55 protein-coding genes and 1 riboswitch (1 of these 56 only partly in view) are annotated in these 55591 nt (G+C 73.5%); of the genes, 20 read left to right on the top strand and 35 right to left on the bottom strand.

Annotated elements, in window-relative coordinates; translation table 11 throughout:
* Positions 1–770, top strand: partial view of a transglutaminase TgpA family protein gene (locus tag TR50_RS28900; protein ID WP_042428526.1) — the 3' end only. Its footprint begins 1600 nt before the window's first position; only the last 770 of its 2370 coding nucleotides appear in the window; the start codon falls outside the window, past its left edge; it ends in the stop codon at positions 768–770.
* Positions 771–785: 15 nt separating this feature from the next.
* Here the strand turns inward: TR50_RS28900 and TR50_RS28895 are convergent, their stop codons facing one another.
* From TR50_RS28895 to yczE, 9 genes are all read right to left on the bottom strand, one after another.
* Positions 786–2462 carry an RICIN domain-containing protein gene (locus tag TR50_RS28895; RefSeq protein ID WP_042428521.1) on the bottom strand — a complete coding sequence of 559 codons (1677 nt, stop codon included), beginning with the start codon at positions 2460–2462 and terminating at the stop codon, positions 786–788.
* 170 nt (positions 2463–2632) lie between these two features.
* A complete protein-coding gene (locus TR50_RS28890) occupies positions 2633–3031 on the bottom strand; it encodes an SCO2097 family morphological protein (protein ID WP_042428517.1) in 399 nt (132 codons plus the stop codon).
* 164 nt (positions 3032–3195) lie between these two features.
* Positions 3196–4458, bottom strand: a complete 1263-nt coding sequence (gene dinB / locus TR50_RS28885) for a DNA polymerase IV (RefSeq protein ID WP_063775161.1) — start codon at positions 4456–4458, stop codon at positions 3196–3198.
* Between the two features lie 75 nt (positions 4459–4533).
* The gene (locus TR50_RS28880; protein ID WP_042428514.1) at positions 4534–5271 is read right to left on the bottom strand and encodes a methyltransferase domain-containing protein; all 738 of its coding nucleotides are present in this window, start codon (positions 5269–5271) and stop codon (positions 4534–4536) included.
* Between the two features lie 91 nt (positions 5272–5362).
* Positions 5363–8824, bottom strand: a complete 3462-nt coding sequence (locus TR50_RS28875) for a DNA polymerase III subunit alpha (RefSeq protein WP_042428511.1) — start codon at positions 8822–8824, stop codon at positions 5363–5365.
* Positions 8825–8888: 64 nt separating this feature from the next.
* The gene (locus TR50_RS28870; protein WP_439654254.1) at positions 8889–9455 is read right to left on the bottom strand and encodes an SAV_6107 family HEPN domain-containing protein; all 567 of its coding nucleotides are present in this window, start codon (positions 9453–9455) and stop codon (positions 8889–8891) included.
* Positions 9456–9486: 31 nt separating this feature from the next.
* Positions 9487–9792 (bottom strand): DUF6504 family protein, encoded by a 306-nt coding sequence (locus tag TR50_RS28865; protein ID WP_042428508.1) that lies wholly within the window; start codon positions 9790–9792, stop codon positions 9487–9489.
* A gap of 163 nt (positions 9793–9955) precedes the next feature.
* A complete protein-coding gene (locus TR50_RS28860; protein WP_042428505.1) occupies positions 9956–10651 on the bottom strand; it encodes a class I SAM-dependent methyltransferase in 696 nt (231 codons plus the stop codon).
* Complete coding sequence (gene yczE / locus TR50_RS28855; protein ID WP_042428502.1) at positions 10554–11228, bottom strand: membrane protein YczE; 675 nt, start codon at positions 11226–11228, stop codon at positions 10554–10556. The genes TR50_RS28860 and yczE overlap by 98 nt, the downstream gene beginning before the upstream one ends.
* A 126-nt stretch (positions 11229–11354) precedes the next feature.
* On the opposite strand from yczE, the gene yczR reads away from it, so the two are divergent.
* Both yczR and TR50_RS28845 read left to right on the top strand, forming a co-directional pair.
* Complete coding sequence (yczR, locus tag TR50_RS28850) at positions 11355–12836, top strand: MocR-like transcription factor YczR (RefSeq protein ID WP_042428500.1); 1482 nt, start codon at positions 11355–11357, stop codon at positions 12834–12836.
* Between the two features lie 431 nt (positions 12837–13267).
* The gene (locus TR50_RS28845; protein ID WP_042428498.1) at positions 13268–13873 is read left to right on the top strand and encodes a DUF4126 domain-containing protein; all 606 of its coding nucleotides are present in this window, start codon (positions 13268–13270) and stop codon (positions 13871–13873) included.
* On the opposite strand, the gene TR50_RS28840 is transcribed toward TR50_RS28845, so the two are convergent.
* Positions 13864–15351, bottom strand: coding sequence for an MFS transporter (locus TR50_RS28840; RefSeq protein WP_052441445.1), 1488 nt, complete (start codon positions 15349–15351; stop codon positions 13864–13866). The two genes, TR50_RS28845 and TR50_RS28840, sit on opposite strands and share 10 nt — an antisense overlap.
* Positions 15352–15476: 125 nt before the next feature.
* On the opposite strand from TR50_RS28840, the gene TR50_RS28835 reads away from it, so the two are divergent.
* Positions 15477–16049, top strand: a complete 573-nt coding sequence (locus TR50_RS28835) for a TetR/AcrR family transcriptional regulator (RefSeq protein WP_042428496.1) — start codon at positions 15477–15479, stop codon at positions 16047–16049.
* Here TR50_RS28835 and TR50_RS28830 read toward each other — a convergent pair.
* Positions 16036–16275, bottom strand: coding sequence for a hypothetical protein (locus TR50_RS28830; RefSeq protein ID WP_042428493.1), 240 nt, complete (start codon positions 16273–16275; stop codon positions 16036–16038). The genes TR50_RS28835 and TR50_RS28830 overlap by 14 nt on opposite strands.
* Positions 16276–16332: 57 nt before the next feature.
* On the opposite strand from TR50_RS28830, the gene TR50_RS28825 reads away from it, so the two are divergent.
* On the top strand, positions 16333–17757 hold the full coding sequence (locus TR50_RS28825) for a phytoene desaturase family protein (RefSeq protein WP_042428490.1): 1425 nt from the start codon (positions 16333–16335) through the stop codon (positions 17755–17757).
* An 11-nt stretch (positions 17758–17768) separates the two neighbouring features.
* Here the strand turns inward: TR50_RS28825 and TR50_RS43045 are convergent, their stop codons facing one another.
* Positions 17769–18575 (bottom strand): hypothetical protein, encoded by an 807-nt coding sequence (locus TR50_RS43045; protein WP_152648695.1) that lies wholly within the window; start codon positions 18573–18575, stop codon positions 17769–17771.
* Positions 18576–18632: 57 nt separating this feature from the next.
* Positions 18633–19550, bottom strand: coding sequence for a methylenetetrahydrofolate reductase [NAD(P)H] (gene metF / locus TR50_RS28815; RefSeq protein ID WP_042428488.1), 918 nt, complete (start codon positions 19548–19550; stop codon positions 18633–18635).
* Between the two features lie 168 nt (positions 19551–19718).
* On the opposite strand from metF, the gene TR50_RS28810 reads away from it, so the two are divergent.
* Positions 19719–20852 carry a polyprenyl synthetase family protein gene (locus TR50_RS28810; protein WP_042428485.1) on the top strand — a complete coding sequence of 378 codons (1134 nt, stop codon included), beginning with the start codon at positions 19719–19721 and terminating at the stop codon, positions 20850–20852.
* Positions 20853–21134: 282 nt separating this feature from the next.
* Here the strand turns inward: TR50_RS28810 and thiE are convergent, their stop codons facing one another.
* The 5 genes from thiE to TR50_RS28785 all read right to left on the bottom strand — a co-directional run bounded on the left by thiE (position 21135) and on the right by TR50_RS28785 (position 24576).
* A complete protein-coding gene (thiE, locus tag TR50_RS28805) occupies positions 21135–21782 on the bottom strand; it encodes a thiamine phosphate synthase (protein ID WP_042428480.1) in 648 nt (215 codons plus the stop codon).
* Complete coding sequence (locus TR50_RS28800) at positions 21779–22144, bottom strand: Rv2175c family DNA-binding protein (protein ID WP_042428478.1); 366 nt, start codon at positions 22142–22144, stop codon at positions 21779–21781. Before TR50_RS28800 ends, thiE begins: the two co-directional genes overlap by 4 nt.
* 76 nt (positions 22145–22220) lie before the next feature.
* Positions 22221–22619 carry a RidA family protein gene (locus tag TR50_RS28795; protein WP_042428476.1) on the bottom strand — a complete coding sequence of 133 codons (399 nt, stop codon included), beginning with the start codon at positions 22617–22619 and terminating at the stop codon, positions 22221–22223.
* Entirely contained in the window at positions 22616–23389 is a 774-nt protein-coding gene (locus TR50_RS28790) for an SDR family NAD(P)-dependent oxidoreductase (protein WP_042428473.1), read from the bottom strand. Before TR50_RS28790 ends, TR50_RS28795 begins: the two co-directional genes overlap by 4 nt.
* Positions 23386–24576 (bottom strand): acyl-CoA dehydrogenase family protein, encoded by a 1191-nt coding sequence (locus TR50_RS28785; protein WP_042428468.1) that lies wholly within the window; start codon positions 24574–24576, stop codon positions 23386–23388. Before TR50_RS28785 ends, TR50_RS28790 begins: the two co-directional genes overlap by 4 nt.
* A 142-nt stretch (positions 24577–24718) precedes the next feature.
* On the opposite strand from TR50_RS28785, the gene TR50_RS28780 reads away from it, so the two are divergent.
* Together TR50_RS28780 and TR50_RS28775 are read left to right on the top strand one after the other, a co-directional pair.
* A complete protein-coding gene (locus TR50_RS28780) occupies positions 24719–26338 on the top strand; it encodes an AMP-binding protein (protein WP_042428464.1) in 1620 nt (539 codons plus the stop codon).
* Between the two features lie 19 nt (positions 26339–26357).
* A complete protein-coding gene (locus TR50_RS28775; RefSeq protein WP_042428462.1) occupies positions 26358–27206 on the top strand; it encodes a PaaX family transcriptional regulator in 849 nt (282 codons plus the stop codon).
* 188 nt (positions 27207–27394) lie between these two features.
* Here the strand turns inward: TR50_RS28775 and TR50_RS28770 are convergent, their stop codons facing one another.
* A complete protein-coding gene (locus TR50_RS28770) occupies positions 27395–29647 on the bottom strand; it encodes a bifunctional salicylyl-CoA 5-hydroxylase/oxidoreductase (RefSeq protein WP_042428459.1) in 2253 nt (750 codons plus the stop codon).
* A gap of 124 nt (positions 29648–29771) precedes the next feature.
* Positions 29772–30602: an enoyl-CoA hydratase family protein gene (locus TR50_RS28765; protein ID WP_042428456.1), complete on the bottom strand. Its 831-nt coding sequence runs from the start codon at positions 30600–30602 to the stop codon at positions 29772–29774.
* Positions 30603–30745: 143 nt separating this feature from the next.
* On the opposite strand from TR50_RS28765, the gene TR50_RS28760 reads away from it, so the two are divergent.
* On the top strand, positions 30746–30931 hold the full coding sequence (locus tag TR50_RS28760; protein ID WP_042428454.1) for a hypothetical protein: 186 nt from the start codon (positions 30746–30748) through the stop codon (positions 30929–30931).
* 71 nt (positions 30932–31002) lie between these two features.
* Here the strand turns inward: TR50_RS28760 and TR50_RS28755 are convergent, their stop codons facing one another.
* Complete coding sequence (locus tag TR50_RS28755) at positions 31003–32184, bottom strand: NAD(P)/FAD-dependent oxidoreductase (RefSeq protein ID WP_042428451.1); 1182 nt, start codon at positions 32182–32184, stop codon at positions 31003–31005.
* Between the two features lie 40 nt (positions 32185–32224).
* Positions 32225–32336, top strand: a riboswitch (TPP riboswitch).
* Between TR50_RS28755 and thiO the strand changes: the two genes are divergently transcribed.
* The 5 genes from thiO to TR50_RS28730 all read left to right on the top strand — a co-directional run bounded on the left by thiO (position 32330) and on the right by TR50_RS28730 (position 37302).
* A complete protein-coding gene (thiO, locus tag TR50_RS28750) occupies positions 32330–33532 on the top strand; it encodes a glycine oxidase ThiO (protein WP_042428448.1) in 1203 nt (400 codons plus the stop codon). (Overlaps the previous riboswitch by 7 nt.)
* Entirely contained in the window at positions 33529–33747 is a 219-nt protein-coding gene (thiS, locus tag TR50_RS28745) for a sulfur carrier protein ThiS (protein WP_042428445.1), read from the top strand. Before thiO ends, thiS begins: the two co-directional genes overlap by 4 nt.
* Before the next feature lie 5 nt (positions 33748–33752).
* On the top strand, positions 33753–34547 hold the full coding sequence (locus TR50_RS28740) for a thiazole synthase (protein ID WP_042428443.1): 795 nt from the start codon (positions 33753–33755) through the stop codon (positions 34545–34547).
* Positions 34548–34675: 128 nt separating this feature from the next.
* Entirely contained in the window at positions 34676–36679 is a 2004-nt protein-coding gene (gene pknB, locus TR50_RS28735; protein ID WP_084701139.1) for a Stk1 family PASTA domain-containing Ser/Thr kinase, read from the top strand.
* Positions 36679–37302, top strand: a complete 624-nt coding sequence (locus TR50_RS28730; protein ID WP_042428437.1) for a GNAT family N-acetyltransferase — start codon at positions 36679–36681, stop codon at positions 37300–37302. Before pknB ends, TR50_RS28730 begins: the two co-directional genes overlap by 1 nt.
* Here TR50_RS28730 and TR50_RS28725 read toward each other — a convergent pair.
* Entirely contained in the window at positions 37272–37823 is a 552-nt protein-coding gene (locus TR50_RS28725) for a GNAT family N-acetyltransferase (RefSeq protein WP_042428434.1), read from the bottom strand. The two genes, TR50_RS28730 and TR50_RS28725, sit on opposite strands and share 31 nt — an antisense overlap.
* A 73-nt stretch (positions 37824–37896) precedes the next feature.
* Entirely contained in the window at positions 37897–38532 is a 636-nt protein-coding gene (locus TR50_RS28720) for a sulfite oxidase-like oxidoreductase (protein WP_042428431.1), read from the bottom strand.
* A 133-nt stretch (positions 38533–38665) separates the two neighbouring features.
* On the opposite strand from TR50_RS28720, the gene bfr reads away from it, so the two are divergent.
* Positions 38666–39145, top strand: coding sequence for a bacterioferritin (gene bfr, locus TR50_RS28715; protein ID WP_042428429.1), 480 nt, complete (start codon positions 38666–38668; stop codon positions 39143–39145).
* Positions 39146–39176: 31 nt separating this feature from the next.
* Here the strand turns inward: bfr and TR50_RS28710 are convergent, their stop codons facing one another.
* Together TR50_RS28710 and TR50_RS28705 are read right to left on the bottom strand one after the other, a co-directional pair.
* A complete protein-coding gene (locus tag TR50_RS28710) occupies positions 39177–39404 on the bottom strand; it encodes a (2Fe-2S)-binding protein (RefSeq protein ID WP_042428427.1) in 228 nt (75 codons plus the stop codon).
* Between the two features lie 122 nt (positions 39405–39526).
* Positions 39527–40870, bottom strand: coding sequence for a class II 3-deoxy-7-phosphoheptulonate synthase (locus TR50_RS28705; protein ID WP_042428426.1), 1344 nt, complete (start codon positions 40868–40870; stop codon positions 39527–39529).
* 285 nt (positions 40871–41155) lie between these two features.
* Between TR50_RS28705 and TR50_RS28700 the strand changes: the two genes are divergently transcribed.
* Positions 41156–43114 carry an anthranilate synthase family protein gene (locus TR50_RS28700; protein ID WP_042428423.1) on the top strand — a complete coding sequence of 653 codons (1959 nt, stop codon included), beginning with the start codon at positions 41156–41158 and terminating at the stop codon, positions 43112–43114.
* 19 nt (positions 43115–43133) lie between these two features.
* Here TR50_RS28700 and TR50_RS28695 read toward each other — a convergent pair whose 3' ends face one another.
* Complete coding sequence (locus TR50_RS28695; RefSeq protein WP_052441440.1) at positions 43134–43607, bottom strand: MarR family winged helix-turn-helix transcriptional regulator; 474 nt, start codon at positions 43605–43607, stop codon at positions 43134–43136.
* 111 nt (positions 43608–43718) lie between these two features.
* Here TR50_RS28695 and TR50_RS28690 point away from each other — a divergent pair, with 111 nt between their 5' ends.
* A complete protein-coding gene (locus TR50_RS28690; RefSeq protein WP_042428419.1) occupies positions 43719–44261 on the top strand; it encodes a YceI family protein in 543 nt (180 codons plus the stop codon).
* On the opposite strand, the gene TR50_RS28685 is transcribed toward TR50_RS28690, so the two are convergent.
* From TR50_RS28685 to TR50_RS28675, 3 genes are read right to left on the bottom strand one after another with little or no spacing between them, the layout of a single operon-like run.
* Positions 44258–44932 (bottom strand): response regulator, encoded by a 675-nt coding sequence (locus TR50_RS28685; RefSeq protein WP_042428415.1) that lies wholly within the window; start codon positions 44930–44932, stop codon positions 44258–44260. The genes TR50_RS28690 and TR50_RS28685 overlap by 4 nt on opposite strands.
* Before the next feature lie 45 nt (positions 44933–44977).
* Positions 44978–46195 carry a MacS family sensor histidine kinase gene (macS, locus tag TR50_RS28680; RefSeq protein WP_042428412.1) on the bottom strand — a complete coding sequence of 406 codons (1218 nt, stop codon included), beginning with the start codon at positions 46193–46195 and terminating at the stop codon, positions 44978–44980.
* A gap of 8 nt (positions 46196–46203) precedes the next feature.
* Entirely contained in the window at positions 46204–46980 is a 777-nt protein-coding gene (locus TR50_RS28675; RefSeq protein WP_042428410.1) for a lysophospholipid acyltransferase family protein, read from the bottom strand.
* A gap of 192 nt (positions 46981–47172) precedes the next feature.
* Here TR50_RS28675 and TR50_RS28670 point away from each other — a divergent pair, with 192 nt between their 5' ends.
* Both TR50_RS28670 and TR50_RS43040 read left to right on the top strand, forming a co-directional pair.
* Positions 47173–47934 carry an alpha/beta hydrolase gene (locus TR50_RS28670; protein WP_042428407.1) on the top strand — a complete coding sequence of 254 codons (762 nt, stop codon included), beginning with the start codon at positions 47173–47175 and terminating at the stop codon, positions 47932–47934.
* 5 nt (positions 47935–47939) lie between these two features.
* Entirely contained in the window at positions 47940–48455 is a 516-nt protein-coding gene (locus tag TR50_RS43040; RefSeq protein WP_052441439.1) for a hypothetical protein, read from the top strand.
* A 41-nt stretch (positions 48456–48496) separates the two neighbouring features.
* Here the strand turns inward: TR50_RS43040 and TR50_RS28660 are convergent, their stop codons facing one another.
* From TR50_RS28660 to TR50_RS28635, 6 genes are all read right to left on the bottom strand, one after another.
* On the bottom strand, positions 48497–49279 hold the full coding sequence (locus TR50_RS28660; RefSeq protein ID WP_042428403.1) for an endonuclease/exonuclease/phosphatase family protein: 783 nt from the start codon (positions 49277–49279) through the stop codon (positions 48497–48499).
* A 98-nt stretch (positions 49280–49377) separates the two neighbouring features.
* Positions 49378–50316, bottom strand: coding sequence for an ROK family glucokinase (locus TR50_RS28655; protein ID WP_042428399.1), 939 nt, complete (start codon positions 50314–50316; stop codon positions 49378–49380).
* A gap of 138 nt (positions 50317–50454) precedes the next feature.
* Positions 50455–50985, bottom strand: a complete 531-nt coding sequence (locus TR50_RS43035; RefSeq protein ID WP_052441435.1) for a DUF5304 family protein — start codon at positions 50983–50985, stop codon at positions 50455–50457.
* A 36-nt stretch (positions 50986–51021) separates the two neighbouring features.
* Positions 51022–52251, bottom strand: a complete 1230-nt coding sequence (locus TR50_RS28645) for an ArsA family ATPase (protein ID WP_236654629.1) — start codon at positions 52249–52251, stop codon at positions 51022–51024.
* Positions 52251–52691, bottom strand: a complete 441-nt coding sequence (locus TR50_RS28640; protein WP_042428395.1) for an SRPBCC family protein — start codon at positions 52689–52691, stop codon at positions 52251–52253. Before TR50_RS28640 ends, TR50_RS28645 begins: the two co-directional genes overlap by 1 nt.
* A gap of 104 nt (positions 52692–52795) precedes the next feature.
* Positions 52796–53563 (bottom strand): metallophosphoesterase family protein, encoded by a 768-nt coding sequence (locus tag TR50_RS28635; RefSeq protein WP_042428392.1) that lies wholly within the window; start codon positions 53561–53563, stop codon positions 52796–52798.
* Positions 53564–53753: 190 nt separating this feature from the next.
* On the opposite strand from TR50_RS28635, the gene TR50_RS28630 reads away from it, so the two are divergent.
* The gene (locus tag TR50_RS28630; RefSeq protein WP_042428388.1) at positions 53754–55550 is read left to right on the top strand and encodes an AMP-dependent synthetase/ligase; all 1797 of its coding nucleotides are present in this window, start codon (positions 53754–53756) and stop codon (positions 55548–55550) included.
* The last annotated feature ends 41 nt before the right edge of the window (positions 55551–55591 follow it).

Here is a 55591-nt window from a genome sequence, read left to right as displayed (position 1 = left end):
TGGGCTGGCTCCGCTTCGAGCCGACCCCGCGCCAGGGCATCGTCCCGCCCGGCTACAGCACCCAGACCACCACGCCCAGCAACGCCCCCGCCCCGGCGGCGAGCGCCACCGCGGGCGCCCAGCCGACCGGCAGCGCACGCAACCAGAAGGGCTGCTCGCTGGCCGCACGGCACCTGGGCGACTGCGGACCGGAGGCCGCGCTCGGCGCGAGCCCGGCGTCGTCGGAGCTGACGCCGTCCTCACCGCTGCTGCTGGCGGCCTGGTCGCTGGCCGGTCTGCTGCTCGCCGTCCTGCTGGCGCCGATGCTCTGGCGCGGCCGCACCCGAAGGGCCCGGCTGCGCCGCGGACCGTCGGGGCTGACCGACCAGCAGGTGCTGGCGGCGTGGCGGGAGATGGTCGACACCGCCTGGGACCACGGCATCCCGCCGAACGAGGCGGACACCCCGCGCGGCGCCGCGGCCCGGATCAGCGAGCTCGGCGGGCTCGGCCCCGGGCCGAGCGCGGCGGCCGGCCGTCTCGCGCTGGCCACCGAGCAGGTCCTGTACGCGCCGGTCGTCTCCACGCCGCTGTCGCTGCGCCAGGACGTGCGGGAGGTCCGCGAGGGGCTGTCCGCCGCCTCCGACCGCCGCACCCGGGTGCGCGCGGTGGTGCTGCCGCCGTCCTCGTCGAGCCTGCTGCGCGCCCTGCCGCGCCGGGCCAGGGCGGCCGTCGCGGGCTGGGCGCGCGACAGGGCCGCAGCCCTGCGGCGCAGGCTGCGGCCCCGGTCGTGAACCAGCGTTGTCGCGTTATCCGTGCAGGTAGACGATGCCCAGCTTGGTCAGCTGCCACTGCTGGGCGTCGGCGCCGGCGTCGGACTGCAGGGTGGTGACGGGGTTGCCGGAGGAGTCGGTCAGCGCGCTGGTGCCCAGGGTGATCACCATGGTGGTGTTCGCCGAGTCAGCGATCTTGTAGTAGCCGTTGCCGGCCGGCTCGAACACCCAGTGCTGGTTGGCGCCGCCGTTGCAGCCCCACTGCTGCAGCTTGGTGCCGGCGGCGGTGGAGGCGCCGTTGGCGTCCAGGCACATGTTCCGGTTGCCGCTGAAGTCGAGCTCGTAGCTGCCGCCGGACTTGATCTCGAAGACGAAGGACTGGTTCAGCCCGCCGTTCGCTCCGTAGGTGATCGCCGGACGGCCGTTGGTGCTGTCGCCGTAGCTGCCGCCGCCGGAGAAGTCGAGCACCTGGCCGGTGGCCTTGTTGGTCAGCTGGTACCAGGCGCCGTCCTCGGGCACGTCACCGAAGGAGGCCACCCCCGGCGTGAGCGGCATGATCGTGGTGCCGTCCTGCTGGTCCAGCGTGCAGTAGGCCTCCTGCTGGTTCGGGTCGTCGTAGAAGTCCCCGAGGCAGGCGCCCTCCGCCTTGTAGCCGGCGACGCGCGGGTGGTACGACTGCCGGACCTCGTCCGTGCAGAGCCCGAGCACGCCGATCGACTGGTCGCAGCCGTTGCGGGTCAGCTCGCTGACGTCGATCACGTCGCCGTTGATGTACTCGTACGGCGAGCTGGTCATCTCGGCGCAGACCTCGTGACCGTAGGAGACGCGGCGCTGGTCGAGGAAGCGCACGCCCGGCACGGCCTCGGCCGCCGCCCGCTCGGTGTCGTCGAGGGTCGGCACCACCCAGTTGTGCGCCCAGGCGGCGTCCTCGGGGAAGCCGGGGCAGCCCTGGGCCACCTTGTCCGCGTAGAGGTTGCTGCGGATGTCGGGGGTGATCGGGGTGAAGTACGAGTTCAGCACCAGCTGGTAGTCGGAGTCGGCGTAGCCAGCGGTCCGCATGGTCTGGCGGATGTCGGTGAGCGCCGCCTCGATCTTCGGCAGTACCGCCTTGGCGCGGCTGGTGACGGCCGCGCTGCCGATGGTGTCGCGGCAGCCCTGGGACTGCGGGATGGGGAAGTAGGCGGTCAGACAGCTGACGACGATCCCGGTGAAGTCGAAGTCGTCGTTGGCGCCGATGGTCACCACGACCATCTTGACGTCGTAGTTGGCCGCGGTCTGCGCCAGTTGGACGTCCTGCTTGGCCTCGCCGTAGTCGCCGCTGCCACCGCCGGTGATCTTGGCGAGGTTCGGGTCGGAGGTGAGGTCGCCGGTCTGGGCGCCGGAACAGGCGAGGTCGATCGGGGTGACACCGCTGACCCCGGTGTCGAAGATGACCGACTCGCTGTGCCGGTGACAGAAGTCCTTGGGCCCGTCGGTGCCCGCCATGTAGCCGTCGTTCGTGTCCGTGCCCGCGCCTTCGCCGGAGATGGCGCTGTCGCCGAGGGAGACGATCGCGGTCGGCCGGCTGTCGAGCGGACCGGCCCCTGACGCGGTGGCCGCGGTACCGGCGGTGGCCGCGGCGGCGGGCTGGACCGCGGTGGTGCCGAGGGCGCCCACGAGGGCGGAGACGGCGAGGGCCGCGAAAGCGGCCCTGGCCCGTGCTGATCTGGTCACACAATGCTCCTGAGGGTGGACGGGGAGTGCCCGGATCGCCCCTCAGGGTAGGTACTGACCGGTAAGTAAACAAGAGCCTTGCTCATGTTTTCTGATGGGGACATCACGAGAGCGGGCCCCGGAGTATCCGGGGCCCGCTCAAGGAGATGTCTCTTGGTTGTCGCTTGTCGCTAGAAACCGCCGCGCTGCTGCTCCTGCCGGTGCTGCCAGCGCTGCTCCATCCGATCCACCAGGCTGCCGCCGCGCTTGCGCTTCCGGGCCGCCGGAGCGCCCGTACGCGGATCGACCACGGCCAGTCGCGGAATCCGGCGCCAGGCCGTGATCCCGAAGACGGCACCCGCCAGCATCAGCACGAAGCCCCCGACGCTCACCCACTGCTGATGCAGGAAGAGGCCACCCATCAACAGGCCCACACCCACCACGAAACCCGCTGCGGACACGTAGACGGCCCGCCGTGTGCGCGTGCGCAGGCCGCTGCCCTCGAGAGCCGAAGCGAACTTCGGATCCTCGGCGTACAGCGCTCGCTCCATCTGCTCAAGCAGACGCTGCTCGTGGTCCGAGAGCGGCACGTCGTCCTCCTCCTCTGGCCGTCTGAGGGCGGGGAGCCGCCCTCGGAGCGCCCAACCCCGCCGCACTGCCTGGTCTTCCTACTGGATCTTTCAATGGCCAGTGATGCGTGTATGCCCCGGGCGCCCGGCCGTCATGCTTGTTGCCTTTACCCGAATCATACGGTTCACCCGGGGTTTTTGGACTGCCGAGGAGCATGTGCGGTAGCTCTCTCCGGACGGCCCTCAACCCGTCGTTCCGACCGGTCAACGACCTTCGGTCCGGAGAAGTTTCCCGGTCCGCCGAATTTGCCGATCAAGCTCGCCGGACGGACCGCCGCGGGCCCGAACTTCGCCTGCACCCGGTCCACCGTCCGCTCCAGCTCCGACCACCCCGTCTCGCGCTCGCCCAGGGCGAGCTGGGTCGGCCGCGCACCCCCGTCCAGGCCCTCGACCCGCAGCCCCACCAGCCGGATCCGCGCCCGCGCCGGGACGAGCCCCGCGAACAGCGGGAGCGCGGCCGCGAAGATGTCGTGGGCCAGGTCCACCGGCTCCGGCAGCTTGCGCGAACGGGTGACGGTCCGCAGATCCGCGAAGCGGACCTTGACGGTGACGGTCCGCCCCGCCAGGCCCGCCGCCCGCAGCCGCGCCGCGTTCTGCTGGGCGAGACCCAGCAGCGTCGTCCGGATCACCTCGTGCTCCGGGGAGACGTCGGCGGGGAACGTCCGCTCCCCGCCGAGGCTCTTCTCCACCGACTGCGGCACCACCGGCCGCGCGTCCTCGCCGCGCGCGTAGTGCGTCAGCATGTCGCCCGCGGCGGCGCCGACGATCCGCCGCAGCGTGTCGCGCGGGGTGTCGGCGAGATCGCCGACGGTGAGCAGCCCGAAGCGGGTCAGCGCCTCGGTCGTCTTCGGCCCCACGCCCGGGATCCGGCTCGCGGGCAGCGGCCGCAGGAACGCCTCGACCTCGGCCGGCGGCACGACCAGCAGGCCGTCCGGCTTCGCCGCGACGGAGGCCAGCTTGGCGACCAGCTTGGTCGGACCGACGCCGACGGACAGCGCGAGGTCCTGCTCCTCCCGCACCCGCCTGCGCAGCACCTCCGCGAGGGCGCGGGGACGCATGCCGACCCCGGCGAGGTCGAGGTACGCCTCGTCCATCGACACCGGTTCGACCCGCCGCGCGAAGGAGTGCAGCACGGCCATGACGTTGGCCGAGACGACGGCGTACTCGTCCATGTCCGGCGGCACGGTCACCAGCTCCGGACAGAGCCGCCGCGCCCGGACGGTGGGCATCCCACCGCTGACGCCGTGCGCACGGGCCTCGTAGCTCGCCGACATCACCACGCCCCGCGGCCCGGCCCCGCCGACGGCGATGGGCCTGCCCTTCAGCTCCGGCCTGCGGCGCTGCTCGACCGCGGCGTAAAAGGCGTCCAGATCCGCGTGCACGATCATGCGCGATCGCCTGCAGTCACGCTCCCGCAGCCAGTTGCGCGCCTCTGAGGGATTGCACGCCCCTGCGGCAGGTGCCTAGCTGAGCTCGGCGAGAACGTGCAGCTGAGTTGCCACCGCGTGGAAGGACGGGTCCGCGGACGCGGCCTGCTCCAGGGCGAGGAGGGACTCCAGCGCGCCCGGCTCGGTGTCCACGAGGACGCCGGGGACCAGGTCGGCGAAGATGCGGACGCCGTGGACGGACAGCACGCGCAGCCCCGCGCCGTCCGCGAGGTCCTGCAGCTCACCGCCGGTGAACCTGCGCGGAGCGTCGGCCTTCTGGATGCCGGAGAGAGCCGCACGGGCCTCCGCGAAGTGGCCGGAGAGGGCGCGGGCCAGGACCGCGCCGTTGCGGTTGGCGGCGAGGAGGCTGACCAGGCCGCCCGGCCGCAGCACGGCCGTGAGCTCGCGCAGCGACTCCGCGGGGTCGTCGACGAACTCCAGGACGCCGTGGCAGAGCACCGCGTCCATGCTGCCCGCGTCGACCTGCTGCGCGAGAGTGTCGGTGTCGCCCTGTATGGCGCGGACCTGGCCGGTGACGCCGGCCTCCGCCGCGCGCCGCTCCAGGGCGAACAGCGCGTCGGGGCTGGGGTCGACGACGGTGACCCGGTGGCCGAGGCCCGCGACGGGGACGGCGAAGTTGCCGGTGCCGCCGCCCGTGTCGAGGACGTCGAGCGCCTCGCGGCCGAGCGCCTCGGCCTGCCGGTCCAGCGCCGCACGCAGGACCTCCCACACCACGGCGGTCCGGAGGGCGCTGCGGGGACGGGTCGGGTACACGGGACGGCTCCTCGGGTCGACGGGTCTGCCTGGTTGTCCGCCTGGTCGGGCCGACAGCCACACCCTATTGCCTCCCGTCTCCGCACGGCCCTCATCCCGGGCTCCCGGGGCTGGTGTGCCACAGCTTGCGCGGCGCGTCCGCCGCCGGGACGCCGGGCGGCTTGAGGTCGGCGTACGGGGACATCCTGAAGCCGCTGGGATGCACCATCACACGCCGCGCCGGCGCCTCCTCCGGCTCGGGCACGACGGCCAGCACGGCCCGCACCGCGTCGACGCCGTCCGTCCGCCACAGCTCGTGCAGCGCCGTCAGCTCCCATGCGGCCGTCGCCGTCAGCGAGACGCCGCGCGGGCCGGTGCGGCGGACGACGCCGCGGACCAGCAGCAGCCAGGAGTGGAAGACCGTGGAGGCGTAGTGCTGCTGCGCGTCCTCGAACATGGCGAAGTCCAGCGGGCCGGTCGCGTCGTCGAGGGTCGCGAAGACGACGCGGACGCCGGTGCGCACCGGCGGGGTCTGCGTGGCGACCTTGACCCCGGCGATCAGGATCTCGCTGCGGTTGCGCTGCCGCAGCAGCTCGTTCGAGCGCACCACACCCAGCTCGTCGAGGAACGCCAGGTAGGGGCTGAGCAGATGGGCGCTGTGGTCCAGCCCCAGCGCCTCGATCTCGCCGCGGATCAGATCCGTCTCGGTGGGCGCGGGCAGCGCGGTCGGTCCGGTCTCCCGTTCCTCCCCCGACGCGTCCGCCAGCTCCAACTGAGAGGGCAGCGGCCGGCGCGGGCCCTTGGGCTTGGGGTCGGTGGCGGCGTGCAGCAGCAGGTCCCGCCGCGTGAGCCGCGGGTGCAGCGCGTCCAGGGCGCCCGCGAGCACCAGGTTCTCCAGCGTCGGCTGGTCCGGTTCCGCCCGCCGGCGGAAGTCGGGCAGGCTCGCGTACGGCGCGCCCTCGCGCTCGCGCACGATGCGGTCGATCTCCGCGTCGCTGATGCCCTTGACGTCCGCGAGCCCGATCCGCAGCGCGTCCCGGCCGTCCGCGGTCCGTTCGAGCGTGTAGTCGGCGACGGAGTCGTTGACGCTGGGCGGCAGCACGGGGACGCCGAACTGGCGGGCGTCGTCGAGGATCAGCCGCTTCGGGTACATGCCGGGGTCGTGGGTGAGCAGCCCGGCGTAGAAGGCGGCGGGGTGATGGGTCTTCAGCCACGCGGACTGGTAGGTGGGCAGCGCGAAGGCGCCCGCGTGGGCCTTGCAGAAGCCGAAGGAGGCGAACGCCTTCAGGATCTCCCAGACCCGCTCGACCACCGGACGCGGATAGCCGCGCCTGTCGGCGGCCAGGCAGAACCAGTCGCCGATCTCCTGCTGGCCCTTGATGCTGCCGAGGACGCGCCGCGCCTGGTCGGCGCGGTCGAAGCCGCAGCCGGTCATCGTCGCGATGATCCGGATCACCTGCTCGTGGAAGACGACGACGCCCTCGGTCTCGGCGAGGATCCCCCGCAGGTCCTCGTGGACGAAGACCGGGTCGGCCCAGCCGTGGCGGGCGTTGAGGAAGGGGGTGACCATGTCGCTCTTGACCGGGCCGGGCCGGAACAGCGAGATGTCGATGATCAGGTCGCCGAAGGTCCGCGGCGCGAACTTGCCGATCAGCTCGCGCTGGCCGGGCGACTCGATCTGGAAGCAGCCCAGCGTCCGGGTGGAGCGGATCAGTTCGAAGGTCTCCTCGTCGTCCAGCGGCACGGCGTCCAGGTCGACGCGCTCGCCGCGCACCCGCTCCGTCTCGGCCAGCGCGTGCGCCATCGCGGACTGCATCCGCACGCCCAGCACGTCCAGCTTGAGCAGGCCGATGGCCTCGACGTCGTCCTTGTCGAACTGGCTCATCGGGTAGCCCTGGGCGCTGGTCTCCACCGGGGTGCGGTCGCGCAGGCGGCGGTCGGAGAGCAGCACGCCGCTGGGGTGCAGGGCGATGTGGCGGGGCAGGCCGTCCAGCTTCTCGACGATGTCGAACAGGGCGGCGAAGACGCCCTCCTCCAGCCGGGAGTGCCGCAGCTCCGGCAGGTCCCGCATCGCGGCGCGCGCGTCGCGGGCGCGGATGTGCGGGAACGCCTTGGCCACGGCGTCGATCTCGGCGGGCGGCAGGCCGAGCGCCGCGCCCGCGTCGCGGACGGCGTGACGGACCCGGTAGGTCTCCAGCATCGCCACGCACAGCGTCCGGTCGGAGCCGAAGCGCTCCAGGATCAGGTCGTAGACCTCGGTGCGGCGGGCGGACTCCACGTCGACGTCGATGTCGGGCAGCGAGAGGCGCATCCCGGACAGGAAACGCTCCATCAGCAGCCCGTGCTCCAGCGGCTCGACGCCGGAGATGCCGAGCAGGTGGTTGACCAGGCTGCCCGCGCCGGAGCCGCGCGCCGCGCAGCGGATGCCGGCGGCGCGGGTGAGGTCGACGACCTCGGCGACGGTGAGGAAGTAGGGCTCGTAGCCGAGCCGGTTGATCAGCGTCAGCTCCTCCTCCAGCCGCGCGGTGACCTCCCCGGTGGGCCGCCCGTAGCGCCAGGTGACGCCCGCCTCGCAGCGGGCCCGCAGCTCGCGGATCGCGCCGGCGCGGGTGGTGCCGAGCACGCTGGGCTCGGGCATGTGCATGGAGCCGAGGCCGATGTCGTGGCCGAGGGGGTCGAGCAGGCAGCGTTCGGCGATCCGGCGGGTCTGCGCGAGCAGCTCGCGCGCCTCGGCGGCGGTGTCGCACAGGTCGTGGGCCAGCGCGGCCATCTCCGGGCCGGTCTTCAGGTACCCCTCGGCGTTGACCCGGTCGCGGGAGCGCAGCTCCAGCGGGACCAGACGGCGGGCGGCGTCCAGCACGTCGGCGACGGGCGCGTCCTCGGGCGCGAGGTAGCGCACGGCGTTGGTCAGCACGGCGGGGACGCCCGTCTCGCGCGCCAGGCGCAGCAGCCGCTGGGCGACGCCGCGCGAGGCGGGGTGGCCGGGCGGGGCGAGGTGGTGCACCACCTCGATCACCACGGCCTCCCCGCACAGGGTGCTCCAGCGCAGCAGCTCCGCCCTGGCCTCGGCCGTCCGCCCGGCGGCGGCCGCGCGCCCGACGGCGGAGTCGGGCCCGAGCAGCACGTAGAGCCGGTCGGCGGCGGCCGCGACCTGCTGCGCGGCCAGCACCGGGCGGGCACGGCGTTCCACGTCGTCGCCGTGCGAGGCGCTGACCAGACGGCACAGCGCGGCGTAGCCGGCCCGCCCGCCCCGGGCCAGCACGACCGCGCGCGCCGGCCGCGCGGCGTCGGCCGCGGCCCGGTCCAGACCGTCCGCCCGACGACCGCCCGCCCCGCGACCGTCCGCCCAGCCTTCGCAGGCGAGGTCGACCCCGAGGACCGGCTGGATCCCCGCCTTGACGCAGGCCTGCACGAAGCGGACGGCGCCGTAGAGGCCGTCGCGGTCGGTCAGGGCGAGCGCCCGCATGCCGAGCGAGGCCGCGTGCCCGGCGAGCGCGGCGGGCGTCGCGGTGCCGTAGCGCAGCGAGTAGCTGGAGGCCGCGTGCAGGTGCACGAAGGAGTCCGTGGGGCTCATCTCGTATGACTCCTCAAGGCGTTGTGGGCCCCTCCCGATCCCGCCGGCTACGTGTCCCTCCTGCTCACCCCGTGCGGGGCATCCCCTCCTCCCCCGCGTCCCCCGCGCCGCGCGACGCCGGAACCGCCCCACGGGCGACCAGCCGCTGCACGATCCGCAGGAAGAGCGCGGTGTTGCGGATCAGGTCGTCCGCGTCGCGGGCGCTGGCGGCCGAGGCGATCCCGGCCTCGGCCGCGGCCCGCTTGGGCGCGCCGGCCGCGTAGTAGAGCGCCCACTCCGCGAGCTCCGGCGCGACCTCGGGCAGGACCTCCCAGGCGCTGCGGATCCGCTTGCGCTTACGCGGGTTCTCCTCCGGCCGCCCGCGCAGCGCGAGCACCGCGGCGGAGGCGCGCAGCGCCGCCAGATGGGCGGCCGCGTACCGCTCCAACGGGCCCTCCAGCTCGCGTGCCTCGGCCAGCCCGCGCTGCGCCTGCGCCAGCAGGTCCACCGCGGCGGGCGGGGCCCCGGCGCGCCGCAGCACCGGGTGGACGTCCCCCGCCGGGCGGTAGGGCATGCCCGATCCGCCCACGGCGCTCGGCAGCGGCAACTGCAGCACCTGGGCCTGCGGCTTGTTGTCGGTGGTCTCCCTCATGACGTACGCCCTCCCGGTCAGTCCGTAGTCGTCAGTCAGTCGTACGGGTGAGGGTCCAGCGGTCGGCGCCGCGGTCGAAGGCGAGGTCGTAGACGCCGGGGGCGAAGCAGCGGCCGGGGCTGGCCTCGACCCGCCACACCTCCCGCTCCGTCCGGTCCAGCGCCTGTCCGGCGATCCGCGCCTGGTGGGACGAGCGGACCTCCTCCCACCAGGCGCCGCTCTCCTTCCAGTGCCCGAGCACCTCGCGCACCGCGTACACCTTGTCGTGCCAGAGGAAGTGCGTGGGCAGACCCGTCCCACCGCGCACCTCGATCAGGTCCGCACGCCTCCTGCTCATCGCGTCCTCCTCCTCGCACTTCGTTCGAACTTTCGTTCGAACATCTCCAGAGTAACCCGACCGGCCCCTCGTTCGCCATGCTCCTCCGCACCACTGACAACACCGCCGAAAAAGCCGGGCGGACGGCCACTGACGTGGTCGTCCGCCCGGCTCTCGAAGATCGTCACCGCTTCGGCAGCACCCTCGCCCAGACGTGGTCCGGGGTGAGGTAGGAGTCCAGGGCGAGACCCGCCTCCGCCAGCGCCTGTTCGAACGCGGCGTCCGGGAGGTGGCGGGTGCGGAAGAACTGGGTCCACCGCGCGTCCGGGAAGACGTAGTCGACCTGGTTGGCGCGCAGGCCCGGTTCGATCTCCTCGGAGGAGGTGATCGACATCCGGCCGACGCCGTCGCGCATCGCCTGCTCGCGCGGGATCTCGTCGTAGAAGCCCTCCGCCTCGCGCTGGACCAGGACCACGCCGTCCCGCGCGACATGCCGCAGACAGGTGGCCAGCAGACCGGCGCGGACCGCCAGGTCCCCGGTGTTGACCAGGAAGGAGCCGAGCAGCACCACGTCGAAACGCTCGCCCAGCTCCAGCTCCTCGATCGAGGAGAGCACGGTCCGCGCGCCGCGCACGCGCTCCAGCATCTCCGGCGACTCGTCCACCGCGGTGACCGCGAAGCCGCGCTCCACCAGCGGGTGCGTCACCCGGCCCACGCCGCAGCCCAGTTCGAGGACGCTCGCGCCCGGCCGCGGCGCCGCCGCGGCGACGACGTCCGGCTCGTCACCCGCGAGCAGTCTCGTGTACAGCTCCACCGCGCACCCGTCCGGCGTGATCGCGCCCGGCCCCGTCCCGCGGTGCCCCACTCGTGTCGTTCGCATGAGGAACAGTCAACATCGGCAGGAAGAACTGCACCAGGGGCCCGATCGCCAGCGCGTACGCGACCGTCCCGACGCCGACCTGACCGCCCATCAGCCAGCCGACCACCAGCACGGTCAGCTCGATCATCGTGCGGATCAGGCGCAGCGAGCCGCCGGTGCGGCGGGCGAAGCCGGTCATCAGCCCGTCGCGCGGGCCGGGGCCGAAGCGGGCGCCGATGTAGAGGCCGCCGGCGACGCCGTTGGCGACGATGCCGCCCGCCAGCATGGCGGCCCGCACGGGCAGGCCGTGCAGGGTGGGCAGCAGCGACAGGCCCGCGTCGACGGTGAGGCCGATGACGAAGACGTTGCTGATGGTGCCGAGCCCCGGCTTCTGGCGCAGCGGGATCCACAGCAGCAGCACCGCGGCGCCGATGATCATCGAGACGGTGCCGTAGGAGAGCGGGAGGTGCCGGTCCAGGCCCTGGTTGAGCACGTCCCAGGGGGCGAGCCCGAGCGAGGCCTTGAGCATCATCGCCATGCTGAGGCCGTAGAGCGCGAGGCCCACATAGAGCTGGACGAGACGGCGTGCGAGGACCACGGTGGCCCCTCCCTCCTCGGTGGTTCTTGCCGGGTGACGCTTGCCTTTCGGCGATCGTTGGCATCACTCTGAAGGAGATTGGACTGCTCATCCATAGCCAATTCGCGAGAAGTGGACTGACCAGGGATGCCAACCTCCTCCCGCGCCGCCGTCGGCGCCGCCCAGCTCGACCGCGCCCTCGGCGACTGGCAGCGCCCCGGCGGCGGTCCCGCCTACCGCTCGCTCGCGGGCGGGCTGCGCACCCTGGTGCTGGACGGCCGGGTGCCGGTGGAGACGCGGCTGCCCGCCGAACGGGAGCTGTCCGCGGCCCTCGGCGTGAGCCGGACCACCGTGGCCGCCGCCTACGAGCTGCTGCGCACCGAGGGCTTCCTCTCCAGCCGTCGCGGCGCGGGGAGTTGGACGGCGCTGCCGCCCGGACGGACGATGCCGGTGGTCGGGATCTCGCCGCACGCGGCGGGCTCCGGCGACGTGATCGACCTCGGCATCGCCGCGATGGCGGCCCCCGAGCCGTGGCTCAGCCGGGCCATGGCCGCCGCCGTCGCCGAACTGCCCGCCTGGACCTCCACCCACGGCGACTTCCCCGCCGGGGTGACCGCGTTGCGGCAGGCCGTCGCCGACCGCTACACCGCCCGCGGCCTGCCGACCGGCCCGGAACAGATCATGATCACCACCGGCGCGTCCGGTGCCTTCTCGCTGCTGCTGCGCCAGGTCCTCGGCCCCGCCGAGCGCGTCGCCGTGGAGTCCCCGAGCTTCGCCAACGTGCTCCAGGCGCTGCGCTACGCGGGCGGCCGGGCCGTGCCGGTACCCCTGCTCGACGACGGCTGGGACCTGGAGGCGTGGGCGCGGACCCTGCGCGACGCCGCGCCGCGCCTGGCGTACCTGATCCCCGACTTCCACAACCCGACCGGACTGCTCATGTCCGAGGACGAGCGCCGGGCCCTGGTCGCCGCGGCCCGCTCCACCGGCACCCTGCTCGTCAGCGACGAGACCACCGTCGACCTGTGCCTGGACCCGGAGCTGGCGACGCGCATGCCCCGCCCGCTCGCCGCGTTCGACCACGGCGGCAACGTGGTGACGCTGGGCTCGGCCGGCAAGACCTTCTGGGGCGGTCTGCGGATCGGCTGGCTCCGCGCGACCCCGGAGCTGATCCGCCGCCTCGCCGGGGACCGGGCCAGCCTCGACGTCTCCTCCCCGGTGGTCGAACAGCTGGCGGTCCGGCACCTGCTGGGCCCCGACATGCTGCCGGAGGTCCTCACCCACCAGCGCGACCGCGTCCGCGCCCAGCGCGACGCACTGGTCGAGGCGGTCCGGGAGTTCCTGCCCGGGTGGACCTTCCGGATCCCGCAGGGCGGCCTGTGCCTGTGGGTGCGCACCACCCCGGGCCTGTCCGGGAGCGCCCTGGCCACCACGGCGGAGCGCCACGGCGTCTGGGTCGGCTCCGGTCCGCGCTTCGGCGTCGACGGGGTGCTGGAGCGCTTCGTCCGGCTCCCCTTCGCGCTGCCGCCGGAGATCACCCGCGAGGCGGTCCGCCGCCTGGCCGCGGCCGCCTCGACCATGACCGGCGCCGATCCGGTGCCGACCCCGGCCCCCGAGGTCACGCTGCTCTGAGCCCGCCCGCCGAGCCCTGTCTGATCCGAGCCGGCCCCGCGGCCGAAAAGCGGAGCGGCGTCCGCCCACCGGCGAGCCCCCACTCGCCGGCGTGCGAACGCCGCTCCTTCCCCCGTCCCCCCTGGCTCCCCCGGGCCCCGTACTCCCCCGTACGTGCTCCTCACAGGTCCGGCACCTGCTCCGCCGCCCCGTGTCGGCGGTGCAGTGCCGGGCCCCGGGTGGGTCGGCGCCTTGCCGCACCGTCCCTCCCGGTGCCCACTACTTTGCCGTCGTCGCAGGTCGGGAACCATCCGCCGGGGTACTCAACCCGTTCGGACCAGCACATGAGTACGAGTACCTAGGGATCTTGGGAGAATGCCCCGCGGCCCGCTGCGTCCTGCCACGTACGCTGTGGTCCGCTCGAAGACACGACAACACCCGGGGGAATCCACGTGAGCCTGCTTCCGCTCGTCTTCACCAGCGGCTGGGCCAGCGGCGTCAACGCCTACGCGGTCGTCCTGCTGATGGGACTGCTGGGCCGCTACGACGGCGTCACCGCCGTGCCGCCCGCGCTGGAGCGGACCGACGTGCTGGTCGTCGCCGGCGTGCTGTTCGTGATCGAGGCCGTGGCCGACAAGATCCCCTACGTGGACTCCCTGTGGGACCTCGTCCACACCGTGATCCGCCCGATCGCGGGCGCGGTCGTGGCCGCGCTGCTGGCGGGTCACGCCCACAGCTCGCTGCCCACGCTCGCCGCCGCGGCGATCGGCGGCGGCACCGCGCTGGTCAGCCACCTGATCAAGGCGGGCCTGCGGATGGGCGTGAACACCTCCCCCGAGCCGTTCAGCAACATCGTGGTCAGCCTGGCCGAGGACCTCGGCGTCGCGGGTCTGGTCACGCTCGCGCTGTTCCACCCCGTGCCCGCCGCGGTCATCGCGGGGTGCCTGCTGGTGGGTGGTGTGACGCTGGTGCTGTTCACGCTCTCCCGCATCCGCCGTTTCTGGCAGCGTCGCAAGGAGCGCCGTGCCGCCCGCGTCCTGCGGGCCGCTCAGGCCTGAGCGCGGGCGGACGAGCGCTCGGGGCGCGGCGGCCGGACGAACAGGGCGAGCACCAGGAAGGCCCCGGCCGCCAGACCCAGCGAGCAGGTCATCGCCAGCGAGACGCCGTGCGCGAGCGTGGCGTGCAGGCCCGCCGCGCCCGGCAGCGCGGAGGGGTGGCTGGTGGCGTGGGTGAACGCGGTGATCCCGACGGCCGTGCCGAGCGAGCCGCCCGCCTGCTGCATGGTCTGCAGCGTGCCGGAGGCCGCGCCGGACTCCTCCGGCCTGACGGTGGAGAGGATCGTCAGGCTGAGCGGCACCATGGTGAAGCCCGCGCCGAGCCCGAACAGCAGCAGCGAGGGCATCACGCCGCTGACGTAGGCGGTGTGCGCGTTCACCCGGGTCAGCAGTGCCATGCCGCTGATCAGCAGCACCGGCGCGGCCAGCAGGAACGGCCGTGTCCCCCACTTGGGCACCAGGCGCGGGGCCAGCCGGGCGCCGGCGAAGATCGGCACGGCCAGCGGCAGGAAGCCGAAGCCCGCCTTCATGGGCGACATGCCGAGCCCGGTCTGCAGGTACTGCGTGACGAAGAAGAACATCCCGAACATCGCGGCCGCGAGCAGCGCCATCGCCGCGTAGCCGCCCGCGCGGACCTTGTCCGTCAGCAGCGACAGCGGCAGCAGCGGCTGCGCGACGCGCCGCTCGACCAGCACGAAGACCGTCAGCAGCACCGCGGCGGCGGCGAAGCAGACCAGCGTCGGCGTGTCGGACCAGCCGATCGTCGCGGCCCGGATGAAGCCGTAGACGAGCGAGACCATGCCGCCGGTCGCGGTCGCCGCCCCGGCCAGGTCGAGGCGACCGGGACGCCGCTCGGGCTCCTCGACGACGCGCGGCGCGAGCACGGTGACGAGCACGCCGAACGGCACGTTGATGAACATGACCCAGCGCCAGGAGAGCCAGGAGGTCAGCAGCCCGCCGACGATGAGTCCGACGGTGGCCCCGCTGGCCGACATCGCGGAGAAGAGCCCGATCGCGCGGGCCCGCTCGACCGGGTCGCGGAAGGTGCTGACGATCAGCGCGAGCGTGCTGGGCGCGGCGACGGCCGCGCCGACGCCCTGCGCGACGCGGGCGAGGAGCAGCTCGGTGGGGTTCGTCGCCAGGCCACCGGCCAGCGAGGCGAGGGTGAACAGCGCGATGCCCCAGGCCAGCAGGCGGCGTCGGCCGAAGATGTCGCCTGCGCGGCCGCCGAGCAGCAGCAGGCCGCCGAAGGTCAGCGAGTAGATGTTCATGACCCAGCTCAGCCCGGCCGAGGAGAAGCCGAGCGCGTGCTGGATGCCCGGCAGCGCGATGGTGACGACCGTCGCGTCGAGGATCACCATCAGCTGGCAGGCCAGGATCACCGCGAGCGCGAGCTGACGGCGCCGGTTGTTCGGTGGTGGTGCGTTGACCGGGGTTTCGAGCCGGCTTGGAGCAGAGGAGGTGAGGGTGTTCTCGGACATGGCTCCGCCCTGGAGTGCATGGAGAATGGGTGAGAAGATAGGCAGGGAACGCAAACGGAGGTATCCTCCGGTTCCAGGGACAACAATACGGAGACTGTCTCCGCTTAGCAAGGGGATATGGCGCCATGACGGCCGAGACCGGGCGACGGCCCATGCGGGCCGACGCGCGCCGCAACTACGAGAAGCTGGTCGCCGCCGCGACCGAGTCCTTCCTCGCCAACGGCCCCGACGCCTCGCTCGACGACATCGCCAAGCGCGCGGGCGTCGGCCCCGGCACCCTCTACCGGCACTTCCCCAACCGTGAGGCCCTGCTCGACGCGGTCTGCGTGCGCTGGGCCGACTCCGTCGCCGCCGACGCGGCCCCCCTGCTGGAGGCGGCCGACCCGACCGAGGCGCTGAACGCGTGGCTGGTCCGACTCGTCGCCCACGTGAGCGAGTTCAAGGGCCTCGCCGCGGCGCTGCTGCTCAGCTCCGACCGCAAGCACGACACCGCCTGGGTGCTGCACCACACCTCGGACGAGCTGGTCGAGCGCGCCAAGGCGGCCGGCGGCATCCGCGCCGACGTCACCACCTCCGAGCTGATGCAGCTGACCAGCGGCATCAGCTACGCCTGCGGCCACTCCAAGCAGGCGGGCAAGCCCACCAGCACGCCGGAGCGGCTGATCGGGCTGATCATGGACGGCGTCAGGACCCGCTGACGCCCTCGTCGCCGGACGCGCCGGCCGCTTCCGGCATGCCCGGCGTCCCCGGCGTCCCCGGCGTCCCCGGCTGCCGCGACAGCGCGGCGACGGCGGCGGCCAGCGCGAGCGTCGCCTCCACCTGGGCGACCTGGACGTGGTACTCACGGTTGCCGCTCAGACTGGAGGTCCGCGACTCCGCCAGGGCCCGGAACGCCAGCTGCTCGTGGTACTCGAAGTCCGCCATGCAGTGATCCTAAGGCCCCGGCCCAGGGGCCCCGACCAGCGCCTACGATGGGTGCCCATGGCAAGGATCGTGGTCATCGGCGCAGGAATGGGCGGGCTCGCCGCCGCGGCACGGCTGGCGACCGTCGGCCACAAGGTGACCCTCTGCGAGGCCGCGCCGACCCACGGCGGGATGCTCGGGCGGTACGAGCGCGACGGCTTCCGCTTCGACACCGGCCCGACCCTGCTCACCCTCCCCGCCGTCTACCGCGACCTGATGCTGAAGACCGGCCGCACCCGGCTGGAGGACGAGGTCGACTTGCGCCCGGTCGACCCCGGCAGCGAGCACCTGCTGCCGGACGGAACCCGCCTCGCCCTCGCCAACGCCTCCCTCGCCCGCGTGGCGGCCGCCCTCGACGCGGCCCTCGGCACGGGCGCGGGCGAGCGCTGGACCGCGATGCTGGAGCGCGGCCGCGGCGTCTGGGAGGCCACCCGCCGCCCGCTGCTGGAGGAGCCGCTCCCCGACGATCCGTCAGCCCTGCACCGGGACCCGTACGTTCCCGCCCGGCGCGGCCTGCTCGCCCGTCCGCCGCGCACCCTCGCCGACGTCGCCCGCCGCGAACTGCGCGACGCGCGCCTGACGGCCCTGCTGGACGAGTACGCGCTGCGCTTCGGCCTCGACCCCGAACGCGCGCCCGCCTCGCTGACCTCGCTGCCGTACATGGAGCAGAGCTTCGGCGTCTGGTACGTCACCGGCGGCCTGCGCGCCCTGGCCGACGCGGTGCTGCGGCGCTGCGAGGCACGCCGCGTCGACCTGCGCTTCGGCACGCGGGTGGAGCAGGTCCTGGGCGAGGACCGGGTGACCGGCGTGCTGCTCGCGGACGGGAGCGTCCTCGACGCGGACGTCGTGGTCGACGACCGCGCCCCCGCCTCGACGGCGGGCTCCCCCGGGCGGTTCACCCTCCTGCTGGCGCTGCGCGGTACGCGTCCCGAGAGCGCCGCGCACCGGACCGTCGTGCACGCGCCCGACCGCGCCGACGAGCTGGACGCGGTCTTCGGCGCGGCCCCGCGCCTGTGCGAGCGGCCCACCCTGCAGCTGCTCCGCCCCGACGACGCCACGCTCGCCCCGGCCGGTCACGAGGCGGCGGTCGTCACCGTCACAGTGCCGCCGCTCGGGCCCGTCGACTGGACCGACTCCGCCCGCACGGCCGCCTACGCCGACGCCGTGCTGGCCCACGCCACCCGGGCCGCACCGGAGTTGGGCGACCGGCTGCTGTGGGCGCAGGCCCGCACCCCCGCCGACACGGCCGCCGAGACCGGAGCGCCCGGCGGCTCCGTCCCGCCTCCGTCGCTCGCGGGCGCGGACGGCGCGTACCTCGCCCCTCCGAACGCGGCCGCGCCGACCGGCCTCTTCCGCGTCGGCGGCGGCGCCCACCCGGGCGGCGGGCTCGCCCGCGTCGGGATGTCGGCGGCGGTCGCCGCCCACCTGGTCGGGACCCCGTAGCGGACCGACGGTCAGCCCTGGGGGGCGTGGTACTGCGGGTCCTGCGTGTAGTACGGCTGCTGCCCCTGGTCGTACCCCTCGTAGCCGCCGTACTGCGGGGCGTACTCGGCGGGGTACTGCTGCGCGTAGTCCGGCTGCTGCTCGTAGGAGGCGTAGGACTGCTGGGGCTCGGCGTACGGCTGGTACTGCGGGTACTCCTGGTACTGCTGCGCGTAGGGATCCGCGTAGGACTCCTGGTAGGGGTCCGCGTAGGAGGACGCCTGCTGCTCGGCGGTGTAGCCGTAGGCGTAGTACGCCGGCTCCTGCTGTTGCGGGTCCGTCGAGGGGTAGTAGACGCTGTCGCCCTCGACGGCGTACTCCTCGGCCTGGAAGACCGCTGTCGCCTCGACGGCCGCGGCCTCGGTGTCGGCGGCCTGAGGTTCCGCCGCCGACACCGGCACCGGCTCCGGCACCGGCCCGCGCTCCGGGGTGGCGGCCGGCTCGGGCCTGGCCCGGCGCGAGCGCCCCTTGGGCGCGGGCGCGGACGGCTCACCGCCGAAGAGACGGCCGACCACCGGCACGCTCTCCGGGGCGACCAGCGACCAGTGCGTCGCGTCGCCCGCGTGCTTCACCGCCCGGGTGGCGAGCGCCTGCCCGGCGCCGAAGGCGACCACGCCCACGCCGATCAGCGGCAACGACCCCTGCGCCACGCCGGCGACCAGCACCAGGAACCCCACCAGCGCCAACGCACGCCAGTGCAGCGGCGCGCGGCGCTGCAGCAGCAACTCACCGAGCAGCCACAGGGCGACCACCGCGAACGCGGCGTACAGAAGCGTCACCTCGGGCACCACCTCTCGAACGGTGGAGCACACCGTACCGGGTGGAAGTGACCGCTTTCAGCTCTGCGGGGTAAGACCGAGGTTCTGGTAGATCTCCGTGGTCACCGTGGAGAAGTTCATCGTCATGAAGTGCAGCCCCGGCGTGCCCTCGTCGAGCAGGCGACGGCACATCCCGGTCGCGTACTCGATGCCGATCGCCCGCACCGCCGCCGGATCGTCCTCGTGCGCGAGCATCCGGTCACGCAGCTGCGGCGGGAACCAGGCCGTGGACAGGGTCGGAATGCGGTGCAGCGAGCGGACGCTGGTCACCGGCATGATCTCGGGGATGATCGGCGCCTCGCACCCGGCGGCCGCGACGCGGTCACGGAAGCGCAGGTAGAAGTCGACGTCGAAGAACATCTGGGTGATCGCGTAGTCCGCGCCCGCCCGGATCTTGTGCACGAAGTGCCGGATGTCCTCGTCCCAGTCCGTGGACCGCGGGTGCCGCTCGGGGAAGGCCGCCACGCCGACGCAGAAGTCCCCGGACTCCTTGATCAGCTCGACCAGCTCGGAGGCGTAGTTGACGCCGTGCTCGTGCTGCACCCACTCGCCCAGCGGGTCGCCCGGCGGGTCTCCGCGCAGCGCGAGCACGTTGCGCACGCCCTGGTCGGCGTAGCAGCCGAGGATGTTGCGCAGCTCGGCCACCGTGTGGTCCACGGCCGTCAGGTGCGCGACGGGTGTGAGGGTGGTCTCGGAGGCGATCCGGCCGGTGATGTTGATCGTGCGGCCCCGGGTCGAGCCGCCGGCGCCGTAGGTGACGCAGACGAAGGTCGGCGCGAGCGCCTCCAGCCGACGGATCGCCTTCCACAGCCCCGCCTCCGCCTCGGGCGTGCGCGGGGGCATGAACTCGAAGGAGTACGACTTGGCCCCCGACGCCAGGAGTTCACGGATCGAGACGGCACGGTCCGGGCGGGTGCTGGGAGTTCCGAGAGCCATATCCGAAGGTTATCCGCGATCCGGACGGTCGCTGAAACACCTGTCCGCCCCTTGGGACGCGAGGCTGGGACCAGGCGGGTCACGGCGTGGCGCGGCGGGGCCGCCCGGTCCTCGGGTGCCCGGGCGGTGGCGTTACGCTGTTGGTCCCCGTACCAGTCGGAGTCCCCGGTGTCGCTCGCTCAGTCCGCCCCCGCGCCCGTCGTCGGCAACCCCGTCGACGCGGAGTGGCTGCGACAGCGGGTCGACGCCGCCCTCGACACCTTCCTGACCGGCCAGGAGCGGACCCTGCTGGCGATCTCGCCGCAGCTCGCCCCGCTCTGCGGGACCGTGCGGGACTTCCTGCTCGACGGCCGACCCACCGGCGGCAAGCGGCTGCGCGCGGCGTTCTGCTACTGGGGCTGGCGCGGGGCCGGAGGGGCCGCGGACGAGCGCGGGGCGGTCGCCGCGGCGGCGGCGCTCGAACTGCTCCAGGCGAGCGCGCTCGTCCACGACGACCTGATGGACCGCAGCGACACCCGCCGCGGCCTGCCCTCCGTCCACCGCCGCTTCGAGTCGCTGCACCGCGGCGCGGGCTGGCGCGGCGACGCCGAGCAGTTCGGCAGCGCGAGCGCGGTCCTGGTCGGCGACCTGCTGCTGGTCTGGTGCGACTCGCTCTTCGCCGAGTGCGGTCTGCCGCGCGACGCGGTCCGGCGCGCCAAGCCGCTGCTGGACCTGATGCGCACCGAGGTGATGGCCGGTCAGTACCTCGACATGCTGGAGCCCGCGGCGAACCGGCCCGCGGGCGACGCGGGCGCGGTGGACCGCGCGCGGACGGTGATCGAGTACAAGTCCGCGAAGTACACGGTGCAGCGACCGCTCCAGCTCGGCGGCCTGCTCGCGGGCGCCTCGGCGGACCTGACCGAGGCGTACGGCGCCTTCGGCCTGCCGCTCGGGGAGGCGTTCCAGCTCCGTGACGACCTGCTCGGCGTCTACGGCGACCCGGCCGTCACCGGCAAGCCCGCCGGGGACGACCTGCGGGAGGGCAAGCGGACCCTGCTGCTCGCCGAGACCCTCGCCTCCTGCGGGGCGGCCGACGCGCGCCTCCTCACCGACATGCTCGGCTCGCCCGAGCTCGACGCGGACGGCGTCGAACGCCTGCGCGACGTGGTCACCCGCAGCGGAGCGCCGCGCCGCGTCGAGGAGCGCATCGCCTCGCTGCGCGAGGAGGCCCTGGCCGTGCTCGACGCCGCCCCGATCCGCGAGCCGCTGGCCCGCGAGATCCTCACCCGCCTCGCCGACGCGGCGACCGCCCGCCGCCACTGAGGCCACAGAGGCCACCGGCCCGGGTGCCCTGGGCACCGCCGAGGTTCGCTCCGGGCGGCATGCGCACGACGCGGCCGCGCCCGAGCACGCGGACCCGCCCGGCCGGCAGCGGGTAGCCCGGCGCCTGTCGCTACCCGGCGAAGCCCTCGGGCCGGACGTCGGGCCAGCCTCCGCCTTGACGAGGGGGACACCGGTCGCGCACGCCCGCGCGGCTGAGCAAGGACGCGACGGGCCCAGGCCCCCGGGCGCGGCGACCGCCTCGGCCGGGGGTCTCCGCGCCGCTCAGATCCGCTCGCGGATCCTGCGCGCCAGCGACTGCGCCGCCGCGTGGGGGTCCTTCGCCTGCGTCAGGGCGCGGACCACGACGATCCGCCGCGCGCCGGCGTCCAGCACCGTGGCGAGGTTCGACTCGTCGATGCCGCCGATCGCGAACCACGGGCGGTCCGTGGTCTGCTTCGCGGCGTACTGCACGAGCTCCAACCCCGGGGCGTGGCGGCCCGGCTTGGTCGGGGTGGGCCACACCGGGCCGGTGCAGAAGTAGTCGACCCCCGGCTCGGTGAGGGCGACGTCCACCTCCGCCTCGGCGTGGCAGCTGCGGCCGATGACCACGTCGTCGCCGAGGATCGCACGGGCGACCGGCACCGGCAGGTCGTCCTGGCCGAGGTGGAGGACGTCGGGGCGGGCCCCGTAGGCGACGTCCGCGCGGTCGTTGACCGACAGCAGGCGGCCGTGGCGGCGGCAGGCGTCGGCGAAGACCTCGAGCGCGGCGAGCTCCTGCCTGGCCTCCAGGCCCTTGTCGCGGAGCTGGACGATGTCGACGCCGCCGGCCAGGACCGCGTCGAGGAACTCGGCGAGGTCGCCCTGCTCGCGGCGGGCGTCGGTGCACAGGTAGAGACGGGCGTCCGCCAGGGCGGTGCGCGCGCCGCTCACAGGGCCATCGCCTGGGCGCGGCGCTTGACCTCCGTGCCGCGGTTCTCGTTCAGTGCCTGGGCGGGGGTGCCGGGAAGACTCGGGTCATCGGTGAACAGCCACTCCAGGGCCTCCTCCTCGCTGAACCCGGAGTCCTTGAGGACGGTCAGCGTGCCGACGATGCCCTTCACCGGCCCGTCCTCGCCGATGAAGGCGGTCGGGACCATCAGGACCTTGTTCTCGCCGCGGCGCGCCGACAGCAGCGTGCCGTCGGTGACCATGTTGCGGACCTTGGTGACCTCGACACCCCACTTCTCGGCGATGTCGGGGAGGTACATCCAGTCCGGAACCAGGGCTTCGATCTTGGGATCAATCTCACTCACGTCAACAGACTGCCACTTCCGACGGTGAATGCGCACACCGTGTCACCGCGGTTCGTCCGGTGGGCCCCCGCCGCGCTCAGTCGAGCACGGCGATGCCCTCCAGTTCCACGAGCGCCGGCTCGTCCCAGAGCCGGACCACGCCGATCAGCGCCATCGCCGGGTAGTCGCGCCCCGCGCGGGCCCGCCAGACGCGGCCGATGTCGGCGGCGTGGGCGCGGTAGTCCTCCGGGTCGGTGGCGTAGACGGTGAGCCGGGCCAGCTGCGCGGGCGTGCCGCCGGCCGCGGCCAGGGCCTCCAGCAGGTTGGCGAGCGCCCGGTCGAACTGCTCGACGACGTCCGCGCCGACGATCGCGCCCTTCTCGTCGAGCGCGGTCTGCCCGGCCAGGAAGACCAGGGTGCCGCCGGTCGCGGTGACGGCGTGGCTGAAGCCCTTCGGCTCGGCCAGCCCCGGCGGGTTGATCCGACGCAGCGTCATGACTGGACTCCTCCTCCGTCGACGGTGATGCCCTGACCGTTCAGGGCCTCGTTCTCCAGCAGCAGCCGGACCACGGCCGCCACCTCCTGCGGACGGATCAGCCGCCCGATCGGCTGCATCCGCGCCAGCGTCCCGCGCGCCTGCTCCTCGCTGCGGCCCGTCCGCGCGGCGATCGCCGCGACCGTCGCGTCGGTCATCGGGGTGTCCACGTACCCGGGGCAGACGGCGTTCACCGTCACCCCGGTGCCCGCGAGCTCCGCGGCGGCCGAGCGGACCAGGCCGAGCACGCCGTGCTTGGCCGCGGTGTACGCGGCGACGTACGGCGCGCCGGCCTTGGCCGCGACCGAGGCGACCACGACGATCCGCCCCCACCCGGCCGCCCGCATCGGCGGGACCGCGCGCCGGACGCAGCGGAACGGCGCGGTCAGGTTCAGCGCCAACTGCGCCTCCCACAGCTCGTCGCTGGTCTCCGTCAGCTTCGCGGACGCGCCCGTGCCGGCGGCCGCGACGAGCACCTCGGCCGGGCCCCACACCGCCTCGACCCGCCCGAACAGCTCCTCGGCCGCGCCGGGCGCGGTGAGGTCGACGGGCACGGTCAGCGTCTCGCCGGGCAGGGACCTCGCGGCGTGCTCCAGGGCCTCCGCGTCGCGGGCGGCCAGCGCCACCCGGTGTCCGGCCGCGGACAGGTCGGCGGCGACGGCCGCGCCGATCCCCCGGCTCCCGCCGGTCACCACGCAGATCCGGCTGCGCGCCTCGAAGGGGGCGCTCACCGGTACAGCTCCCGGGCGATGATGCTCAGCTGCACCTCGGAGGCGCCCTCGTAGATCCGCGGCGCCCGCACCTCCCGGTAGAGCCGCTCCAGCAGGTGCCCGCGTCGGAGCGCACGCGCGCCGTGGAGCTGGACGGCGGAGTCGACGACGTACTGGGCCGCCTCGGTCGCGAACAGCTTCGCCATGGCCGCGCGCCCGGTCGGCCCGTGCAGGCCCCCGCTTCGCGAGGCGCCCCCGCCCGTCCCCCCGTTCGCGTCGTAGGCGGCGGCCGCCGCGTAGACGAGCAGACGGGCCGCCTCGGTGCGGGTGGCCATCTCCGCGAGGCGGTGGCCGACGGACTGGAGGTCCCGCAGCGGGCCGCCGAATGCCTCCCGGGCGGCCGCGTGCGCCACCGCCGCGTCGAGCGCGGCCTGGGCCATGCCGACGGCGAACGCGCCGACGCTGGGCCGGAACAGGTCCAGGGTGCGCATCGCCACCCGGAACCCGCCGCCGACCTCGCCGAGCAGGTCCGCCGGGCCGACCGGGACGCCGTCGAAGCGCAGCCGCCCGATCGGGTGCGGGGAGATCATGTCGAGCGGTTCGCCGGTCAGGCCGGGCCGGTCGGCGGGCACGAGGAAGGCGGTCACGCCGCGCGCGCCCGCCTCGGGGCCGGTGCGCGCGAAGACCGTGTACAGGTCGGCCTCGGGAGCGTTGGAGATCCAGCACTTCTCGCCGCTGAGCCGCCAGCCGCCGTCGGTCCCGGCCGCTCCGTCCGGCTTCGCCTCCAGCGCCAGCGCGGCCGCGTCCGAGCCCGCGCCGGGCTCGGAGAGCGCGAAGGCCGCCACGGCGCGGCCCGAGGCCACCTCCGGCAGCCAGCGCGCGAGCTGCGCCTCGCTGCCGCTCTGCACCACGGGGTAGAAGCCGAGCCCCTGGAGCGCCAGGGCCGTCTCCGCCTCGGTGCTGACCTGGGCCAGCGACTCGCGCAGCAGGCACAGGTCCAGCGCGGCGGCCGAGCGGCCCCCGCCCGGGAAGAGCCGCGCGAGCAGCCCGAGCCGGCCCATCTCCTCCAGCAGCGGCCGGTTGACCCGCTCCCCGAGGGCCGGATCGTCCTGGTGCGCGAGCGGCAGCAGCCGCTCCACCGCCTGCTCGCGGACCTGGGCGCAGAACCGCTGCTGCTCCTCGTCCAGCACGAACGCCGTCGTCGCCATCGTCCGCTCCCTCCTCACGCCGCTCCATGTCCGGGCTCCCCCATTCATATCGCGGATGGTTGACTGTCGTCACCAACGCGCTAGCCTGCTCTACGGATCCACCGGTCCCTGCCCAGGTCGAGGTGAGGGGGTACCACCCGCCATGCACCTGCTCCCCTCCGCCCACGTCGACAGCTTCGCGCGCGACCATCTGCCGCCCGCGCCGACGTGGCCGGAACTCCGCTTCGACCTGCCCGAGCTGCGCTATCCGGACCGGCTCAACTGCGGCGCCGAGGTCCTCGACGCGACGATCGCCCGCCTCGGCGCCGACCGCCCGTGCCTGCGCCTGGAGGACGGCTCCGTCTGGTCCTACGGCCATCTGCGCGCCCGGACCGACCGGATCGCCCGCGTCCTGGTCGAGGACCTCGGCGTCGTCCCCGGCAACCGGGTGCTGCTGCGCGGCGCCACCACGCCGTGGCTGGTCGCCTGCTGGCTGGCCGTCATGAAGGTCGGCGCGGTGGCCGTCACCGTGCTGGCGGCGCAGCGCCGCACCGAGCTGGCCACCATGGTCGAGATCGCCCAGGTGCGGCACGCGCTCTGTGACGCGCGGGCCCTGGAGGAGCTGGAGGCCGTCGACGCCCCCGACCTCCGGATCACCCCGTACGGCGGCCGCACCGACGCCGACCTGCTGGCCCTCGCCGCCGGGAAGTCCGACGCGCCCTTCCCCGCCGTCCCGACCTCCGCCGACGACGTGGCCCTGATCGCCTTCACCTCCGGCACCACCGGGCGCCCCAAGGGCTGCATGCACTTCCACCGCGACGTGCTGGCCATCGCCGACACCTTCTCCGCCCACGTGCTGCAGCCCACCCCGGACGACGTGTTCACCGGCACCCCGCCGCTCGGCTTCACCTTCGGGCTGGGCGGGCTGGTGGTCTTCCCGCTGCGCGTCGGCGCGTCCGCGCTGCTGCTGGAGCAGCCCTCGCCCGCCTCGCTCCCGGCCGCGATCGAGCGCCACCGCGTCAGCGTGCTGTTCACCGCGCCGACCGCGTACCGGGTGCTGCTGGACCAGGCGGGCGAGGCCGACCTGTCCTCGCTGCGCCGGTGCGTCTCCGCCGGGGAGAACCTGCCCGCCGCCACCTGGGAGGCCTTCCACGCCCGCACCGGACTGCCGCTGATCAACGGCATCGGCGCGACCGAGCTGCTGCACATCTTCGTCTCCGCGGCCGACGCCGACGCCCGCCCCGGCGTCACCGGCTTCCCCGTCCCCGGCTACCGCGCCCGCGTCGTCGACCCGGCCACCGGCGAGGACGCCCCCGACGGCACCCCCGGACTGCTCGCCGTCCAGGGGCCGACCGGCTGCCGCTACCTGGACGACCCGCGCCAGAGCACTTACGTCCACGACGGCTGGAACCTCACCGGCGACACCTACGTCCGCGACCCCGACGGCCGCTTCCGCTACCAGGCCCGCGCCGACGACATGATCATCTCCGCCGGGTACAACATCGCCGGCCCCGAGGTCGAGGAGGCCCTGCTGCGCCACCCCGAGGTCCGCGAGGCCGCGGTCATCGGCGTCCCGGACGAGGCGCGCGGCCAGGTGGTCAAGGCCTTCGTGGTCCTGGCCGAGGGCGTCCCGGCGGACGAGGGCACGGCGAAGGTGCTTCAGGACTTCGTGAAGTCGACGATCAGCGCCTACAAGTACCCCCGGCAGGTGGAGTTCCGCGAGGCGCTGCCGCGCACGCCCACCGGCAAGCTCCAGCGGTTCCGACTGCGGAATACGGAGTGAGGATCTTTAGAGTGACCGTATGACCACCGAGGCCCTCGAAGCAGACACGTCCGCGCGTGAGCACACACCCGGCTCGCTGCTGGTCACGTTCTTCGGCGCGCACGGCCGCGACCTCGGCGGCTGGATCGCCGTCGGCGACCTGATCCGCCTGCTGTCCGCGGTCGGCGTGGACGCCCAGCCCGTACGGTCGGCCGTGTCCCGGCTGAAGCGGCGCGGCTTCCTCGCTCCCGAGGCGCTGGGCGGCGTCGCCGGCTACACGCTCTCCGAGCAGGCGCGCGAACTCCTCGCGGACGGCGACCGCCGCATCTACGCCCACCGCGCGCCGCGGCTGGCCGACGGCTGGGTGCTGGCCCTGTTCTCCGTCCCGGAGAGCGAACGCCACAAGCGCCACGTGCTGCGCAGCAGACTGGCCCGCCTGGGCTTCGGCACGGCCGCGCCCGGCGTCTGGATCGCGCCCGCGCACCTCTACGAGGAGACGCGGCACGTCCTGACGCGCCTCGAACTCGCCGCGTACACCGACCTCTTCCGCGCCGAGCACCTGGCCTTCGACGCGACGGCGGAGTCCGTCCGGCGCTGGTGGGACCTGCCCGCGCTGGCCCGCTGCCACGAGGAGTTCCTGGAGGTCCACGAGCCCGTGCTCACGCGGTGGAACCGCGCGAGGGGCGCGGTCTCCCTGCCGGACGCCTTCGCGGACCACCTCCGGGCGGTCGACAGCTGGCGGCGCCTCCCCTACCTCGACCCGGGGCTCCCGCCCGAGCTCCTCCCGGCCTCCTGGCCGGGCGGCCGTGCGGCACGGGTCTTCCAGGAGCTGGACGCGCGATTGGGCGCTGCCGCGCGGGACTTCGTCAAGCAGACCGTCGGCGGGTAGTCGCACCTGCCCAAGCGGCGCGGGGCTCCGTCGACGTGCGGCTCCGCCGCTTGGGCGCGAGCGGTTGGTTGTGCTCCCGCGGGCAGTTGCACCACCCAGGGGCGCGGGGAACTGCGCGACCAGCCACTGACCCACGTAGCGCACCGAACGGACAGGGCTCCCCACTCCGGGGGTCTAGCGCCCCTGGGCTACTGCCTCCGGCCGGTCTGCGGGCGGCGGCTCCCTGCCTGGTACTGGACCGGCCACTCCGCCCCCGGCCCCGACCAGGCCTGCTCCGCGGCCGCATGGAGCGTCCACGCCGGGTCGTAGAGGTGCGGGCGGCCGAGGGCGACCAGGTCCGCGCGGCCGGCCAGCAGCAGGGAGTTGACGTCGTCCCAGGACGAGACCGCGCCGACGGCGACGACAGGCACGCGCACGCGGTTGCGGATCGCGTCCGCGTAGGGCGTCTGGTAGGAGCGGCCGAAGGCGGGCCGCTCGTAGGGGACGACCTGGCCCGTGGAGACGTCGATCGCGTCCGCGCCGTGCGCGGCGAACGCGGCGGCGATGACGACGGCCTCCTCCGTGTCGTTGCCGCCCTCCGCCCAGTCCGTCGCGGAGACGCGCACCGTCATCGGGCGGTCCTGCGGCCAGACCTCCCGCATCGCGTCGAAGACCTCCAGCGGCCAGCGCAGCCGCGCCTCCAACGGGCCGCCGTACGCGTCCTCGCGGCGGTTCGTCAGCGGGGAGAGGAAGGAGGACAGCAGGTAGCCGTGGGCGCAGTGCAGCTCCAGCAGGTCGAAGCCCGCCTCCGCGCCGCGCCGGGCCGCCGCGACGAACTGCTGCTTCAGCTCCCCCAACTGCTCGTGCGTCAGCTCGGCCGGAACCTGTCCCGCACCCGGGCGGTACGCCAGCGGGGAGGGCCCGACCAGCGGCCACGCCTGCTCCGGCGCGAGGGGGTCGTCCATGCCCTCCCACATCAGCTTCGTCGCGCCCTTGCGCCCGGAGTGGCCGAGCTGGAGGCCGATCGCCGCGCCGCTGCGCTCGTGCACGAACCCGGTGATCCGCGCCCACGCGGCCCGCTGCTCGTCGTTCCACAGACCCGTGCAGCCGAGCGTGATGCGGCCCTCGGGCGCGACGCAGACCATCTCCGTCATCACCAGACCCGCGCCGCCGAGCGCCCGCGAGCCGAGGTGCACCAGGTGGAAGTCGTCCGGCAGGCCGTCCTGCGCGGAGTACATGTCCATCGGGGAGACCACGACCCGGTTGCGCAGCGTCAGCCCGCGCAGCCGGAAGGGCGTGAACATCGGCGGGGTGCCGTCGGCTGCGACGGCGTCGTTGAACCGCGCCTCGGCGTCCGCGACATAGCCCGGGTCGCGCAGCCGCAGGTTGTCGTGGGTGATCCGGCGGCTGCGGGTGAGCAGGTTGAAGGCCAACTGCCAGCCGGGCTGGTCCAGGTACTGCTCCAGGTTCTCGAACCACTCCAGGCTCGCCTGGGCCGCGCGCTGGGTCGAGGCGACCACCGGACGCCGCTCCTCCTCGTACGCGGCCAGCGCCTCCGGAACCGACGCCGACTCGCGCAGCGCCGCGGCCAGGGCCACCGCGTCCTCCATGGCGAGCTTGGTGCCGGAGCCGATGGAGAAGTGCGCGGTGTGGGCGGCGTCGCCCAGCAGCACGGTGTTCCCGTCGGACCAGGTGGCGTTGCGGACGGTGGTGAACGCGATCCAGCGCGAGTCGTTGCCGCGCAGCGAGTGGCCTCGCAGGGCGTCGGCGAAGAGCTTCTCGCACGCGGCCACGGACTCGTGCTCGTCCAGCCGGTCCAGCCCGGCGCGACGCCAGACGTCCTCGCGCATCTCGACGATGACGGTGCTGCCCGCGTCCGAGTACGGGTAGCCGTGCAGCTGCATGACGCCGTGCTCGGTGCGCAGCACGTGGAACTGGAAGGCGTCGAAGACCAGGTCGGTGCCGAGCCAGATGTAGCGGCAGCGCCGCTCGTCCAGCTGCGGGCGGTAGACCTCGGCCGCGGCGGCGCGGGTGCGCGAACGGACGCCGTCGGCGGCGACGACCAGGTCGTGCGTGCGGGCCAGCTCCGCCGCGGGCGGGGCCTCGGCGCGGAACCGCAGCTCCACGCCGACGGCGCGGCACCGCTCCTGGAGCAGCCCCAGCAGGCGCTGCCTGCTGGTCGCGGCGAAGCCGTGCCCGCCGGAGGTGAACACCTGGCCGCTGGGCAGGTGCACGTCGATGTCGTCCCACCGGGCGAAGCCCGCCGCGAGCTCGGCGTAGAGCTCCGGGTCGGCCTCCTCGATCCCGCCGAGCGTCTCGTCGGAGAGCACGACGCCGAAGCCGAAGGTGTCCCCGGGCGCGTTGCGCTCCCAGACGGTGACCTCGTGCGCCGGCTGCTGCCGCTTGACCAGCGCGGCGAAGTACAGGCCGCCCGGCCCGCCGCCGATGACCGCGATCCGCACGACCGTCTCCCTCCTCGACCGACCCGCTTTATACCGTGTCCCTCACCATCGTAACGACAGCGCTATGCCGTGTCACCGGGCCCGCTCCGCGCCCCTGCTCACCGGCCCTGCTCACCGACCCTGCTCACCGGCCCTGCCATTTGGGCGGACGCTTGCCGGTGAAGGCGGCGTGGAACTCGGCGTAGTCCGCGCTCTTCATCAGCAGCGCCTGGGTCATCGCCTCCAGCTCGACCGAGGCCGCCAGGCTCATGTCCAGCTCCTGCGTCAGCAGCGCCTTGGTCTGCGCGAGCGCGAAGGCCGGCCCCTCGGCGAGCCGCTGCGCGAGCGCGCCGGCCTTCGCGTCCAGCTCCTCGTCCTCCACCAGCTCGCTGACCAGCCCGTACCGGTCGGCCGTGACGGCGTCCAAGGTGTCGCCCAGCATCAGCAGCTTGGTGGCGTGCCCGAGCCCGACGATGCGCGGCAGCAGGTACGCGGCGCCCATGTCCGCCCCGGCCAGCCCCACCTTGGTGAACAGGAACGCGAAGCGCGCGGACCGGGCCACCACCCGGAAGTCCGCGGCCAGCGCGAGCACCGACCCCGCTCCCGCGGCGATGCCGTGGATCGCGGCCACGACGGGGATCGGGCACTCCCGCATCGCCCGGACGACCTGCCCCGTCATCCGGGTGAAGTCGAGCAGCTCGTCGGGCCGCATCTCCAGGGTCGCGCCGATGATCTCGTTGACGTCCCCGCCGGAGCAGAAGCCGCGGCCCTCGCCGCGCAGCAGCACCGCCCGGGTGTCCCCGCGCTGCGGCAGCTCCGCGAGGAGATCGCGCAGGTCTGCGTAGGACTCGAAGGTGAGGGCGTTCAGCTTGTCCGGCCGGTCCAGCGTGACCGTCAGCACGCCCGCGTCGTCACGGGTCAGCCGGAAGTGCCGCCACTCCTCGGTGAACGGCACGGACCCACGGAACGGACTCATCGCCACGACCTCCCCTGTCGGTTATGCACTTGATGCCACCATCGTCACGAACACGATATGCGCATCCACCGGCACCTGGGAACGGCCGCCGCGCGGCGGGTGCTGCATACTGCTGGGTGAAGTCGGACACGAAGGAGCTGGGCATGCGCTACGCGCTGATCGCCGTGGTCGTCGCCGCGACCTGCGCGCTGGAGTGGGCCACCTCGCCCACGGTCCTCGCCGCGCTGGCGGTCGTCATCCCGACACTGATGCTCGCCCCGGTGGCGGTCCTTTCGGCACGCCCTCTGGGCGACGAGGACGCCGCGCCGGGCAACCGACGCACGCTCTGAGGGGCGCGAGGAACGGCGCGAGCGGGCCACCCTGTGCGGACGGCCCCGCGCGTGCCCCGCACCCCTGAGGGCTAGGCGATCGCAGCCTTCAGCGCCACAGTCGGGTCGGCCGCCTTTGCGACGTCCACCCGCGCGCCGCTGTCGATCAGCTTCCGCCCCTGCGCGAGGTCCCGGGGCCTGTCCACGGTGAGCACCGCCTCCAGCCGGTCCCCGCGCACCCACAGGACGGCGTCCCCGCCGCGCGCGACCTGCTCCGCGGAGGCGTCGATCACGCCCGCGACCTGCACCATGTGGCCGAACTGCTCGGACCAGAAGTACGGCACCGGGTCGTAGACCACCTCGCCGCCCAGGACGTTCGCCGCCACGACCCGTGCGCCCTGCACCGCGTTGTCCCAGTGGTGCACGGCCAGGCGGCGCCCGTACCGCGCCGACGGGAAGGACGCGCAGTCCCCCACCGCGTGGACGTCCGCGCGCCCCGCGCGCAGCCGCGCGTCCGCGGCGACCGCGCCGCGGTCGTCCAGGGGGATGCCCGAGCCCGCGAGCCAGGCGTTGTCCGGGCGGGCGCCGATGCCGACGACGACGGCGTCGGCGGCGAGCTCCCTGCCGTTCGTCAGACGCACCGCGTGCTCGTCGATGCCGCTGACGGCCGAGGCCGTGAGGAGCTCTGCGCCCGCCTGCGCGTACCACGGGCGCGTGCGCTCGCCGAGCTCCGCGGGCAGCGCGCCCGCGAGCGGGGACGACGCGGCCTCCACCACCGTGACGTCGCAGCCCAGCCGGCGGGCGACCGTCGCCGCCTCCGCGCCGATCCAGCCCGCGCCGACCACGACGACCCGGGTTCCGGGCCGCAGCGCCTCGCGCAGGGCCAGCGCGTCGTCCTGGGTGCGCAGCAGGAACGCCGATTCGGGCTGGCCGGGCAGGGAGACCGGCGCGGCGCCGGTCGCCAGCACCAGCCGGTCGTAGGACAGGTCGCCGCCGTCGGTCTTCACCGTCCTCGCGTCGGCGTCGAGTGAGAGCGCCCGGCGGCCGAGCGCCAGTTCGATGCCCAGCTCCTCGAAGTCGATCTCGAAGCGGGAGTGCTCCGCGCGCCCCAGCAGGACGTCCTTGGAGAGCGGCGGACGGTCGTACGGCGGGTGGGGCTCCGCGCCCAGCAGCACCAGGGAGCCCTCGTAGCCCTGCTGGCGCAACGACACCGCCGTCTGCACCCCCGCCATCCCCGCGCCGACGACCACGACCCGGACGATCTCATCAGCCATTCGGCCACTGTATAGAGTGGGTCGGGAAGTAGCTCGACCTACTCACAAACGCGGGAGCCCGGAGCACCGGGCTGAGAGGGAGGCTGGGGCGCCTCCGACCGTCCGAACCTGATCCGGGTCATTCCGGCGAAGGGAGTGCAGCATCATGACGTCCACTGACGCCCGCCGACCCGACGTCCGGCCCGACGTCCTGGTCGTCGGCGGCGGGATCATCGGCCTGGCCGTGGCCTGGCGGACCGCGCAGCGCGGGCTGCGGGTGACCGTCCTCGACCCCGACCCGGGGCGCGGCGCGAACCACGTCGCCGCCGGGATGCTCGCGCCGGTGACGGAGCTCCAGTACGGCGAGGAGCCGCTGCTGCGGCTGGGGATCGCGTCCAACGAGCGCTACGCCGACTTCGTCGCCGAGCTGACCGGGGCGAGCGGCCTGGGGACCGGCTACCGCCGCTGCGGCACCCTGGCCGTCGCGCTGGACGCCGACGACCGGGCGGAGCTGCGCGAGGTGCACGCGTTCCAACGCCGCCTGGGACTGGAGACCGAGTGGCTGACCGGCCGCGAGTGCCGTCGGCTGGAGCCGATGCTGGCGCCGGACGTGCGCGGCGGGACGCTGGTCGGCGGCGACCACCAGGTCGATCCCCGACGTCTCGGGGCCGCGCTCGTCGAAGCCTGCCGCCGGAGCGGCGTGACGCTGCACCGCTCCCGCGCCGCCGAGCTGCTGACGGAGAACGACCGCGCCGTCGGCGTCCGCGCCGAGGACGGCCTGACGCTGCGCGCGGACGCGACGGTCGTCGCGGCCGGCAGCTGGAGCGGTGACCTGCCGGGGCTGCCGCCCGAGGCGCGGCCGCCCGTCCGGCCGGTCAAGGGACAGGTGCTGCGGCTGCGGATGGAGACCGTCCAGGGCCCGCTGCCGACGCCGTTCCTCTCCCGCAACCTGCGCGCGGTGGTGCGCGGCTGCCACATCTACCTGGTCCCGCGTGAGAACGGCGAGCTCGTGGTCGGCGCGACCATGGAGGAGCAGGGCTTCGACACCACCGTGACCGCGGGCGGCGTCTACGAGCTGCTGCGCGACGCGCGCGAGCTGCTGCCGGGGATCACCGAGCTGCCGCTGGTCGAGTCGAACGCGGGCCTGCGCCCCGGCACACCCGACAACGCGCCGCTGCTCGGGCCGACCGCCCTGCCCGGCCTGGTCGCCGCGACCGGCCACCACCGCAACGGCGTGCTGCTGACGCCGGTGACCGGCGACGCGGTCGCCGACTTCCTGACCACCGGCCAGTTGCCGCCCGAGGCCGCGCCGTTCTCCCCCGCTCGATTCGCAGCATCCGTCACCCAGCTCCCGGAGTTCACCCGATGACCGCCGCCGCCACGATCCGACTCACCGTCAACGGCGAGGCCCGCTCGCTGCCCGGCGGGGTGACGCTCGCCGAGGTGGTCACCGAGCTGTCGGCCGCGCCGAGCGGCGTCGCCGCCGCCGTGAACGAGACCGTGGTCCCGCGCAGCCAGTGGGACGCGACCGTGCTCGCCGACGCCGACCGCGTCGAGATCCTCACCGCCGTGCAGGGAGGCTGACCGCCATGGCTGACGATCTGCTCACCATCGCCGACCGCTCCTTCTCCTCCCGGCTGATCATGGGGACCGGCGGCGCGCCCAGCCTGGAGGTGCTGGAGCAGGCGCTGCGCACCTCCCGCACGGAGCTGACCACCGTCGCGATGCGCCGGATCAACCCGACCGCACGCGGCTCGGTGCTGGAGGTGCTGCAACGCTGCGGCATCGGCGTCCTGCCCAACACGGCCGGCTGCTTCACCGCCGGGGAGGCCGTGCTGACGGCCCGGCTGAGCCGGGAGGCACTCGGCACGAACTGGGTGAAGCTGGAGGTCATCGCCGACGAGCGCACCCTGCTGCCCGACCCGATCGAGCTGCTGGACGCCGCCGAGACCCTCGTCGACGACGGCTTCGTCGTCCTGCCCTACACCAACGACGACCCGGTGCTCGCCCGCAAGCTGGAGGACGTGGGCTGCGCCGCCGTCATGCCGCTGGGCTCGCCCATCGGTTCGGGGCTCGGCATCCGCAACCCGCACAACTTCCAGCTGATCGTGGAGCAGGCGAACGTCCCGGTGATCCTCGACGCCGGCGCGGGCACCGCCTCGGACGTGGCGCTGGCCATGGAGCTGGGCTGCGCGGCGGTGATGCTCGCCACGGCGGTCACCCGGGCGCAGGAACCGGCGCTGATGGCGGAGGCGATGCGCAAGGCGGTCGAGGCCGGGCGCCTCGCCTACCGGGCGGGCCGCATCCCGCGGCGCTTCCACGCCGAGGCGTCCTCCCCGATGGAGGGCCGCGCCGCGTTCGACCCCGAGGCGCCAGCCTTCTGACCTGCGGTCCGACCGGCGTTCCCGGCCGCGTTCGGAGCGTCCGTGGTGTTTCCGCGAGTCGTTACACTTCTGCGACGGATGGTGCCGTGGCGCAGGCGGAGGTTCCGCCTCCCCCTAGACTCCTCAACGTGGACGTCACGTTGCAGGACCCCCTTATCGGGCGCGTGCTCGACGGCCGGTACCGGGTCGAGCAGCGCATCGCCGTGGGCGGCATGGCCACGGTGTACCGGGGCGTCGACACCCGGCTGGACCGGGTCGTCGCCCTCAAGGTGATGCACCCGGGCTTCGCGGCGGACCCGGAGTTCGTCGGCCGCTTCATCCGCGAGGCCAAGGCCGTCGCCAAGCTGTCGCACCCCAATGTGGTCGGCGTCTTCGACCAGGGCGAGGACCACGCGGGCCTGCCGCCGGCGGTCTTCCTGGCCATGGAGTACGTGCCCGGCTGGACCCTGCGCGACCTGCTGCGGGACCGGGGCGCGCTGAGCCCGCGCACCACGCTGGACATCCTGGAGCCGGTGCTGGCCGCCCTCGGCGCCGCGCACCGCGCCGGGCTCGTGCACCGGGACGTCAAGCCCGAGAACGTGCTGCTGACCGAGGACGGCCGGGTCAAGGTCGCCGACTTCGGTCTGGTCCGCGCCGTCGACGGACAGACCGCGGCCACCACCCAGCAGGTGATGGGCACCGTCTCCTACCTCGCGCCCGAGCAGATCGAGCGCGGCGCGGCCGACCCGCGCAGCGACGTGTACGCCTGCGGCGTGCTGCTGTACGAGATGCTGACGGGCGCCAAGCCGCACACGGGCGAAAGCCCGATGCACGTCATCTACCAGCACCTGAGCACGGACGTGCCGCCGCCCTCGCAGCGGGTGCCCGGCCTGCCGGAGCAGCTGGACGCCATAACGCTCGCCGCGACCGCGCGCGACGCCGCGCGACGCCCCGCCGACGCCGTGGAACTGCTGGCCGAGCTCCAGCGGATCCGCCGTGGGCTGAGCCCGGCGCAGCTGGACGCGGAACCCCCGGCGGCGACGCCCCCGTCCGCCTCGGGCTCCCCCACGACGATGCTTCCGCCGTTCGCCGGCCCCGTCGGTCGCGTCGGTCCCGTCGGTCCCGCCGACACCGCGCCGCCGGTCGAGCGGACCTCGATCATGGACCCGGCGCTCATGGATCCGGCGCTGCTGCGCGGGCTGCCGGCCGACATCGTCATGCCGCGCCACGAGATTCCGGAGCCGCCGCCGGTCGCGCGGCGACGCCGCGGCGGCCGCCCGCGCTGGGCGCTGCCCACGGGGCTGGTCCTGGTCGTCGCGCTGCTGGTCGCGGGGCTGACCTGGGCGCTCAACGGCGGCCTCTACACCGGCGTCCCGGCCGTGCTGGGCGAGCCGCAGCAGACGGCCGTGGCGGCGCTCTCGCGCGCCGGCTTCGTGGTCAAGGTCAAGGAGGACTTCTCGCCGACCGTCCCCAAGGGCTCGGTCATCGGCACCGACCCGGGCCCCGGCGCCCACGTCCGCAAGGACACGACGGTGACCGTCGACGTGTCCAAGGGCGCGCAGCGCCCGACCGTGCCGACGGTGACCGGCAAGTCGGTGAACGACGCGATCAGCGCGCTCCAGCAGGCCGGGCTCGGCATCGGCGCCCAGCGGCAGCAGGGCGACCCGACCGTTCCGGCGGGCTCGGTCATCGGCACCGACCCGGCGGCCGGCGCCCAGGTGGCGGCGAACACGCCGGTCGCCCTGATCGTCAGCTCCGGCCCGCAGCCGGTCGACCTGCCCGACGTGACCGGCGAGAGCGTCGACCAGGCCACCTCGGACCTCCAGTCGGCGGGCTTCCAGGTCAAGGTCGACCCGAACCAGGTCTTCTCCGACCAGGACCCGGGCACCGTCGCCGCGATGAGCCCGCCGCCCGGCACCTCGCAGCAGGGCGTCACGGTGACCCTGACCGTGTCCAAGGGCCAGCAGCAGGTGACCGTCCCGGACGTGACCGGCCTCAGCGAGAAGGACGCCCAGAAGAAGCTGAAGCAGGCCGGGTTCAAGGTCCGCACGCTCGGCTTCTCCCTGTTCGGCGGCGCCACGGTGCACAGCCAGACCCCGGGCGGCAACGGCCAGGCCGCTCTCGGCAGCACCGTGACCATCTGGGTCTACTGATGCCGCCGACGTCACCGACGAGCGTCACCGTCTGGCATCTGGAGCAGCGGTCCCCGGCCGCGCTCCGGGCCGTGCCCGTCCCGGCCCCGGCCGGGCTCGACCTCGCGGTCGTCCGGGCCGAGCTGATCGGCCCGGAGTTCGCCCGGTTCCTCTACACCGCCGTCGGCGGGGTCTGGAACTGGACGGACCGGCTCGGGTGGGGCTACGCGGAGTGGGAGAAGTGGCTCTCCGTCCCGGGCACCGAGACGTGGGTGGCCTGGGTCTCCGGCACCCCCGCCGGCTACGTCCAGCTCGCGCCGCGCGAGGACGGCGTGGTCGAGGTGGTCTACTTCGGCCTGCTGCCCGCCTTCATCGGCCGCGGCCTCGGCGGCCACCTCCTGGACCTCGGCCTGCGCCGCGCCTGGGACCTGGCGGACCGTCACCCCTCCCTTGCCGCGACCCGCACGGTCGTCGTGGAGACCTGCTCCCTGGACGGCCCCGCGGCCCTGCGCAACTACCGCTCCCGCGGCTTCGAGCTCGCCCGCACCGAGACGGTGACGAAGCCCGTGGGCGAGGCTCCCGGCCCCTGGCCGGGCTCGGGCTACGCGCCGGACTACAGCCAGTCGGCGAGCCCGACGGCCTGACGGTCGATCTGCCAGACCACCGTCTCCCGCTCCGGACCCGGCCGGCGCTCCGTCTCGGTGAAGCCGAGGCGCTTCGGGACCGCGCCGCTGGCGTGGTTGCGGGCGTCGTGGTGGATCTCCACGTGCGTGGTTCCGGGCAGCGCGAACGCCTGCCGGGTGAGCGCGGCGGCGGCCATGGTGACCAGGCCGCGGCCGCCGCCGTCGGCGTGGATCCAGTAGCCGATCTCCCAGCCGCCCTGGCCGATCCGCGCCATCATCGAGCAGGAGCCCAGTACCGGGGCGTCGGGGTGGCCCTCACGGATCGCGTAGTTGTACGCGGTGCCGGAGGCCCACTCCGCGTCCGCCTGCGCGAGGTACGCGACGATGCTCTCCCGCGAGTGCGTGTGCGCCCACGGCATCCACGGCTTCAGCCGCGTGAGCGAGTCGTCCACGAGCGCGGTCAGCTCGTCGACCTGGTCATCACGCCAGCGGGTGAGGACGACGCGGTCGTGGCGGAGGGTCTCTTCGGCGGTGTGTTCCATGTCGGGATACTTCCGGACCCGTCGCGGCGCGGCAATCGGATATCGGACATCCGTTCCGCGGGAGCCCACGTCGTCAGGCCTCGGGGCCGTCGCCCGGCGCCTCCTGGTAGGTGTAGCGCTGCTCGCGCCAGGGGTCGCCGAGGTTGTGGTAGCCGCGTTCCTCCCAGAAGCCGCGGCGGTCCGCGGTCATGTACTCCACGGCGCGGACCCACTTGGGGCCCTTCCAGGCGTAGAGGTGGGGGACGACGAGGCGGACCGGGAAGCCGTGCTCGACGGTGAGCGGCTCGCCGTCGCGGTGGGTGGCGAGGATCGAGGCGGGCGCGGCGAAGTCGGCCAGGCGCAGGTTGGAGCTGAACCCGTACTCGGCCCAGACCATGACGTGGGTGACCTCGGGCGCGGGCGGGACGAGGTCCAGGACGGTGGCCGTGGAGACGCCGCCCCAGCGGTTGCCGAGCATGCTGAAGCGGGTCACACAGTGGAAGTCACCGGTGACCTCGGTCCGCGGCAGGGCCGTGAACTCCTCGAAGGTCCAGCTGTGCTTGTCGCCGTCGGCGGTGGCGCCGAAAACCTGGAGCTCCCAGGTGGCCGGCTTGAAACGGGGGATCGGCCCGTAGTGCAGAACCGGCCAGCCGCGCTGGAGGCGCTGGCCGGGGGGCAGTGACGGCTGGGTCTCCGAAGCTGCCGCCTGCTGGTTTTCGGACTGACCCATGGCTCAATGGTGACAGACGCCTGAGGTTGTGAACGCCACGGGTCAGGTGAGTGTGCCCTTGCTGGATTCGGGCCGTCCGGAATGGAACGATGCGTCGAAACCGGATGAATCGGCAGAGAAAGGGCGCGGTCCCATGCAGGGCGACCCCGAGGTCATCGAGTTCCTGAACGAGCAGCTGACGGCCGAACTGACCGCCATCAACCAGTACTTCCTGCACGCCAAGATGCAGGAGAACTTCGGCTGGACGAAGCTCGCGAAGTTCACCCGCGCGGAGTCCTTCGACGAGATGAAGCACGCCGAGGTGCTCACCGACCGGATCCTCTTCCTCGAGGGTCTGCCGAACTACCAGCGCCTGTTCCATCTGCGCATCGGGCAGACGGTCAGGGAGATGTTCGAGGCGGACCGCCAGATCGAGGTCGAGGCCATCGACCGGCTGCGGCGCGGGATCGTCGTCATGCGCGCCAAGGGGGACGTCACCTCGGCCAACATCTTCGAGTCCATCCTGGCGGACGAGGAGCACCACATCGACTACCTCGACACCCAGCTCGAGCTGCTGGAGAAGCTGGGCGAGCCGCTCTACCTGGCGCAGCTGATCGAGCAGCCGGAGAGCTGAGAGCGGGTGCTGAGAGCGGGGAGCTAGCGCCTCAGGCGGCCTGGACGCTCACGGGCAGGCCGAGCTTCGCCGCGAGCCGCGATGTCGGGCACGGACGCGCGCCCTCGTGCCCCAGCAGCGCCTGGATCCGGCGGACGCAGGAGCCGCAGTCGGTGCCGGCCTTGCAGCCCTTGGCCACCTGTCGGGGGGTCTTCGCGCCCTCGGATATCTCCTGACGGACCCGCTCCTCGGTGACCGCGTGGCACACGCACACGTACATCGGGGTCCTCCAAGTCGACCAGGCAAATGAGCTAAGGCTTACCTTACTCAACTTCTCCCGGAAGCGGGAAGGCCCCTCCGGTCGAAACCGGAGGGGCCTTCATCACACTCGGGCGTCACCCCTCAGCGCAGCATCTCCGCGACGAGGAACGCCAGGTCCAGGGACTGGCTGCGGTTGAGGCGCGGGTCGCAGGCCGTCTCGTAGCGCTGGTGCAGGTCGTCGACGAAGACCTCGTCGCCGCCGCCCACGCACTCCGTGACGTCGTCGCCGGTCAGCTCGACGTGGATGCCGCCGGGGTGGGTGCCGAGCGCCCGGTGGACCTCGAAGAAGCCCTTGACCTCGTCGAGCACGTCGTCGAAGCGGCGGGTCTTGTGGCCGGTGGCGGCCTCGAAGGTGTTGCCGTGCATCGGGTCGCAGATCCAGGCGACCTGCGCGCCCGACGCGGTGACCTTCTCGACCAGGTTCGGCAGCAGGTCGCGGACCTTGCCCGCGCCCATCCGGGTGATGAACGACAGCCGGCCCGGCTCGCGGTCCGGGTCGAGGCGGTCGATCAGCGTCAGCGCGTCGTCGACCGAGGTGGTCGGGCCGAGCTTCACGCCGAGCGGGTTGCGGATCCTCGACGCGAACTCGATGTGCGCGTGGTCCAGCTGCCGGGTGCGCTCGCCGATCCAGACCATGTGGCCGGAGACGTCGTACAGGTCGCCGGTGCGCGAGTCGGTGCGGGTCAGCGCCGTCTCGTAGTCCAGCACCAGCGCCTCGTGCGAGGAGAAGAACTCGACCGTCTTGAACTCCTCCGGGTCCACCCCGCAGGCGTTCATGAAGGCCAGCGCGTTGTCGATCTCCTTGGCCAGACGCTCGTAACGCTGGCCGGAGGGCGAGTTGCGCACGAAGTCCTGGTTCCACGCGTGCACCTGGCGCAGGTCCGCGTAGCCACCGGTGGTGAACGCGCGGACCAGGTTCAGCGTGGACGAGGACGCGTGGTACATCCGCTTGAGGCGCTCCGGGTCCGGGATGCGCGACTCGGGCGTGAAGTCGAAGCCGTTGACGGAGTCGCCGCGGTAGACCGGCAGGGTCACCCCGTCGCGGGTCTCGGTCGACTTCGAACGCGGCTTGGAGTACTGCCCGGCGATCCGGCCGACCTTGACCACCGGCACGGAGGCGGCGTAGGTCAGCACGACGGCCATCTGGAGCAGCGTCTTGAGCTTGTTGCGGATGTGGTCCGCGGAGACGGCGTCGAAGGCCTCGGCGCAGTCGCCGCCCTGGAGCAGGAACGCCTCACCGCGCGCGACCGCCCCCAGGCGGGCGCGCAGCTGGTCGCACTCGCCGGCGAAGACGAGCGGCGGATACGAGGCGAGCTCCGCAAGCACCTTGCGCAGAGCCTCGGAATCCGGCCATTCAGGCTGCTGCGCCGCGGGAAGGGACAGCCAGGAGAAGTCCTGGGCGGTGGTGTCAGCGTTCACGGTCACGCTGCAAGGCTACGTGGTCACGGAAACGAATTGGGCACGACGCCCGATGGGTGAGACACGTCGTGGAACGTCACCCTCCGCCGGGAACGTCCGCTACGCTCGTGTCCGTGAACGCGCAGTACACCTACTCCTGGTGGTGGACCGTCCCCGAGGCGGCCCACTAGCTCGCGTACCCACGCAGACTCCAGCGGCCGCCCCTCGGGGCGGCCGTTTCGCGTCCGACGCGGCCTCCCCGAGGAGCGGTCCACCCGACCCGACTCCCGACCGCGCCAGGAAGGCCCTTCCGTGAACGACGCGACCGACGCGCCCGACGTGCCCGCCCTCATCGCACGGCTGCTGGACGCACCTGAGCCCTTCGCCCTGCTGCACCGCCGCACGCCGCGCCTGGCCCCCGACACCGTGGAGCTGCTGATCGGCGAGGTCGGCGCCTACGCGACGCTGGCCGAGCTGCCGCTGCCCGCGGGCGCACCCGCCTCCGGCCGGCCCGAGCACGACCTGCTGGCCCTCGTCCCCTACCGGCAGATCCGCGAGCGCGGCTTCGAGGCCCGCGACGACGGCACCCCGCTGCGCGCCCTGCGCGTGCGCGAATCCCACCGCCTCCCGCTGGCCGAGCTGCGCGCGGCGCTGCCGCAGCGGCCGGTCGCGCTGCGCGACGGCTCCTTCGACGTCGACGACGACGCGTACGCCGAGATCGTGCGCAAGGTCATCGCGGACGAGATCGGACGCGGCGAGGGCGCCAACTTCGTGATCCGCCGCGACTTCACCGCCACCCTCGCCGACTTCTCCCCCGCGCTCGCGCTCACCCTCTTCCGCCGCCTGCTGGAGCAGGAGCGCGGCGCGTACTGGACCTTCCTCGTCCACACGGGCGACAGGGTGTTGGTCGGGGCCAGCCCCGAGGTCCACGTGCGGCAGACCGGCGGCACGGTCGTGATGAACCCGATCTCCGGCACCTACCGCTATCCGGCCTCCGGCCCGACGCTCGACTCGCTGCTGGCCTTCCTGCACGACCCGAAGGAGCTGGAGGAGCTCACCATGGTCGTGGACGAGGAGCTGAAGATGATGTGCCAGGTCGGCGACCTGGGCGGCCAGGTCCTCGGCCCGCGCCTGAAGGAGATGGCGCACCTCGCCCACACCGAGTACGAGCTGCGCGGCCGCACCTCGCTCGACGTGCGCGAGGTGCTGCGCGAGACCATGTTCGCGGCGACCGTCACCGGCAGCCCGGTCGAGAACGCGACCCGGGTCATCTCGCGCTACGAGCCCACCGGGCGCGGCTACTACTCCGGCGCGCTGGCCCTGATCGGCCGCACGGCGGGCGGCGCGCAGACGCTCGACTCCCCCATCCTGATCCGCACCGCCGACATCGACCCGGCCACGGGACGCCTCGCCGTCCGCGTCGGCGCGACGCTGGTGCGCCACTCCGATCCGGCGTCCGAGGTCGCCGAGACCCACGCCAAGGCGGCCGGGGTGCTGGCGGCGATCGGCGCCGTCCCGGCGCGCCCGGCGCGCGGCGGCGCGACGCCTCTGCTCGCGGAGAACCACCGCGTCCAGGCGGCGTTGGACTCCCGGCGCAGGAACCTCTCGCCGTTCTGGCTGCGGATGCAGACGCCCTCGCCGACGGAGGCGGCAGAGGCGGCGGCGCCGGACGGGGGATCGCACTGCCTGGTGGTCGACTGCGAGGACACCTTCACCTCGATGCTCGCCCACCTGCTGCGTTCGCTCGGCCACCGGGTGACCGTTCGCCGCTGGGATGCCCCGGGCCTGGCGGACGCCGTCGCCGCGCACAAGGGCCCGCTGGTGCTCGGCCCCGGCCCCGGCGACCCGGCGGCGGACGACCCGAAGATGAACACGATGCGCGCGCTCGTCGCCTCGCTGCTGGCCGCCGGCCGCCCGTCGGGCTTCCTGGCGGTCTGCCTCAGCCACCAACTGCTGTGCGAGGCACTGGGACTGCCGCTGCGTCGGAAGGCCACCCCGTACCAGGGCGCGCAGGAGCGGATCGCCCTGTTCGGCCGGGAGCGGACGGTCGGCTTCTACAACACGTTCACGGCGCGGGCGGACGAGGCGGCGGCGCGGGAGCTCGCCGCGCGCGGCGTCGAGGTCAGCCGGGACGCCGCGACGGGCGACGTCCACGCGCTGCGCGGGCCCGGGTTCGCGGGGCTCCAGTTCCATCCGGAGTCCGTGCTGACGCTCGACGGGCTCGCGATCGTGCGGGAGGCGCTCGAACGGCTGGTGCCGCAGACGGCGTGACCGCCTGGCCCCGCGCCCGTCAGGGGCGGCAGAGCCGCTCGGGGTTCGGGTCCAGTTCGCGCATGCAGCCCGCCGTCTTGGAGAAGGCGTCCGCGCCGACCCGGTCGACGACCCGCTCGCGCAGCGCGCCCGCGAGGGCCAGGGCCGCGTCCATCGCGACGCGCCGGCCCTTGTCCGTGAGCGAGGCCAGGACCACGCGGCGGTCCGCCGCGCTCGGCTGACGGAGGATCAGCTCCGCCTCCGTCAGCCGGTCGGCGACCTTCGTGGTGCCCGCCGTGGTGAAGTTCAGGGTCGCGGCCAGCTGGTTCATCGGCGCGGCCTGCTCCGGCGCGGTCAGCAGGAACCACAGCACCTGGAACTCCGACGGCGCGATGCCGGCCTTCGCGTCGACGTCGGCCAGCAGCTGGTCGGTGAGGCGGCGGAAGCCCGCCTGGAGCGTGTTCCACTCATCCAGCAGCGCCAGGTCCGCCGCGTCCGGACAGTTCTCGGCCATCCCCCGACCTTTCGTACGAATCGACCGCTCTTGCCCAGGGTAGCAATGCGGGTTAATGTCTAACTAGCTACTTAATACTCAGCTAGCTATCCAGCGAGAGGTTCATTCGCCATGTCCGTCACCCTGCCCGCCGGCCGCTACCGCCTCGACCCCAGCGCCTCAGAGGTGCGCATCCAGCACCGGACGATGTGGGGTCTGGTCACCGTCAAGGGCCGCTTCACCGAGGTGAGCGGCGTCGGGGAGGTCCCCGCCGACGGCGGGCCCGCGTCCGGGACGCTGACCCTGGCCGCCGCCTCCCTGGACACCGGCCACACCAAGCGCGACATCCACCTGCGGTCCGCCGACTTCTTCGACAGCGAGAGCTTCCCTGAGCTGGTCTTCACCGCCACCGAGGCCGCGCCGCGGAACGACGGCACCGTCGCGCTCACCGGCGAGCTGACCGTCCGCGGCGTCACCGAGCCGCTGACGCTGACCGGGACCGTGACCGGACGCACCGACCAGACCGTCACCGTGGCCGTGGAGACCGTCATCGACCGGGACCGCTTCGGCCTGGGCTGGAACAAGCTGGGCATGATGAAGGGCCTGACCGCCGTCAACGTCAGCGCCACCTTCACGCGCGACCAGGGCCTCGCAGGTGGATCAGGCCGGGCCTAGGCCTGCTCGTCCTCGTCGAGCCCGGCGGCGATGGCGTAGCGGACCAGCTCCACCCGGTTGTGCAGTTGGAGCTTGCCGAGGGTGTTCTGCACGTGGTTCTGGACCGTGCGCGGGGAGAGCACCAACCGGTCGGCGATCGCCTTGTACGGCAGGCCCTTGGCCACCAGGCGCAGCACCTCCGTCTCGCGCTCGGTCAGTCTCGGCGCGTCGCCGCGGTCCTGACCCGCCGGGACGGGCTCGGCCGCGAGGCGGCGGAACTCGCCGAGGACCAGCCCGGCGAGGCCAGGGGTGAACACGGCGTCGCCCGCCGCCGTGCGGCGCACCGCGTCGATCAGCTCCTCGCGGCTGGCGGACTTGACCAGATACCCGGTGGCGCCGGACTTGACCGCCTCCAGGACGTCGCCGTGCTCGCCGCTGGCGGACAGCACCAGCACGCGCGGCGCCGCGTCACCCGTCATCAGCTGGCGGCAGACCTCGACGCCCGGCTGGTCCGGCAGGTTGAGATCGAGCACCACCACGCCCGGGGAGACCGCCCGGCCGCGCTGGACCGCCTCGCGGGCGTCGCCCGCGGTGGCCACGACCTCGAAGCCGGCGTCCGCAAGGTCCCGCGCCACGGCCTCACGCCACATCGGGTGGTCGTCGACCACCATCACCCGTATCGCCTCGCCCATCGCTTCCCCTCCCGCTGACGCCTGCTGACGGCCCTGCTGACGGCTCTACTGACGGCTCTGCTGACGCTGTTTCGGCACCCGCAGCTCCACCTCGGTGCCCTGTCCGGCCGCCGAGAAGATCTCCGCACTGCCGCCGAGATCGCGCAGTCGGCCGCGGATCGACTGCGAGACGCCCAGCCGGCCCTCGCGCTCCGCCTCGGCCAGGCGCGCCGGATCGAAGCCGGGACCCTCGTCGCGCACGCTCACGATCACGGAGTCCGGCTCGTCCTCGACCAGGATCCACGCCTGGGCCTGCTCGCCCACGTGCTGACGGACGTTGTCCAACGCGGCGCCGACCGCCGCCGCCAGTTCGCTCGCCGCCTGGGCGGGCAGCAGCACCGCCGTCCCGGGCTGGGCCACGCTGACCCGCTGGTCCGACAGCGGCGCCAGCAGGATCCGCAGGTCCTGCGGGGTGCTCGGGTCGACCGGCGCCTCGGCCGCGCGAACGGGGCCGGCCGGTTCGGCCGGACCGAGACCGCTGGTGATCAGGCGGCGCAGCGCCACCTCCTGCTCACCGGCCAGGCTCGCGATCTCCGCGGCCTCCCCGCCGAGCTCCAGTCCGCGCCGCTTCACCAGCGACAGCACCTGCAGCACGCCGTCGTGGATGTCCCGGGCCAGCCGCTCGCGCTCCCGGGTCGCCGCCTGGATCTCCAGCGCGCGGGCGAGCGTCTCCTCGCTCTTGCGGGCCAGGTCGATGACGAAGCCGATGGCGACGCCCGAGAGCAGCAGCAGCACGATGTTGTGCAGGTTCGAGGAGTCGAGCTTGCCCGCCTCGATGACGTTGGCGACGCCGACCACCGTCCCGGCGAACGCCGCCGGGAGCCAGCCGCCGTAGGCGGCGAAGCCGAGCACGCTGCCCGCCGCGCGGATGGTCGGCAGGGTGACGTCCCCGTCGTGCACGTAGACCGGGGCGTCGAAGGCGCGGGTCAGCAGGATGCCCAGCACCACCAGGGCGAGGTCCGCGAACAGCCAGCGGCGGCCGCAGTGCTCCTTGGACCAGAAGACCTTGACGGTGCCCAGCGTCCAGACCGACAGGACGCCCATGTAGATCCAGGCGCCGAGCATGTTCGTGTAGTGCTGCTCGTGCTGGGCGTACCGGCCGATCGCGTAGAGCAGCGTCAGCACGCGGAACGCGCTGATCGCGATCCACAGCGGCTGCTCGACGGAGAACGAACCGCCGACGGCGACCGCTGCGCTCCTCGGCTTCCCCCCGACGTCCTCCACGTCCCCTCCTACTGCTCCTGCTGGTCCTGCTGACTCTGCGCAGCCTGCTTGGCCTGCTGCTTCTCGTGCTGCTTCTCCTGCTTCTCCTGCTTCTTCGCCTCCTGCATCGCGCGCTTGGCGGCGGTGGCGTAGACGTCCACGTACTCCTGCCCGGAGAGGCGCATGATCTCGTACATCACCTCGTCGGTGACCGAGCGCAGGATGAAGCGGTCGTTCTCCATGCCGTGGTAGCGGGAGAAGTCCATCGGCCGGCCGATCCGGATGCCGGGGCGCACGCCGAGCTTCGGCAGCACCTGGCCCGGGGGCTGGAGCTTCTCGGTGTCGATCATCGCGACCGGGATCACCGGCGCGCCGGTGGCCAGGGCGATGCGGGCCACGCCGCCGACCTTGCCGCGGTAGAGGCGTCCGTCGGGCGACCGGGTGCCCTCGGGGTAGACGCCGAAGAGCTCGCCGCGCTCGATGACCTCGATGCCGCTGCGGATCGCGGCCTCACCGGCCCCGCGCACACCGGAACGGTCCACCGGGAGCTGCCCGACGCCCTTGAAGAAGGCGGCCGTCAACTTGCCCTTGATACCCGTCCCGGTGAAGTACTCGGACTTGGCGATGAAGGTCACCCGGCGCTTCGGGATCAGCGCGGGAAGGAAGAACGAGTCGGAGAACGAGAGGTGGTTGCTGGCCAGAATGGCCGGGCCCTCCTCGGGGATGTTCTCCATCCCGTCGACCCACGGACGGAAGAAGACCTTCAGCATCGGGGCGACGATCAACTTCATCAGCCGGTAGAACAACCCTGACCTCCATACTCACCTGACCAACGAGAACCTTAGTCCGGTTCGCGCCAGTCTCCCTCCACCCGGAGGCAGGAGGAAGGCGGGCGGGAATACGGAAGCTGTACGCGCGCGTTGCCGACGTGCGACGATGGCGCGTACTGGCGCACCCGATTCGCCCCCACTTGGCCCACCCCTCGGGAAGGACCCGTCATGCCGCTGCTGCCCGGCGCCGAACCGTACCGCCATCACGGCGGGCCGGTGGGAATCCTGGTCTGCCACGGCTTCACCGGATCCCCGAGGTCGATGCGCCCCTGGGCGGAGCGGGCCGCCGCCGAGGGCTACAGCGTCTCCCTCCCGCTGCTGCCGGGCCACGGCACGCACTGGAAGGACCTCAACACCACCCGCTGGCAGGACTGGTACGCGACGGTGGAACGCGAGTACCTGGAGCTCGCGGAGGAGTGCGACCAGGTCTTCGTCTTCGGCCTGTCCATGGGCGGGCTGCTCTCGCTGCACCTGGCCGCGCAGCAGGGCCCGGGGGTCAGCGGCCTGGTGCTGGTGAACCCGCTGGTCAAGATGCCCGGACAGGCGCACGTCGCGCTGCCGGTGGTCCGCCACCTGGTGCCGAGCTTCCCCGGGATCGCCAGCGACATCGCCAAGCCCGGCGTCGACGAGGGCGGCTACACCCGCACCCCGCTGCACGCCGCGCACTCGATGAAGCAGCTGACGAAGATCGTCCAGTCCGAGCTGCCGTCGGTGACGCAGCCGCTGCTGCTCTTCCGCAGCCCCAAGGACAACGTGGTCTCGCCCGACAGCGGCCGGACCCTGTTGGAGCACGTCGGCTCGAAGGATCTCGAGGAGCGCCTGCTGGAACGCAGCCTCCACGTGGCGACGCTCGACTACGACGCGGAGCTGATCTTCGACGGGAGCATGGACTTCGTCCAGCGCCTGACCGTTCCCGTGGCGAAGGGCTGAGCGCGATGGCCGAGCCGGAGGGCGCGGAGCGCCCCGAACGATCCGGCCGTTCCGACGACGAGCTGTTCGCGGAGCTGGTGGCCGGCTTCGACGAGCCCGTCGCCGAGTCCGACCGCAGCTGGCCGGAGGCGGAGGACGTCTCCGCGTCCGACATGGGCCTGGGCGCACCGCAGGAGCGCCCGCGTCCGCCCGTCGTCCGCCCGCTCCCGATGGTCCAGGCGGTCCCGCCGGTCGACCCGCGCGCCTGGACGGCCGCGGAGGACCCGGACGACGAGCACTACACCCCGCCGGAGCCGCCCCCGCTGCCGCGGGCGCAGCCGGCGACGAAGCTGGCCCTGCTGGCCCTGGTCGTCGGCATCGCCCTGATCCTGCTGGGCGGCATCGGCGAGCTGCCGCAGGGGATGGCGACGTTCCTGGGCGTGTGCAGCATCGCCGGAGCGGTGGCGACGCTGGTGGTGCGGATGAAGGACCCGGACCCGGAGGACCACGACGACGACCCGAACCACGGCGCGGTCGTCTGAGGCCCGCGGGTTCACGCCGGTTCACGCCGGTTCACCCCGCTTCACGCCGCGGCGGGCACCCGTAGCACCGCGACGACCGGCAGGTGGTCGGTGGCGAGGACGAGGTCCCTCCCGCTCAGGGCGCCCAGCCCCGGGAGGCCCTCGCCCGGGACGCCGCAGGCCAGCACCTCGACCCCGCTGGTGGCGAAGACGCCGTCGATGCGCTGGTACGGGTGCTTCGGCACGCTGCTGAACTCGTTCCCCCACGGGCGGGTCGTCCAGCCGTCCTGGAGGCGGGAGGCCAGCAGATCCCAACCGCGCTCTCCCGGGTGCTCGTTGAAGTCCCCGCCGACGACCGAGTGCGCCACGCCGAGGCCGCCGAGGTGGTCCAGCAGGAGCTCGAACTGCTCGTACCGCTCCCCGGAGTCCAGGGACAGGTGACAGCTCGTCACCGAGAACGGCGCCGCGGCGCCCAGCCGGACCACGGTGGTGGCGAAGCCGCGCTGGTGCAGCTCCGGGCGGCGGGGCAGCCAGATGTCGTGGGTGGAGAGCGGCACCGCCCGCAGGCGGCCCAGCAGCAGCGGACCGGAGGCGGACCTGCCGCCGCTGAGCACCATCAGCCCCGCCGAGCGCGCCAGCCAGGCGGCCTGGGGGCGGGGGAACCAGAAGCGCGGGGACTCCTGGACGCAGACCAGGTCCGGTTCCAGCGCCCGCAGCACGCGCACCACCGCGGTGCGGTCGTCCCGCAGGCTGCGGATGTTGTAGCTGACGACCCGAACGATCTCCGAGCCGTCCCGCTGCGGCCCGGAGGGCGGCAGCTCCGTCTGGTGCACGAGCGAGTCCATGCCTTCGAGTCTGACAAAACAACAGTGCCCGCACCGGGAAACGGCGCGGGCACATCGTGTGGAGATCGTGCGGCGTGGTGGTCGGAGCCCGGCGGGGGTCAGACGCGGGCGAGGTCCGCGGCGCCGATGATGCCGGCGGCGGAGCCGATGGTGGCGAGCACGACCTCGGCGCGGGGGCGGTGGACGCCGCCGATGAGGTACTTCTCGAAGGCCTTGGCGACCGGGTCGAGGAGCAGGTGGCCGGAGTCGGAGACGCCGCCGCCGAGGACGAAGACGGCCGGGTCGAAGAGGGAGGCGAGGTCGGCCAGGCCGCGGCCGAGCCAGTCGGCCAGCTCGTCGTAGACGTCGAGGGCCATCGGGTCGCCCTCCTGGGCGGCCTGGGTGATCTGGCTGCCGGTGATCGTCTCGGCGACGCCCTCGTTCAGCTCCAGCAGCCGCTTGCCGCGCAGCGGATCGGCGGCCGCGGCCTCGCGGCCGTAGCGGCGCAGGGCGCGGCCGGAGCTGTACTGCTCCCAGCAGCCCTTGGAGCCGCAGCCGCAGGGAAGGCCGTCGGGGACCATGTTCAGGTGGCCGATCTCGCCGGCCACCCCGAAGCTGCCGCGGTGCATCCGGCCCTCGATGACAATGCCCCCGCCGATGCCCGTCCCCACCGTGACCATGATCATGTCCTGGTGGCTGGCCGCGGCGCCGAAGCGGAACTCGCCCCAGGCGGCCGCGTTGGCATCGTTCTCGACCACCGTCGGCAGGTGGACCAGATCCTCGATACGGGCCTTCAGCGGCTCGTTCTCCCAGGCGATGTTGGGCGCCATCAGGACCGTGGAGCGGTCGCGGTCGATGTAGCCGGGAGCGCCGACGCCGACGGCGACGACGTCGTGCTCCTCGCGCAGCTCCTTGATCGCGTCGGCGATGGCGCCGACGGCCCACTGCGGATCGGCGGGCGTCGGCACGCGGGTGCGCGCCAGGATCGCCCCGTTCTCGTCCACGACCCCGGCCGCGATCTTCGTGCCGCCGACGTCGACGCCGATGGTGAGTCCCATGTGTCCCTCAGTCTCCGGTGGATCCCCGCTGGGCGGTACCGTACATTAGCCGAAGACAGGAAGGCGAGAGTGTTCCGGGTCGACTTCAGAAGTCGAAAACAAATCTCCTCTTTCTGCGTCAGCTCCGGCCTCGGAGGTCTAGTCCAGGTCGATCTGTTCGGTCCCGTTCTGCTTCGGCGCCGCCCAGCGGCGTTCGGAGGCTGAAACCGCAGCCCGGTACGCCGCGATCAGTTCGCCCCCCGCGGCCAGCAGGTGTCCGTACACGGCCGGGCTGCTGCTCCGCAGCGGCGCGGCGAGGTTCTGCAGCACCTCCATCGGGTCGCTCTGACCCGAGCTCAGCGCGGTCACCTTCTCGCTCACCGTCGAGGCGAACCGGCGGACCTCGTCCACGAGCGGGCCCAGATCCGCACCGAACGGCAGCTCGCCGCCGAACGGCGACCCCTCGCCGGCGTCGCCCCGCGCGCCCGCCCCGGCCCCGTCGCCCTCGACGTCGACCTGATCGGCGTCGGCCACCGGGACATGGTCCTCGGACACGGCCGGCTCCGCGTGCTCCTGCCCGCCGCTCCGTCCCGTGTTCTGCCCGGTGTTCTGGCCGGTGCTCTGCTCGGCGACGGCCTCCGCCCACACGTCCCCGCTGCGCTCCGCGGCGTTGTCCTCGGCACTGCTCATGACCCACTCCCCTCGTCGGCGTCTTCGCCTTCGACGTTACCTGGGAGAGGCGGGCCACAGGGAAGGGTCGGGGGCGAATCGCACGGTCAGCTCCCCGTCGCGGAGCGCGGCGCCCGCGACCGTGCAACGGCGCAGCGCCGAGGGGAGGGGGACGGCGCGACGGGTCCCGGCCACGCCGAGCAGCAGCTCGTCGCCGCGGCGGACCAGGTCGAGGTCGCCGCGTTCGGCGCCCGGCAGCGGGATGCGCCAGACCAGCACGCCCTCGGGGGTGTCGAGCCGGTCGGTGACGGCCCAGGCCGTCGCCTCACGGGCGGCCAGGACCGGCGCCTGGGGCCAGGCCGCCAGGGCGGCGGGCTCGGCCAGCGCGAACAGGTCGCCGCGCTCGGGCTCACGGCCGAGGTCCGGCACGGCGTGCACGGGCACGCCGCCCCAGGCCGTCTTGTCGGCCCAGTCCTCGGCGTTCGGCAGCTCGGCGCCGTCCACGATCACCGACTCCAATGGCAGCTGGTGCAGGGCCATCGCGGCCCGCAGCCGACGCAGCTGGGCGCGGGCGCGCGGGCCGCGCGGCGGGGCGACGACCAGCCGGACGGTGGTGCCGGGCGCGTCCAACGCGGTGCGGACGTCCGCCAGTTCGGCCGAGGCCCAGGCGCGGGCCTCGAACAGCCACTGCGCGGGCATCGGCACGCCCGCGAGCCCGGCCAGGATCGGGCGCAGCGCGCGGGCCGCCTGCCGCTCGTCGGGCAGCAGCCGGGCCAGGTAGGCGTCGAGCTGTGCGGGCAGCGCGAGCGCGGTCACCAGCTGCGCGACGGGCGGGGCGTCGACGACCACCAGGTCGTAGCCCGCGTCGTGGCCGCCCGCGCCCTCGGCGGCCGGGCCCGGCAGGGAGCGCAGCAGGTCGAGCAGGGCGAGCTCGCGGGCGCCGGGCAGGGCGGAGAGCTCGTCCGCCTCCAGCGGTTCGACGCCGAGCAGGTCGAAGAGGGGCCCGGCGCGTTCCATCAGCTTCAGGCCGGCGGCCCGGAAGGACGCCTGCTCGTCCAGCCGCAGCGCGAACAGCCCCGGCGCCAGCCCGGTCCGGGCTGGCGCGCCGCTCAGCTTGTGGTCGAGCAACCCGTCCACCGCGCGGTGCGGGTCGTCGGCGGCGACGAGCAGCACCCGCTCCCCCGACGCGGCCGCCTGCGCGGCGGTGGCGGCCGCGACGGTGCTGCGGCCGGCTCCGCCCGCGCCGGTGACCAGGACCAGCCGGGGCATCGCGGGTGCGGAGGACATCAGACGGCGAGTTCCTCGACGCGCTTCTTCAGACCGGCCAGCGCCCGGTCGATGATGACCTTCTCGGCCTTGCGCTTGATCATGCCCAGCATCGGGATCTTGACGTCCACGGCGAGCTGGTAGGTGACCTCGGTCCGCCCCCCGGCCTGGGCGAGGGTGTAGGAGCCGTCGAGGGACTTGAGCATCTGGCTCTTCACCAGGGTCCAGCTGACCTTGCGGTCGCCGTCCCAGGTGTAGGCGAGCACGTGCTCGTCCTTGATGGCCCCGGCGTCCAGCAGCAGTCGCACCTGCTCGGCGCGGCCGCCGTCGCCCTCGGCCAGGACCTCGATCTCCTTGACCTCGCCGGTCCACACCGGGTACGCGGCGAAGTCCGCGATCACGGCCATGATCGCGGCAGGGGTGGCCTCGATCGTGGTGCTCGACCTGGTGTGCTCCGCCATCGGGTGGCCTCCGCCTCTCAACCACGTGTCTTCGTGAACTGCTGTCTGCTGCCGCGAAGAGGCTATCGCGTCCGCGCAGGCGCGAAGCGCTCGGCCGTCCGGGCTCAGATGTCCAGGACCCAGGGGCGGCCGGTCGCGTTGAAGTGGCCGACGTTGACGCACTCGGTGCGGCCGATCCGCATCCGCCGGGCGAGCGGCTGGTGCACGTGCCCGAAAAGGGCGTACGCGGGCTGCGTCTCGCGGATCGCCGCCAGCACCGCCTCGCTGCCGCGTTCGAACCGGCGGGCGACGGTGTCGTAGGTCAGCTCGGGGACCGCGGGCGGGATGTGCGTGCACAGCACGTCGACCCGCCCCAGGGCCGCTACCTTGGCCGCGTACTCCTCGTCGGTGATCTCGAACGGGGTCCGCATCGGGCTCGGCAGCCCGCCGCCGACGAAGCCGAAGACCAGACCGCCGAGCTCGACCGTCTCCCCGTCCAGCACGGTGACCCCGGCGCGGGCGAACTCCGGCCACAGACGCGGCAGGTCGACGTTGCCGTAGGTGGCGTAGGTGGGCGCGGGGAAGGCGGCGAACAGCTCGGCGTACTGGCGGCGCACGGCGCCCTCGATCGCCTCGGCGCGGTCCATGCCGACGCCGGCCCACAGCTGGGCGGAGAAGGCGCGCGCGTCCTCGAAGCGGCGCTCGGTGCGCAGCCGCACCAGCTCGGTGGCGTTCGCCGCGCCGAACAGGTCGGGGAAGATGCCGCGGCTGTGGTCGGCGTAGTCGAGGAAGAGCAGCAGATCCCCGAGACAGACCAGCGCCTCCGCGCCCTCACCGGCGCGCGCCAGCGCCTCGCTGTTGCCGTGCACGTCACTGACCACATGGACCCGCATGGGCCCAACCCTAGGCCCCCACTACGCTGGTCATCAGTGTGACCCTGGAAACACCTGGCTGGTACATCTACCCCTTTGGTCCTACCCGCTAGTAACGTCCTGGCGTCCCAGCAGCGTCGCCGTGGCAGCGCCCATGTCGGTTGAGCGAGCAGCTCTGGCCGGACGGCGCGAGATGATCGAGGAGCAAGCTTTGCGCGAGTTCAGCCTTCCGGCCCTCTACCAGGTGCCGAGCGGCGGAAACCTCACCGATCTCATCCATGCCAACGCTGAGCGGTACCCCGATCTGCCGCTCGTCGCCCGCAAGGTCGACGGCGCGTGGCAGGACCGCACCGCCACCGAGTTCCTCGCCGAGGTGCGGGCCGCCGCCAAGGGCCTGATCGCCTCCGGTGTCGGCCCCGGGGACCGGGTGGGCCTGATGGCGCGCACCCGCTACGAGTGGACCCTGCTGGACTTCGCGATCTGGTGCGCCGGCGCCGTCACCGTGCCCGTGTACGAGACGTCCTCGGCCGAGCAGGTCGAGTGGATCCTCGGCAACTCCGGCGCGGTGGTCTGCGTCGCCGAACTGCCGCGCCACGAGGCCGTCATCGCCGAGGTGCGCGAGCGGCTGCCCCAGCTGAAGCAGGTCTGGCAGCTGGAGGCCGGAGGCCTCGACGAGCTGGTGAGAGCCGGCGCGGAGGTCTCCGACGCCGCCGTCGACGAGCGCCGCGCCACCCTCGGCCCGGACACCGTCGCCACCATCGTCTACACCTCGGGCACCACCGGCCGCCCCAAGGGCTGCATGCTCACCCACGCCAACTTCATGGCGGAGCTCGGCAACATCACCGCGCGGCTGACCCCGCTGTTCCAACCGGGCCACTCCTCGGTGCTGCTCTTCCTGCCGCAGGCGCACGTGCTGGGCCGGATCGCCGAGATCGCCGCCGCGATGGCGCCGATCCGCATCGGCCACGTCCCGGACATCAAGGAGGTCACCGCCGAGCTGGCCTCGTTCCGCCCGACGCTGATCCTCGGCGTGCCGCGCGTCTTCGAGAAGGTCTACAACGCCGCCCGCGCCAAGGCGCAGGCCGAGGGCAAGGTCAAGATCTTCGACCGCGCCGCCGAGACCGCCATCGCCTACAGCCGCGCGCTGGACACCCCCGGCGGCGCCTCGCTCGGCCTGAAGCTGCGTCACCGCCTGTTCGACGCGCTGGTCTACAGCAAGCTGCGCAACGCGCTGGGCGGCCGGGCCACCCACGCCATCTCCGGCGGCGCGCCGCTGGGCGAGCGGCTGGGCCACTTCTACCGCGGCATCGGCTTCACCGTGCTCGAGGGCTACGGCCTGACCGAGACCTGCGCGGCCACCGCCTTCAACCCGCACGACCGGCCGAAGATCGGCACCGTCGGCCAGCCGCTGCCGGGCTCCGCCGCCCGGATCGGCGACGACGGCGAGGTCCTGCTCAAGGGCCCGCAGGTGTTCGCCGGCTACTGGCAGAACCCGGAGGCCACCGCCGAGGCCCTGCACGACGGCTGGTTCGCCACCGGCGACATCGGCGAGCTGGACGAGGACGGCTACCTGAAGATCACCGGCCGCAAGAAGGAGATCATCGTCACCGCCGGCGGCAAGAACGTCGCCCCGGCCGTGATCGAGGACCGGGTCCGGGCGCACCCGCTGGTCGGCGAGTGCATGGTGGTCGGCGACGCCCGCCCGTTCATCGCCGCGCTGCTCACCGTGGACCCGGAGTTCTTCCCGACCTGGAAGCAGCTGCACGGCAAGCCCGAGAACGCCACGGTCACCGACCTCAAGGACGACGCCGACCTGCTGGCCGCCCTCCAGGCCGCGATCGACGACGGCAACGCGGCGGTCTCGCACGCCGAGGCGGTCAAGAAGTTCCGGGTCATCGACACGGTGCTCTCGGAGGACTCCGGCCACCTCACGCCCTCGCTCAAGCTGAAGCGCGCGGTCGTGATGAAGGACTTCAGCGCCGAGGTCGAGGCGCTGTACGCGAAGTGACGCCCTGACGGTGAGGGGCGGCGGGGGCCTCGGCCCCCGCC

The organism is Streptacidiphilus anmyonensis (assembly GCF_000787855.1).
Lineage (GTDB): Bacteria > Actinomycetota > Actinomycetes > Streptomycetales > Streptomycetaceae > Streptacidiphilus > Streptacidiphilus anmyonensis.
Note: the sequence above shows the minus strand (reverse complement) of the source record. Positions and strands in the feature narration are given on the sequence as shown.

What these genes read in the sequence shown, in the direction of transcription:
- dinB (WP_063775161.1), bottom strand. Translation starts at nt 4,458, where the DNA reads ATGATCGTGCACGCGGATCTGGACGCCTTTTACGCCGCGGTCGAGCAG.
- TR50_RS28875 (WP_042428511.1), bottom strand. Translation starts at nt 8,824, where the DNA reads ATGAGCCCCACGGACTCCTTCGTGCACCTGCACGCGGCCTCCAGCTAC.
- TR50_RS28870 (WP_439654254.1), bottom strand. Translation starts at nt 9,455, where the DNA reads ATGAGGGAGACCACCGACAACAAGCCGCAGGCCCAGGTGCTGCAGTTG.
- TR50_RS28865 (WP_042428508.1), bottom strand. Translation starts at nt 9,792, where the DNA reads ATGAGCAGGAGGCGTGCGGACCTGATCGAGGTGCGCGGTGGGACGGGT.
- TR50_RS28860 (WP_042428505.1), bottom strand. Translation starts at nt 10,651, where the DNA reads ATGCGAACGACACGAGTGGGGCACCGCGGGACGGGGCCGGGCGCGATC.
- yczR (WP_042428500.1), top strand. Translation starts at nt 11,355, where the DNA reads ATGCCAACCTCCTCCCGCGCCGCCGTCGGCGCCGCCCAGCTCGACCGC.
- TR50_RS28840 (WP_052441445.1), bottom strand. Translation starts at nt 15,351, where the DNA reads ATGTCCGAGAACACCCTCACCTCCTCTGCTCCAAGCCGGCTCGAAACC.
- TR50_RS28835 (WP_042428496.1), top strand. Translation starts at nt 15,477, where the DNA reads ATGACGGCCGAGACCGGGCGACGGCCCATGCGGGCCGACGCGCGCCGC.
- TR50_RS28830 (WP_042428493.1), bottom strand. Translation starts at nt 16,275, where the DNA reads ATGGCGGACTTCGAGTACCACGAGCAGCTGGCGTTCCGGGCCCTGGCG.
- TR50_RS28825 (WP_042428490.1), top strand. Translation starts at nt 16,333, where the DNA reads ATGGCAAGGATCGTGGTCATCGGCGCAGGAATGGGCGGGCTCGCCGCC.
- metF (WP_042428488.1), bottom strand. Translation starts at nt 19,550, where the DNA reads ATGGCTCTCGGAACTCCCAGCACCCGCCCGGACCGTGCCGTCTCGATC.
- TR50_RS28795 (WP_042428476.1), bottom strand. Translation starts at nt 22,619, where the DNA reads ATGACGCTGCGTCGGATCAACCCGCCGGGGCTGGCCGAGCCGAAGGGC.
- TR50_RS28785 (WP_042428468.1), bottom strand. Translation starts at nt 24,576, where the DNA reads ATGGCGACGACGGCGTTCGTGCTGGACGAGGAGCAGCAGCGGTTCTGC.
- TR50_RS28780 (WP_042428464.1), top strand. Translation starts at nt 24,719, where the DNA reads ATGCACCTGCTCCCCTCCGCCCACGTCGACAGCTTCGCGCGCGACCAT.
- TR50_RS28775 (WP_042428462.1), top strand. Translation starts at nt 26,358, where the DNA reads ATGACCACCGAGGCCCTCGAAGCAGACACGTCCGCGCGTGAGCACACA.
- TR50_RS28765 (WP_042428456.1), bottom strand. Translation starts at nt 30,602, where the DNA reads ATGAGTCCGTTCCGTGGGTCCGTGCCGTTCACCGAGGAGTGGCGGCAC.
- TR50_RS28760 (WP_042428454.1), top strand. Translation starts at nt 30,746, where the DNA reads ATGCGCTACGCGCTGATCGCCGTGGTCGTCGCCGCGACCTGCGCGCTG.
- TR50_RS28755 (WP_042428451.1), bottom strand. Translation starts at nt 32,184, where the DNA reads ATGGCTGATGAGATCGTCCGGGTCGTGGTCGTCGGCGCGGGGATGGCG.
- thiO (WP_042428448.1), top strand. Translation starts at nt 32,330, where the DNA reads ATGACGTCCACTGACGCCCGCCGACCCGACGTCCGGCCCGACGTCCTG.
- thiS (WP_042428445.1), top strand. Translation starts at nt 33,529, where the DNA reads ATGACCGCCGCCGCCACGATCCGACTCACCGTCAACGGCGAGGCCCGC.
- TR50_RS28740 (WP_042428443.1), top strand. Translation starts at nt 33,753, where the DNA reads ATGGCTGACGATCTGCTCACCATCGCCGACCGCTCCTTCTCCTCCCGG.
- TR50_RS28730 (WP_042428437.1), top strand. Translation starts at nt 36,679, where the DNA reads ATGCCGCCGACGTCACCGACGAGCGTCACCGTCTGGCATCTGGAGCAG.
- TR50_RS28725 (WP_042428434.1), bottom strand. Translation starts at nt 37,823, where the DNA reads ATGGAACACACCGCCGAAGAGACCCTCCGCCACGACCGCGTCGTCCTC.
- TR50_RS28720 (WP_042428431.1), bottom strand. Translation starts at nt 38,532, where the DNA reads ATGGGTCAGTCCGAAAACCAGCAGGCGGCAGCTTCGGAGACCCAGCCG.
- bfr (WP_042428429.1), top strand. Translation starts at nt 38,666, where the DNA reads ATGCAGGGCGACCCCGAGGTCATCGAGTTCCTGAACGAGCAGCTGACG.
- TR50_RS28710 (WP_042428427.1), bottom strand. Translation starts at nt 39,404, where the DNA reads ATGTACGTGTGCGTGTGCCACGCGGTCACCGAGGAGCGGGTCCGTCAG.
- TR50_RS28695 (WP_052441440.1), bottom strand. Translation starts at nt 43,607, where the DNA reads ATGGCCGAGAACTGTCCGGACGCGGCGGACCTGGCGCTGCTGGATGAG.
- TR50_RS28690 (WP_042428419.1), top strand. Translation starts at nt 43,719, where the DNA reads ATGTCCGTCACCCTGCCCGCCGGCCGCTACCGCCTCGACCCCAGCGCC.
- TR50_RS28685 (WP_042428415.1), bottom strand. Translation starts at nt 44,932, where the DNA reads ATGGGCGAGGCGATACGGGTGATGGTGGTCGACGACCACCCGATGTGG.
- TR50_RS28670 (WP_042428407.1), top strand. Translation starts at nt 47,173, where the DNA reads ATGCCGCTGCTGCCCGGCGCCGAACCGTACCGCCATCACGGCGGGCCG.
- TR50_RS43040 (WP_052441439.1), top strand. Translation starts at nt 47,940, where the DNA reads ATGGCCGAGCCGGAGGGCGCGGAGCGCCCCGAACGATCCGGCCGTTCC.
- TR50_RS28660 (WP_042428403.1), bottom strand. Translation starts at nt 49,279, where the DNA reads ATGGACTCGCTCGTGCACCAGACGGAGCTGCCGCCCTCCGGGCCGCAG.
- TR50_RS28655 (WP_042428399.1), bottom strand. Translation starts at nt 50,316, where the DNA reads ATGGGACTCACCATCGGCGTCGACGTCGGCGGCACGAAGATCGCGGCC.
- TR50_RS43035 (WP_052441435.1), bottom strand. Translation starts at nt 50,985, where the DNA reads ATGAGCAGTGCCGAGGACAACGCCGCGGAGCGCAGCGGGGACGTGTGG.
- TR50_RS28645 (WP_236654629.1), bottom strand. Translation starts at nt 52,251, where the DNA reads ATGTCCTCCGCACCCGCGATGCCCCGGCTGGTCCTGGTCACCGGCGCG.
- TR50_RS28640 (WP_042428395.1), bottom strand. Translation starts at nt 52,691, where the DNA reads ATGGCGGAGCACACCAGGTCGAGCACCACGATCGAGGCCACCCCTGCC.
- TR50_RS28635 (WP_042428392.1), bottom strand. Translation starts at nt 53,563, where the DNA reads ATGCGGGTCCATGTGGTCAGTGACGTGCACGGCAACAGCGAGGCGCTG.